General features: G+C 68.9%; 48 protein-coding genes and 1 pseudogene (1 of these 49 only partly in view). 23 read left to right on the plus strand and 26 right to left on the minus strand.

The genetic code is table 11. The features are described 5' to 3' along the window. Window positions 1-838 precede the first annotated feature (838 nt). Both ACZ5XZ_RS23005 and ACZ5XZ_RS23010 read left to right on the plus strand, forming a co-directional pair. On the plus strand, window positions 839-1,528 hold the full coding sequence (locus ACZ5XZ_RS23005) for a hypothetical protein (RefSeq protein ID WP_468980914.1): 690 nt from the start codon (window positions 839-841) through the stop codon (window positions 1,526-1,528). A gap of 422 nt (window positions 1,529-1,950) precedes the next feature. Beyond that, window positions 1,951-3,954 (plus strand): HEAT repeat domain-containing protein, encoded by a 2,004-nt coding sequence (locus tag ACZ5XZ_RS23010; RefSeq protein ID WP_468980915.1) that lies wholly within the window; start codon window positions 1,951-1,953, stop codon window positions 3,952-3,954. A gap of 92 nt (window positions 3,955-4,046) precedes the next feature. Here the strand turns inward: ACZ5XZ_RS23010 and ACZ5XZ_RS23015 are convergent, their stop codons facing one another. Then, entirely contained in the window at window positions 4,047-4,880 is an 834-nt protein-coding gene (locus ACZ5XZ_RS23015) for a 2OG-Fe dioxygenase family protein (protein WP_468980918.1), read from the minus strand. A gap of 155 nt (window positions 4,881-5,035) precedes the next feature. Here ACZ5XZ_RS23015 and ACZ5XZ_RS23020 point away from each other — a divergent pair, with 155 nt between their 5' ends. From ACZ5XZ_RS23020 to ACZ5XZ_RS23030, 3 genes are all read left to right on the plus strand, one after another. Beyond that, on the plus strand, window positions 5,036-7,126 hold the full coding sequence (locus ACZ5XZ_RS23020; protein WP_468980919.1) for an NACHT domain-containing protein: 2,091 nt from the start codon (window positions 5,036-5,038) through the stop codon (window positions 7,124-7,126). Window positions 7,127-7,344: 218 nt separating this feature from the next. Then, complete coding sequence (locus ACZ5XZ_RS23025) at window positions 7,345-8,058, plus strand: TetR/AcrR family transcriptional regulator (protein WP_468980920.1); 714 nt, start codon at window positions 7,345-7,347, stop codon at window positions 8,056-8,058. Window positions 8,059-8,181: 123 nt separating this feature from the next. Continuing rightward, window positions 8,182-9,387, plus strand: coding sequence for an acyltransferase family protein (locus ACZ5XZ_RS23030; RefSeq protein ID WP_468980922.1), 1,206 nt, complete (start codon window positions 8,182-8,184; stop codon window positions 9,385-9,387). Between the two features lie 366 nt (window positions 9,388-9,753). Here the strand turns inward: ACZ5XZ_RS23030 and ACZ5XZ_RS23035 are convergent, their stop codons facing one another. Beyond that, window positions 9,754-11,199, minus strand: coding sequence for an MFS transporter (locus ACZ5XZ_RS23035; RefSeq protein WP_468980923.1), 1,446 nt, complete (start codon window positions 11,197-11,199; stop codon window positions 9,754-9,756). A 390-nt stretch (window positions 11,200-11,589) separates the two neighbouring features. Here ACZ5XZ_RS23035 and ACZ5XZ_RS23040 point away from each other — a divergent pair. Beyond that, a pseudogene (locus ACZ5XZ_RS23040) lies at window positions 11,590-11,756 on the plus strand (IS1380 family transposase); the annotation flags it as partial. Window positions 11,757-11,808: 52 nt separating this feature from the next. Here ACZ5XZ_RS23040 and ACZ5XZ_RS23045 read toward each other — a convergent pair. The 3 genes from ACZ5XZ_RS23045 to ACZ5XZ_RS23055 all read right to left on the minus strand — a co-directional run bounded on the left by ACZ5XZ_RS23045 (window position 11,809) and on the right by ACZ5XZ_RS23055 (window position 22,361). Then, on the minus strand, window positions 11,809-12,768 hold the full coding sequence (locus ACZ5XZ_RS23045) for a hypothetical protein (RefSeq protein WP_468980924.1): 960 nt from the start codon (window positions 12,766-12,768) through the stop codon (window positions 11,809-11,811). A 188-nt stretch (window positions 12,769-12,956) separates the two neighbouring features. Further along, the gene (locus ACZ5XZ_RS23050) at window positions 12,957-20,540 is read right to left on the minus strand and encodes an SDR family NAD(P)-dependent oxidoreductase (RefSeq protein WP_468980926.1); all 7,584 of its coding nucleotides are present in this window, start codon (window positions 20,538-20,540) and stop codon (window positions 12,957-12,959) included. Between the two features lie 402 nt (window positions 20,541-20,942). Continuing rightward, window positions 20,943-22,361, minus strand: coding sequence for a cytochrome P450 (locus tag ACZ5XZ_RS23055; protein ID WP_468980928.1), 1,419 nt, complete (start codon window positions 22,359-22,361; stop codon window positions 20,943-20,945). 570 nt (window positions 22,362-22,931) lie between these two features. Between ACZ5XZ_RS23055 and ACZ5XZ_RS23060 the strand changes: the two genes are divergently transcribed. Next, window positions 22,932-24,530 carry an AfsR/SARP family transcriptional regulator gene (locus ACZ5XZ_RS23060; RefSeq protein ID WP_468980930.1) on the plus strand — a complete coding sequence of 533 codons (1,599 nt, stop codon included), beginning with the start codon at window positions 22,932-22,934 and terminating at the stop codon, window positions 24,528-24,530. Between the two features lie 250 nt (window positions 24,531-24,780). Continuing rightward, entirely contained in the window at window positions 24,781-25,761 is a 981-nt protein-coding gene (locus ACZ5XZ_RS23065) for an aromatic ring-hydroxylating oxygenase subunit alpha (RefSeq protein ID WP_468980933.1), read from the plus strand. Here ACZ5XZ_RS23065 and ACZ5XZ_RS23070 read toward each other — a convergent pair. Beyond that, window positions 25,745-26,071, minus strand: a complete 327-nt coding sequence (locus ACZ5XZ_RS23070) for a hypothetical protein (protein WP_468980934.1) — start codon at window positions 26,069-26,071, stop codon at window positions 25,745-25,747. The genes ACZ5XZ_RS23065 and ACZ5XZ_RS23070 overlap by 17 nt on opposite strands. A gap of 722 nt (window positions 26,072-26,793) precedes the next feature. Continuing rightward, window positions 26,794-27,318, minus strand: a complete 525-nt coding sequence (locus ACZ5XZ_RS23075; protein ID WP_468980936.1) for a DUF4232 domain-containing protein — start codon at window positions 27,316-27,318, stop codon at window positions 26,794-26,796. A 414-nt stretch (window positions 27,319-27,732) separates the two neighbouring features. On the opposite strand from ACZ5XZ_RS23075, the gene ACZ5XZ_RS23080 reads away from it, so the two are divergent. Beyond that, window positions 27,733-29,184 carry an MFS transporter gene (locus tag ACZ5XZ_RS23080; protein WP_468980939.1) on the plus strand — a complete coding sequence of 484 codons (1,452 nt, stop codon included), beginning with the start codon at window positions 27,733-27,735 and terminating at the stop codon, window positions 29,182-29,184. Between the two features lie 156 nt (window positions 29,185-29,340). Here ACZ5XZ_RS23080 and ACZ5XZ_RS23085 read toward each other — a convergent pair whose 3' ends face one another. Beyond that, window positions 29,341-30,927 carry an amino acid adenylation domain-containing protein gene (locus ACZ5XZ_RS23085; RefSeq protein WP_468980940.1) on the minus strand — a complete coding sequence of 529 codons (1,587 nt, stop codon included), beginning with the start codon at window positions 30,925-30,927 and terminating at the stop codon, window positions 29,341-29,343. Between the two features lie 511 nt (window positions 30,928-31,438). On the opposite strand from ACZ5XZ_RS23085, the gene ACZ5XZ_RS23090 reads away from it, so the two are divergent. Both ACZ5XZ_RS23090 and ACZ5XZ_RS23095 read left to right on the plus strand, forming a co-directional pair. After that, complete coding sequence (locus ACZ5XZ_RS23090; protein ID WP_468979504.1) at window positions 31,439-31,735, plus strand: hypothetical protein; 297 nt, start codon at window positions 31,439-31,441, stop codon at window positions 31,733-31,735. Window positions 31,736-32,092: 357 nt separating this feature from the next. Next, the gene (locus tag ACZ5XZ_RS23095; RefSeq protein WP_468980943.1) at window positions 32,093-32,281 is read left to right on the plus strand and encodes a hypothetical protein; all 189 of its coding nucleotides are present in this window, start codon (window positions 32,093-32,095) and stop codon (window positions 32,279-32,281) included. Between the two features lie 225 nt (window positions 32,282-32,506). Here ACZ5XZ_RS23095 and ACZ5XZ_RS23100 read toward each other — a convergent pair whose 3' ends face one another. Further along, the gene (locus ACZ5XZ_RS23100; protein WP_468980946.1) at window positions 32,507-32,899 is read right to left on the minus strand and encodes a helix-turn-helix domain-containing protein; all 393 of its coding nucleotides are present in this window, start codon (window positions 32,897-32,899) and stop codon (window positions 32,507-32,509) included. Window positions 32,900-32,963: 64 nt separating this feature from the next. Between ACZ5XZ_RS23100 and ACZ5XZ_RS23105 the strand changes: the two genes are divergently transcribed. Next, window positions 32,964-33,533, plus strand: a complete 570-nt coding sequence (locus ACZ5XZ_RS23105; RefSeq protein ID WP_468980948.1) for a hypothetical protein — start codon at window positions 32,964-32,966, stop codon at window positions 33,531-33,533. Between the two features lie 48 nt (window positions 33,534-33,581). Then, complete coding sequence (locus tag ACZ5XZ_RS23110; RefSeq protein WP_468980950.1) at window positions 33,582-34,049, plus strand: hypothetical protein; 468 nt, start codon at window positions 33,582-33,584, stop codon at window positions 34,047-34,049. Window positions 34,050-34,059: 10 nt separating this feature from the next. Here the strand turns inward: ACZ5XZ_RS23110 and ACZ5XZ_RS23115 are convergent, their stop codons facing one another. Then, window positions 34,060-34,881 (minus strand): alpha/beta fold hydrolase, encoded by an 822-nt coding sequence (locus tag ACZ5XZ_RS23115; protein WP_468980953.1) that lies wholly within the window; start codon window positions 34,879-34,881, stop codon window positions 34,060-34,062. 330 nt (window positions 34,882-35,211) lie between these two features. Then, window positions 35,212-36,195 carry a helix-turn-helix transcriptional regulator gene (locus tag ACZ5XZ_RS23120; RefSeq protein ID WP_468980954.1) on the minus strand — a complete coding sequence of 328 codons (984 nt, stop codon included), beginning with the start codon at window positions 36,193-36,195 and terminating at the stop codon, window positions 35,212-35,214. A 114-nt stretch (window positions 36,196-36,309) separates the two neighbouring features. On the opposite strand from ACZ5XZ_RS23120, the gene ACZ5XZ_RS23125 reads away from it, so the two are divergent. Both ACZ5XZ_RS23125 and ACZ5XZ_RS23130 read left to right on the plus strand, forming a co-directional pair. Further along, window positions 36,310-37,104, plus strand: a complete 795-nt coding sequence (locus tag ACZ5XZ_RS23125) for an NAD(P)H-dependent oxidoreductase (protein ID WP_468980956.1) — start codon at window positions 36,310-36,312, stop codon at window positions 37,102-37,104. A 189-nt stretch (window positions 37,105-37,293) separates the two neighbouring features. After that, window positions 37,294-37,674 (plus strand): VOC family protein, encoded by a 381-nt coding sequence (locus ACZ5XZ_RS23130; protein WP_468980959.1) that lies wholly within the window; start codon window positions 37,294-37,296, stop codon window positions 37,672-37,674. Window positions 37,675-37,829: 155 nt separating this feature from the next. Here the strand turns inward: ACZ5XZ_RS23130 and ACZ5XZ_RS23135 are convergent, their stop codons facing one another. From ACZ5XZ_RS23135 to tgmA, 7 genes are all read right to left on the minus strand, one after another. Beyond that, on the minus strand, window positions 37,830-38,828 hold the full coding sequence (locus tag ACZ5XZ_RS23135; RefSeq protein WP_468980961.1) for an LppY/LpqO family protein: 999 nt from the start codon (window positions 38,826-38,828) through the stop codon (window positions 37,830-37,832). Window positions 38,829-39,047: 219 nt separating this feature from the next. After that, window positions 39,048-39,752 (minus strand): TetR/AcrR family transcriptional regulator, encoded by a 705-nt coding sequence (locus ACZ5XZ_RS23140; protein ID WP_468980963.1) that lies wholly within the window; start codon window positions 39,750-39,752, stop codon window positions 39,048-39,050. Beyond that, a complete protein-coding gene (locus ACZ5XZ_RS23145; RefSeq protein WP_468980964.1) occupies window positions 39,749-40,432 on the minus strand; it encodes a DUF4166 domain-containing protein in 684 nt (227 codons plus the stop codon). The genes ACZ5XZ_RS23140 and ACZ5XZ_RS23145 overlap by 4 nt, the downstream gene beginning before the upstream one ends. Next, on the minus strand, window positions 40,429-41,169 hold the full coding sequence (locus ACZ5XZ_RS23150) for a hypothetical protein (protein ID WP_468981260.1): 741 nt from the start codon (window positions 41,167-41,169) through the stop codon (window positions 40,429-40,431). Before ACZ5XZ_RS23150 ends, ACZ5XZ_RS23145 begins: the two co-directional genes overlap by 4 nt. 306 nt (window positions 41,170-41,475) lie before the next feature. Beyond that, the gene (locus ACZ5XZ_RS23155; RefSeq protein WP_468980965.1) at window positions 41,476-42,219 is read right to left on the minus strand and encodes a Clp protease N-terminal domain-containing protein; all 744 of its coding nucleotides are present in this window, start codon (window positions 42,217-42,219) and stop codon (window positions 41,476-41,478) included. An 87-nt stretch (window positions 42,220-42,306) separates the two neighbouring features. Then, entirely contained in the window at window positions 42,307-43,236 is a 930-nt protein-coding gene (tgmB, locus tag ACZ5XZ_RS23160; protein WP_468980967.1) for an ATP-grasp ribosomal peptide maturase, read from the minus strand. 6 nt (window positions 43,237-43,242) lie between these two features. Next, entirely contained in the window at window positions 43,243-43,434 is a 192-nt protein-coding gene (gene tgmA, locus ACZ5XZ_RS23165; protein WP_384441964.1) for a putative ATP-grasp-modified RiPP, read from the minus strand. Window positions 43,435-44,206: 772 nt separating this feature from the next. Between tgmA and ACZ5XZ_RS23170 the strand changes: the two genes are divergently transcribed. Further along, the gene (locus ACZ5XZ_RS23170; RefSeq protein ID WP_468980970.1) at window positions 44,207-44,635 is read left to right on the plus strand and encodes a hypothetical protein; all 429 of its coding nucleotides are present in this window, start codon (window positions 44,207-44,209) and stop codon (window positions 44,633-44,635) included. A gap of 43 nt (window positions 44,636-44,678) precedes the next feature. Here the strand turns inward: ACZ5XZ_RS23170 and ACZ5XZ_RS23175 are convergent, their stop codons facing one another. Continuing rightward, the gene (locus ACZ5XZ_RS23175; protein ID WP_468980972.1) at window positions 44,679-45,467 is read right to left on the minus strand and encodes a class I SAM-dependent methyltransferase; all 789 of its coding nucleotides are present in this window, start codon (window positions 45,465-45,467) and stop codon (window positions 44,679-44,681) included. A 23-nt stretch (window positions 45,468-45,490) separates the two neighbouring features. Continuing rightward, window positions 45,491-45,637 carry a hypothetical protein gene (locus tag ACZ5XZ_RS23180; RefSeq protein ID WP_468980973.1) on the minus strand — a complete coding sequence of 49 codons (147 nt, stop codon included), beginning with the start codon at window positions 45,635-45,637 and terminating at the stop codon, window positions 45,491-45,493. A gap of 32 nt (window positions 45,638-45,669) precedes the next feature. Between ACZ5XZ_RS23180 and ACZ5XZ_RS23185 the strand changes: the two genes are divergently transcribed. Beyond that, the gene (locus tag ACZ5XZ_RS23185; RefSeq protein WP_468980975.1) at window positions 45,670-45,972 is read left to right on the plus strand and encodes a hypothetical protein; all 303 of its coding nucleotides are present in this window, start codon (window positions 45,670-45,672) and stop codon (window positions 45,970-45,972) included. A gap of 59 nt (window positions 45,973-46,031) precedes the next feature. Here ACZ5XZ_RS23185 and ACZ5XZ_RS23190 read toward each other — a convergent pair whose 3' ends face one another. Together ACZ5XZ_RS23190 and ACZ5XZ_RS23195 are read right to left on the minus strand one after the other, a co-directional pair. After that, on the minus strand, window positions 46,032-46,697 hold the full coding sequence (locus tag ACZ5XZ_RS23190) for a maltokinase N-terminal cap-like domain-containing protein (protein ID WP_468980977.1): 666 nt from the start codon (window positions 46,695-46,697) through the stop codon (window positions 46,032-46,034). Window positions 46,698-46,863: 166 nt separating this feature from the next. Beyond that, the gene (locus ACZ5XZ_RS23195; RefSeq protein ID WP_468980980.1) at window positions 46,864-47,853 is read right to left on the minus strand and encodes an ornithine cyclodeaminase family protein; all 990 of its coding nucleotides are present in this window, start codon (window positions 47,851-47,853) and stop codon (window positions 46,864-46,866) included. A gap of 192 nt (window positions 47,854-48,045) precedes the next feature. On the opposite strand from ACZ5XZ_RS23195, the gene ACZ5XZ_RS23200 reads away from it, so the two are divergent. Next, on the plus strand, window positions 48,046-48,705 hold the full coding sequence (locus tag ACZ5XZ_RS23200; RefSeq protein WP_468980983.1) for an NADPH-dependent FMN reductase: 660 nt from the start codon (window positions 48,046-48,048) through the stop codon (window positions 48,703-48,705). Between the two features lie 112 nt (window positions 48,706-48,817). Further along, entirely contained in the window at window positions 48,818-49,066 is a 249-nt protein-coding gene (locus tag ACZ5XZ_RS23205; protein WP_468980985.1) for a hypothetical protein, read from the plus strand. A 72-nt stretch (window positions 49,067-49,138) separates the two neighbouring features. On the opposite strand, the gene ACZ5XZ_RS23210 is transcribed toward ACZ5XZ_RS23205, so the two are convergent. Continuing rightward, a complete protein-coding gene (locus ACZ5XZ_RS23210; protein WP_468980988.1) occupies window positions 49,139-50,131 on the minus strand; it encodes a DNA-3-methyladenine glycosylase family protein in 993 nt (330 codons plus the stop codon). Between the two features lie 37 nt (window positions 50,132-50,168). Continuing rightward, the gene (locus ACZ5XZ_RS23215; RefSeq protein ID WP_468980991.1) at window positions 50,169-50,744 is read right to left on the minus strand and encodes a TIGR03086 family metal-binding protein; all 576 of its coding nucleotides are present in this window, start codon (window positions 50,742-50,744) and stop codon (window positions 50,169-50,171) included. A gap of 104 nt (window positions 50,745-50,848) precedes the next feature. On the opposite strand from ACZ5XZ_RS23215, the gene ACZ5XZ_RS23220 reads away from it, so the two are divergent. Then, window positions 50,849-51,826, plus strand: a complete 978-nt coding sequence (locus ACZ5XZ_RS23220; RefSeq protein WP_468980994.1) for a helix-turn-helix transcriptional regulator — start codon at window positions 50,849-50,851, stop codon at window positions 51,824-51,826. Between the two features lie 67 nt (window positions 51,827-51,893). Here the strand turns inward: ACZ5XZ_RS23220 and ACZ5XZ_RS23225 are convergent, their stop codons facing one another. Both ACZ5XZ_RS23225 and ACZ5XZ_RS23230 read right to left on the minus strand, forming a co-directional pair. After that, a complete protein-coding gene (locus tag ACZ5XZ_RS23225) occupies window positions 51,894-52,559 on the minus strand; it encodes an AfsR/SARP family transcriptional regulator (RefSeq protein ID WP_468980996.1) in 666 nt (221 codons plus the stop codon). Window positions 52,560-52,735: 176 nt separating this feature from the next. Further along, on the minus strand, window positions 52,736-53,518 hold the full coding sequence (locus ACZ5XZ_RS23230; RefSeq protein ID WP_468980998.1) for an SDR family NAD(P)-dependent oxidoreductase: 783 nt from the start codon (window positions 53,516-53,518) through the stop codon (window positions 52,736-52,738). A gap of 248 nt (window positions 53,519-53,766) precedes the next feature. Here ACZ5XZ_RS23230 and ACZ5XZ_RS23235 point away from each other — a divergent pair, with 248 nt between their 5' ends. The 3 genes in view from ACZ5XZ_RS23235 to ACZ5XZ_RS23245 are tightly spaced (at most 13 nt apart) and all read left to right on the plus strand, a layout consistent with a single transcriptional unit that may run on beyond the window. Beyond that, complete coding sequence (locus ACZ5XZ_RS23235; protein WP_468981000.1) at window positions 53,767-55,275, plus strand: coproporphyrinogen-III oxidase family protein; 1,509 nt, start codon at window positions 53,767-53,769, stop codon at window positions 55,273-55,275. Beyond that, window positions 55,268-55,705, plus strand: coding sequence for an SRPBCC family protein (locus tag ACZ5XZ_RS23240; RefSeq protein WP_468981003.1), 438 nt, complete (start codon window positions 55,268-55,270; stop codon window positions 55,703-55,705). Before ACZ5XZ_RS23235 ends, ACZ5XZ_RS23240 begins: the two co-directional genes overlap by 8 nt. A 13-nt stretch (window positions 55,706-55,718) precedes the next feature. Continuing rightward, window positions 55,719-56,427: the 5' end (the start) of a class I adenylate-forming enzyme family protein gene (locus ACZ5XZ_RS23245; RefSeq protein ID WP_468981006.1), read on the plus strand. Its footprint extends 893 nt past the window's final position; the window shows 709 of its 1,602 coding nt (coding positions 1-709); its start codon is at window positions 55,719-55,721; its stop codon lies beyond the right edge, outside the window.

Here is a 56,427-nt window from a genome sequence, read left to right on the forward strand (position 1 = left end):
CTCTGGACCTGGATGTCCATGGTGGGTGTTGACCTCACGAGTCTCTGGAGGAGCCCCTGGCGAACTCGGGAAGTTCGGGGCGAGGAAGAGTGACGGCGCGTCAGGCACCGTGTCGTGGGGCCGCCGTAGGGAACGGCGTGGCAGGCTGAGGCCGCTGCAGAGCGGGCGCTCAGTGCCGACGGCGGCCGCTGGGGGACGCCGAGAACATTGGCTTCGTTCCTCACCGTGAGCGTGTCTGCAAGGTCGTAGAGCGCGGCAAACTGTTCCACGACCGACCGGAGCGGGCAAGCAGTTTTCCCCAGTCGACCAGGGATATCGGACGGTCTCACCGGACCAGACGTCTGTAGCAGATGAGGGTGGCGGCGACGCCCGCGAAGGCGAGGAAGTGTTCGGCCGCAAAACGCTTGCGGCATCCCTCGGCCTCCTCCTGCCGGCGACTTGGCCGGCGAACGGGAGGTGTGGGCGCTGGTATCCAAGGTGTCGCGACTACCGCATCACGAACGTGCCGCGGGACTGGATCTCTTCCGGCCCAAGCCGCCCGGAAGTTCACCGACGGTGACTGGGGACGCGTAATCCCGCTGAAGTCACGTCGCGACAACCGCTCCGCGTCCTCACGGTGCGAGTCCACAGAAAGCTTCACTGCATTCAACGAGGGTGGCTAGGACGCCCAGGCACCTCGAGGATGGAGATCTAAGGGCCAGGAATGGGCTACCCGATGCGGGCAAGTACCACAGCACGGGCGCCGCCCGCATCCACCTGCACATCCTGCTGTGTCTTGGTTGATGGAGGGGTACGGTGACTGGGATCAGGCTGATCGCAGTGAAGGTGAGAAAAGCGCATGACTGACTCCGTGCTCCTTCAGACCATCGAGAACCTCGAACATGCACTGCCAGAGCTCGAAGCGCAGGAGATTCAGCTGCGAGGCCAACTCGATGACGTGGTGCAACGCGTCGCTGCCGCCCGCGCCGCCCTGGAACATCTTCGTGTCCTGACCGGCGTCGCTGCTCCCAGCCCCCAGTCTGTGCCTGCAACCGCCCCACCGGATCCGGTGCCCGGTGAGAGGACCCCTATCGAGCCGGCAGGTGGATCCAGTCAGGGCTCCCCCGGGGCCGGCACCGCCGTCGTACCTGAGGCGGCCGGTGAGCCGGCACGAACAGCGTCTTCCGTGCCACAGCCACGTACGGCCGCATCTTCAGCCGCCGGGTCCAGCAGTTCCAAGAAGCGCACCATCAAGAAAGCGGCAGCGAAGAAGGCTGCCGCACCCGTTAAGTCGAAGGCGAAAAAGGCGGCTTCGAAGCGAGCTGCCACTACTCGGCCAGCTGACCAAAGCTCGAGAAGGCTCGTCGATGAGGTATTGGCTGTGCTCAAGAAGTCCAGCGTGCCGATGCGTGCCCACGAGGTCAACGCGGCCCTGGGGCGGGAGGCCACGCCAGGGCAGATCGAATCTGTCCGCAACACCCTCGACCGTGTCGCGAAGCAGCAAAATGGGGTGACCCGTCCGGGACGAGGCACCTACGCGGCGGCCTGACGTCACACAGCTGCAGTTCTGGTGGGGCCTCCTTCCTTGAAAGCGGTGGAGCCCCACCGGCGGCAGTGAGCAGGCCCAAGTGGCTGAAGAGACCAGGCGGTTTGTGTCCGGGCGCCTGTTGGCCAGGGGTGCGTTCGAATCGGTTCGGGCCAGCACCCCACGCACACGCTCGTCAGACCACCGATGCGGTCGGACAGCGGGCCCAAGCAATCACTGCCGGCGAGCTTCCGTTCACCTTGGATATCGTCGCGGGTAGGCGCTCTGGGGCCGTTTTAGGTAGCAGATCCGGAGACGATGACCGACCACGGGGCGGCGGGCGTTCCCGGTCGCATGCTAGACAACCTCAGCCCTCCCACGAGCACGCATTGCGTATGCCATGGGCCACTCAGAGGCATGGGCCGCATCAGGCAGGATGGGGTTTCATGACGGGTGGGAGGGACGAGTTCGCAGAGCTGCTGCAGCGCGCCGGGCTGGAAATCGTGGGGGACCGACGGACCGAAGAGGTGCCGCCGCCCCGGGCGGCGTGGCGCCCGGTAATCGCATACGAGGCCGAGCCGACCGTGGCGGTGAGAAGGGACAGGCCGGACCTGGTCGCGGAACTCAACGCTCAGTGGCACCGGCTCGCGGTCAAGGATCGGATCATTGGCGAGGACGGTGTGTTCCTCATCGCCGTCGCCGGCAACTGGGCGGGCTGCGCGCCCAGGCAGTGGACGCGGGTCCGGCTCACCCCCCAGTGGAACCTCGTCGGCGTGCTGGGTGAGCGGCCCGGCCAGCCGGAGTTCATCACGCTCTCGATGGACGGAAACTCCCTGCTCGGAGCGACCACCGAGGAGTACGAGGTCTGGCTCGTCGCAGTGGACCGGATCAGGGAGCGACAGGAGGCCGCCGCGCAAGCACGCGCCCAGGAGTCCCCGGAGAAGCGGGCAGCCGCCTGGGCGTCGCTGCTTCGGGGGCCGGCTCCTGTGGGCAGGATGCGCGAGTTGTGGGCACATGGGCTGGCGCTCAACCCCTCCACGCCCGACGCCGTACGCGCCAGCCTGCTCGGTCTGACGCATTTCGTCATGTGGCGCCCGATGCCCGCCGCCTTCGTAGAGGAGGCGATGGTCCACCCGGACTGGAAGGTGCGCGAGTTGCTGGCCGAGGCCCAGCCGAACATCACACCTGAGCAATGGGCTCGTCTGATCCTTGGCGAGCAGCACCCCCGGCACCGATGGATCCTCACGATGCTCGCGGCGGACCGGCGCACTGAGCTAACCGAGACCGGCTATGAACAGCTCGCCGCCGACTCTTCCGCCCCGGTCCGCGAAGAGACCGCTCGTCTCCCCGGACTTCCCCCGCGGATAGTGACCGCCCTGGCCGCCGACCCCGACCCGGCCGTGCGAGCCGCGGCCATCCCGAGCGCCTGGCCTCACCTGGGACACCCGGCACGATGCAAGCTCCTGGGCGACCATCACGAAAAGGTCCGCAGAGAGGCGCTACTCCAGCACCACCGGGACCACCCGATGCCCCAGTCGGTCTTCGACTCCGAAGACCTCAAAAAACGCGCCGCCGAGACCTGTCGCCTGGAGCGCGCTCTCGCCGAAAACCTGGCCCGCCACGGCGAGCCGGACCAGCGCTGCTCCCTCGCGCGCAATCCGAACCTGGACCCGGACCTGATCGCGCTCCTCGCCCAGGACAGCGAAGAGAACGTCCGCTCTGTGGTGGCCACACGCCCCGATCTCAGCGAGGAACAGCGGGCGGGCATCCCCATCGACTTCGACCCACGCGGCCACACCTCCCCGCTCCGCTGGGTCACCGCACTGCACGAAGACCCCGACGCCATGCGCCGCCTGGCCGCCTCCTCCCACCCCCTCGTGCGCAGAAGCGTCGCCCGCGCCAGGCGTCTCCCACCGGACGTCATCGAACTTCTCGCCCGGGATGAGGACCATGTGGTCCAGCTCTTCCTCTCCGAATCCTGCGACGACGCACCCGCTGACATGCTGCTCGAGGTGTGGCAATGGTGGACCGGAAGCCTCAGCCACCCCGACCGCCCCCGCAGCCACCCCAATTTCCCCCGCACCGGCCTCCTGCGCTACGCCGACGACCCGAACCCGCGCATGCGCCAACTCGCTCTCGATGACCCGGAGTCGACACCCGAACTGGTGGAGCGATGCGGCCGGGACATCTCGGCGGAGGTACGACTGCGAGCAGCAACCGACCCCCGACTGACGGCCGCCTCGGCCGTGCGGATGCTCGACGACCCACACGAGTCCATACGTCGTGCAGCGGCTCTGCACCCACAGTTGCCAGCCCGAGTACTGGTCGAGCTACTACGTGACGCCGACACCGCACAGGCTGCGGCCAAGCACCCGGCGCTGCCCGTCGCCGTCATGGAGCAGATGATCCGGCGGCTGCAGCCCCCAGCCGGCGCCACCCCGAGGACTTGAGCCAATGGTTGGTGATCAGACCATGCTGGCCGTCCTCACCTCCCACGCCGGATGGCGGCCTCGCCTGTGCGGGGCACCGTCAGCCCGCTCGATCACCCCGTACGCCGAGGTCCACATCCGTGTGGTCGTGCCGCAGAGGGAGCAGATCGCCATCCGGGACTGAAGGTCACCACCAGTACGTCCCGCAGGCCGGGTCGGCGAGGGGCGGCCTGGACCAGGGGGGTGACTTCGTGCCGGATGCGCTGGTCGTTGACGAGGACGAGATCCAGTGGGTCTCCCAGTGTCGCCTCGGCCTGGCGTCGGTCGTCCAGGTCGTACAGGATCGTCGTCCCGCCGCTGACGTTCTCCCGCCGTACCAGGACCATCATCACGAATCCGACCCCGTCACGGTGCCGGCCCTCGGGGGTCGGTGAGACGCTCGCGGTGGCTGACGCCGTGATGCGGAACTGGTGGACCTCGACATGCCAGTCGTCGTCGGGAGACAGCTGGCCGAACACCTCGGCTGCCAGCTCCAACAGGCCGTTCATCGTCTGGCCGTGCAAGATCTCGTCGCGGACCGGAGCGAAGAAACGGGGAATTCCGCCGTTCAACCAGTTGTGCTGGAGTTGCTGATAGTGGGCCTGGGGTGGATTGATATAGAAGGTGCGACTGGAGGCGCATGCGCGCAGTGTGGAGAATCGACGGCGCCGGTAACGGCCACCATCGTTCATGAAGCGGTCGAGTGGCAGGTGGGACCAGCTCTGCTGGAATGCGTCCCAGTCCGAGAGCGAACGGGGATTTGCGGACGACAGCAGCGACTTCGCCCATGTGCCGGGCAGGATGCACGCGTTGTCCCGGTCGAGCTTCCGGCACAGCTCACCGACGGCGGCAGCGGGTGGCGTGGGGATCGCGGTGCACGGGCTCAACGGATCGCGCCGAATGGCCATGGCGTCACACCTTTGGGGAATTGACGCTCTGTAAGTGCGAGGGATACAAGTGTAGAAGTTCGCGCGGCGGCATCGGAAGGCGCTCATGCCTGTCCGCTCCCCGGCACCGCACTTTCTGGGGGATTTCGATATGCCGGACGCCAGGTAGGCCTGTCGTGGCCGCGCGCAGGACGAGGGTTGCAGCGGCGATTGCGCTGGCGTGCGCCAGTGCCGGCTCGGGAATTGCCACCGGACTCGTGCCCGATCACCTGCCGAACTGGCTGGTGAAGAACTCCACGCTCTCCTGGGCCGCGTTCGGCATCACGACACTGTTGTGCCTGGGGGTCGCGGCATGGCAGGTGTGGATCGAGCCGCAGGAGGACCCCGCACCCGATGCTCCGGTTCAACAACAGCACCGCAGACTCATGCTCCAGCGCCAGCGGGACTTTTGGATCGACGGGGTCCTGAACCAGTCGCTGGAGGTGGTGACGAGACTCGAGTTGGGGCTGGAGACCCGGTCGGACGCTGTCGAGCGCCCGTGGAACGTAGTGGTGTACGACGATCCGGACCGGCAGCGTGCGCTTCCGCCGGGAACATCCGCCATCGATGTTTTCGACCAGTCCGGCGGCTCCCTGCTGATCCTTGGTATGCCCGGGTCCGGCAAGACGACGTTATTGCTCGAGATAGCCGCGGAGTTGCTCCGGCGGGCGCAGTCCGACGGCGAACAGCCGATGCCCGTCGTCTTCAACCTCTCCTCGTGGGGGAAGTCCGAAAGTCCGCTCGGCCAATGGCTCGAGGACGAGCTGCATCGCCGGTACACCGTGCCGCGGAAGCTGGCCCGGCAGTGGCTCCACGACGAGATGATCCTGCCCCTTCTGGACGGTCTCGACGAGGTCAGAGTCGACCGCCGCGACGGCTGCGTCAGGGCGATCAACGAATTCCTCGGCGCGACCGGCCCCCTGCAGATCGTCGTCTGCTCGCGGGTCGCGGACTACGACGCCATCGGCTCGCGACTCCGCCTGAACAGGGCGGTGTTGATTCGGGACCTGACGCAAAGCCAGGTGCTCGCCCACCTCGCCGGCGCCGGAGCCCAGCTCGCAGGGCTGCACACGGCTATCGAGCATGACGACCAGCTGCTGTCACTGCTTGCCTCTCCGCTGCTGCTGAATGTGGCCTCCCTTGTCTATCGGGGCTTGTCCGCTGAGGAACTGCAGGCCGAAGGCCGAGTTGCGGGCCGGCGTTCACACCTGATCGACAGCTATATCCGGCACACGCTGCGCCGCAGGCCGGCCCGCCGTGCCTACGACGACGGACGCGTCGTGCGCTGGCTCGGTGAACTCGCGCATCAGATGAGCCAGGACGACCAGACGGTGTTCCATGTGGAGTGGATGCAGCCCGGGTGGTTGTCGAGCCCGCTGCTGAGGATCATCACCGCGTGCTTCTCCCCTCTCCTCCTGGGGGCGGCGATGGCTCTGGCGACCGGGTACGCGATCGACCACGCCAACACCCTCGGTGCCAGGCTCTTCGGCCTGGGGAACGACGTCTATGTGGCGGGCGTGTCGACGGGCTGGCTCACAGGTGCCGCGATCGGGGCGCTGGTCTGCGTCTTCGCGTTCGACAGGGCGATCCGTCCAGCCGAGATCATCTCTTGGTCGTTGCACTCCCTGCGGCAGAACGCCGGCCGGCAACTGCGCTTGGCCATGCCCTGGGGCGTTGCGCTCTCCGCCATCGTCGGCACCATCATGCACGTGTGGGGCCTGACCACCACCGTGGTCTTCGCGGCGTTCTTCATGGCCTTGCCGATCACCTTCTACGTGGTGGTCGGCGGGGTGTCGCCGCAGCTTCGAGAGGCCCGCATCAGTCCGAACGAGGGAATGCGCCGCTCTTTGGTGAACGCTGTCGCCGTCGGTCTGCCCGGCGGAACGGCCATCGGCGTCCTGGCAGGAGTGGCGTTCGGCGCGCGGATGACGTTGCTGTTCGGCTTGATCGACGGGCTGACGTGCGGCAGTTCCGTGTTCGTTCTGACGGCGTTGCACACCGGAGGACGTGCCTGGCTGCACCACTACACCTTGCGGGTGATGCTGGCGCTGCAGGGCCGCATCCCGCTGAGGTGGGTGCGGTTCCTGCAGGACTCGAGCGACCGTATCCTGCTGCGCCGGGTCGGCGGCGGCTACATGTTCGTCCACGGCCTGTTCCTCGACCACTTCGCGGCCCTGCACGCCCGTGCCGTGAACGACCCGGAACCTGCCGGGCCGTCGGCCCAGTGAACGCGCGTCCTGCCAAGCCAGGCTGTGCGGCCAGGTGCTCGACCACCGGCCACGGCAGAGAACGGCACGCGCCCTGACCCCGCCCCGCCAGGGCGCCCATCACCAGCGCCCCCCCCAGGGTGGTTCAGGCGCGTCGATCACCTACCACGCACCGTGGTCCGACCGGTGCAACGTGGTCCGTCTGGACAGTAGTTGGCCATGCGTCTAAGGTTTTGGCCATGCGGTCAAAAAATGATCCTGGCGGCCAGTTCGACGGCGGGAAGGTTGAGCCGGAGTCGCGGGAGACGGAGCGGTCGTTCATCGAGAAGGCGCGCCGCGCCCAGATCATCGATGCCGCCGTCGAGACCATTGCGGCACGGGGGTTCGCGAAGGCTTCGCTGGCGCAGATCGCCGAACGGGCGGGCATCAGCAAGGGGGTGATCTCGTATCACTTCGCAGGTAAGAGCGAGCTGATCGAGCGGGCCGTCGAGCAGATCTACGAGGGGATCGGCGCCTTTGTCGGTGCCCGGCTGGACGAGCGGGTCGGGGCGGGTGCATGGCTGCGCATCTATGTCGAGTCGGTCGCCGAGTACATGTTCAACCATCAGGCCCAGCTCACCGCGCTCGGCGAGATCTTCCATCACTTCCGTACTTCTGACGGAGCGCCGCGCTACGGCATCGCGTCGAGCGAGCCGATCTACGTCGCGTTGGAGAAGGTCTTTTTGGAGGGCCAACGAAGCGGTGAGTTCCGAGCGTTCGACGTCCGTGTCATGGCCGTCACCCTCCAGGCGGGAATTGACCAGATGTTCGCGTACTGGAGCGCCCATCCCGAGCGCGATCTGACCGCCTATGCCAGCGAGCTCGCCGACACCTTCGAGCACGCCACTCGGGCGGACGGCCGTGCTTCCACGCAACCACATGGAAGCGCACTCGACGGCACTGGTTCGCAGTGATGCTCAGTGAAGTGAAGTGCAGTGATGCGCAGTGAAGTGCGCTGTGGGAAAGCTTAATTGACCTAGCTTCAGCTGAATCCAGTTTATTCGGCTGGGCTGCACACAACGGGGAGAGACTGTTTTATGACCGGCGATCCGGAATACGTGGCCTTGAAGGCCGGGGCCGAGCCGACCGTCGCGAGGCCGGCGCGTCCGCGGCTGCTCTACATCGACAATCTGCGGATCACGCTGACAGCGCTTGTGGTGCTGCACCACACTGCCGTCACCTACGGCAACATACCCGCCTGGTACTACACCGAGCCCGCCAAGGACGGCTCCGGGCTGCTCCTGGACGTCTTCGTCATGTTCAACCAGGCGTTCTTCATGGGCTTCTTCTTCATGATCGCCGGGTATTTCACCCCGGCCTCCTACGACCGTAAGGGCGCCCGTCCGTTCTTCCGGGACCGTCTCAAGCGGCTCGGCATCCCTCTGCTCGTCTTCCTGTTGCTGCTGCGTCCGCTGACGGGCTTTGGCGGGTACGCCGACATGCGGGCCGAGTTCGCCGCACGTGGTGAATCCCTCCCCTACTGGGTGTATTACGTGATGAGTTGGGATGCGGGGCCGCTGTGGTTCGTCGAGGTGCTGCTGGTGTTCGCGGTGCTCTACGCGCTGGTCCGCCGCGGTGGCGCGCGCCGGGCGCTCGGCTCCGCCGGGGAGGCCCGGCGGGCGACCGTACAGGCGCCGCGGCCCTTGCGGCCGCTGGGTGTCGTCGGGTTCGCCGTTGCGCTGGCCGTTGCCACGTATCTGTGGCGGATCCTCGTGCCGACCGACACCTATGTGCCGTTCCTGGGCCTGCCCACTCCCAACTTCATGCCGCAGTACGCGAGTTTCTTCGTCCTCGGAGTGCTGGCCTACCGTCGGGGCTGGGCGCAGAGCCTGCCGCGCGTCGTGGGCTGGGTGGGTTTCGCCGTGGCCACGGTTGCGACGCTGGCGTACCTTCCCTTCGTCGTCACGGTGGATACCACCACGCTCGTGGGGCACGGCAGCTGGCAGTCGCTGATCACGGCCGCGTGGGAGTCGACGTTCGCCGTGGGGATGGTCCTCGGGCTGACGGTGGTCTTCCGTGAGCGTCTCAACCGGCAGGGGGCCATCGCCGCGTTCCTGTCCCGTCATGCCTTCGCCGTCTACGTCATCCATGCACCGGTGCTGGTCGGGCTCGGCTTCGCCTTCCACCTGGTGCATGCTCCGGCGGCGGTCAAGTTCGCGCTCGTCGGCGCCCTTGCCGTGCCGTTGTGCTGGGCCGTGGCGTATGTGGTGCGTTGCCTTCCTCGCGCTGATCGCGTGCTGTGACAGCCGCCTGCGGCCGGGGTCGATCCCCCGGCCGCTCCGGCGGCTCCGGCGGCTTCCGGTCCGGCGGCGGGCCCGGCCGGTCTTCGGCGCGGTCAGGCGGCTTCGTCTGAGGTGTGGCGGCGAGGATCTCGGCCGGTATGGCGGCGGAGAAGGTGCCGACGCCCAGTCCGAGCAGGCTCCTCACGGCGAAGGCCGGCCACAGCCGGCCGCGGGCCAGACGCTGCGAGCGCCAGGCCGGCTACGAAGACGCCCACGCCGAAGCCGTAGCCGGCCGCGGCGGGCGTCTGCACATAGCGGGTGACCGGCGTCAGCAGCAGGTACAGCTCCTTTCGGTCTTTCGCCTGCTGGCGCCTTCCAGCGAGCGGGTCATTGGTTCGACCGGCTCGGACTCGGCGCGCCAGCCGGGGGGACGATCGGTTCGGCCTCGGGCGAGCGTTGGCGGTCCAGGACAAGGCTGGCCATCGTCGTGATCGCCATCGCGGCGATGCCGACCCACGCTGCCGTGGTGTAGGCGCTGTCGTTCGGGAAGATCTGGCCGGTGTCGGTGCCGGCGGCGAGGACCAGGCCACCGATGGCACTGCCGAGCGAGTACCCGACGCTGCGCACGACGTAGTTGAAGCTCATGGCACTGGACGTCTCGCTTTTGGGGGTGACGGCCAGGATGACGCCGGGCATAGCGGCCGAGAAGCTGCCAACACCGAAGCCCAGCACACTCATTGCTATGAACAGCTCGGCCAGGTTCGACCGGGCTACAGCAAAGAAGACGAACCCGCCACCGATGACGACAGCGCTGCCGGCCAAGAGCACGGGGCCGGTGATCCGTTCGAGCATCCGAGGCGTGAGCTTGCCGGCGACGAACCCCAGCACAGAGAACGGGATGAGCACCAGTCCGGCGACGAAGGTGGTGAGCCCGAAGCCGTAGCCGGCGCTGTGCGGCGTCTGCGCGTACCGGGTGATGAGCGTGAGCAGGATGTACATGCCGATCGCACCGACGAACATGGCGAGATTCGCTCCGGCAACCGCCGGGTGCCGCAACGCCCGGAGATCGACCAGGGGCTTCTTACCGCGCAGCCCGGAGACGGTCCAGACGCAGAGCAAGACCACGGCAACGATGGTGAGGACCACCGCCACGGCGAGGTGATGGCTCCACAGGCTCTTCTGGCCGGCAAGGAACAGGACGAGGAACAGTCCACCCGACAAGAGGAGCGCGCCCGCTATGTCCACGTGGGCGGAGCGGCCTTCGGGGGCTACGGGAATGGAGCGCCAGGCGGCCAGGAAGGCAATAGTGGTGACGAACAGACCGAGGCCATAGGCGGCGCGCACCCCGCCGAACTCGGTGAGCAGGCCGGCGAGGGGGTAGCCGACACCGACCCCGATGATGGAGACCACCGAGACCAGGGCGATGGTGGGCGCGCTGCGCTCCTCGGGGAGATGGTCGCGGGCCACGCCCATCATCAGCGCCGTCAGACCGAGCCCGACGCCTTGTGCGGCCCTACCGACGAGCAGCCACGCGAACGGCAGCGGTAGCACGGTGAGCACACTGCCGGCGACGACGACCGCCAGCGTGGCGAGAATCGTGGCTCGTCGGTGTGGGCCGGCTCCGAGCCGGCCGAGGACGGGCGTGGCGAGCGCGCCGCTCAGCAGCGCGATGGTCAGCGTCCACTGCGCGCTGTCGAGTGAGACGTGGAACGTGGTCGCCACGCTGGTGATGAGCGGCGCCCCGAGGCTGGCGATTGCCGCCACGACCAGGGCGATGAACACCAGGGAGGGGACCAGCAGCCGTGCCTCGGAGTGCTCCCGGGTAGTGCTCATCGGCTGGTCCCGGTCGTGATGTGGTCGAACAGGCCGGGACGGATGCGAGTCCGGGCCCCTGTGGTCTCGGCAACCGTCTGCCGCATGCGGCCGAAGCTGATCCGTACGGAGTCGCGGACCTCAGGGTCGCCACAGGCGGCGAAGCCGAGGCGGAGCAGCTGAGGGCCCACGCGGGGCCGTGAGGGCACCGTCACCTGCCGGGGAGCCGGACGCGGCAGGGCCGTTAATACGGGGTGGGTGGTCATGCACAGGACTGTATGTCCCGGAGCAAGCTGCCATCCAATATAATGTCGGACTGATCTTGATAGCCGTAGGCTATCAACTATGGCGATACAGCAGCTCGTTGCTGCGTAGCCGTTGCGGTGGTGAGGCACTTCACACGTGCGGCGTCGGCTGATCGTGCGCAAGGAACGCCCGTACCCCGGTGCCCAGTTGTGCTTCACCGACGCCGACGGGATGCGGCTGACCTGCTTCGGCACCAACACCTCCGGCACGACGCCGCCCAGAACCAGATCTGGCTCGAGATCGTCCAGTTCGCCCTCGACCTGCTCGCCTGGAACGCAGAACGGCCCGCCAGAGAGACTGACGAGCCGTCATGCGAGCGCGCGGTCAAGCGCCGTTGAGGAATGGGAGTACGTCTGCCGCATCTGTTATGCCGGGTGGCGGGCCGTCGACTCGTGTGCCCGGGCGCACGTTTTGGATGATCATTGGTGCGAGTGTCGGGGTGGTGTTGACTTCGATGAAGTGGTTGATACCGAAGTTCTCTTGAAGGTCCGTGATGGATTCGATGAGGTTCGCGGGTTTGGTCCAGATGGCGAGTGACGCGTTTCTGACTGTGTCAGATTCGACGATGGGTCGGCATTCGGTGGTGAAGTAGAGCGGGGGTAGTACGGGCTGCACGGTTCGTTCTTCTTGCCGAAGGATTGCCTGGAGGGCTGCCGGCTTGAACAGAGGGGTGTGAATGGGGAGGAGGGCAGCGAGACGTCTGCAGGGGATCCCTTTGCGTTCTGCGTGACTCTCCAGTAGGTCCAGGTCGTCGAATCGGCCGCATACAACCGTTTGGTTCGGGGCATTGATCATGCCGACGTGGAGGCCGTCTTCTGAGATCTGCCGACACATCGCCCGAGCGGTCTGCTGGTTGACGGCGAGGGCCAGCATTCCACCCCGCAGTGAAAGCCTGTTGGCTTCGAGGAAGCCCGTGATGAGAACATCGATTGTTTCTGCCACGGACATGAGGTCCGTTATTGCACTACCGACATTGAAGCCTGCGCCGTGTCCGAGAAGGATGGCTGGCTTGACCTTCAGATCTAGTGACACATATACGGAGTACGGGACAAGCGTTGCCGCAACCAGGTTATGGACGTACTCCGCTTCCAGGCTGGGGGCCGGCCCAGAATCTTCGGTGGTGAGTCTGCGTGTTACGGGTGGCTGGCCAAGTTCCGCGAGCTTCTGGTCTGTTATCTCAAGGGCAGCGGCCACGCTCGCGTTCGTGTGAGCCAGCGTGCGCAGGATCCCCGGAGGGTAAGGGTTGCTGAACGGCGGAAAAGCGAGGGCTGTCGTGAGCGGCATCTGTTCTCTCCCGGGATATCTGCCCGTTCGTAGCCAGTAGGAGTATGGGCTGCTCCCACCAGGTTATCCAGAAAACGGATTCGGCCTGCCTAGCTGCCGAATCCGTTTTCTGGAGAGCTGGTTTAGCTATTGACGTTGATGACGTGCTGGGTTGCGGCCATTTCTAACGCACCCTGACGCGGGGTTTGTCAGGACTGGCTCTCGGGCCGTAGGTGGTGGAGGACGGTGGCGGCGATGCTGGTGAGAGATGCGGTCATGACTTCGGGCGCGGGGATCGCGCAACCGGTGTGGCGGCGAATGTGACCGATGAGTTCGGTGGCGGTGAGGGAGTCGGCGCCGAGTTGATCGATGCGGCGGCTGACGTCGACGCGATCGGGTGTGGTGTGCAGACCCGAGGCCAGCCAGGAAGTGAGGGCCTCAAGCAGTATCGGGCGGGCTTCCTCTGCGGTGGCAGCGGCCCGCAGGCGCGGCAGGAGGCTGTCGTCGGCGCCGGCATCCGGCGTGTGGACCAGCGTGGCCGTACGGGGCGCGGTAACCGTGGGGAGGAAGGCCATGAGCGCTTGCTCACGGCCCCGGGATTCGGCGACGACCGCGGTGACCGTGGTGTCCGGGTGGAGAAGCAGCATGTCCAAGCGGTCCAGTGCTTGGGACGAGGTCATCGGAAGAATGCCGTAATCGCTCATCACCGAGGTGATTCCGGTGCGGAGCACGTATCCGGCGTCGGAGATGGCGCCCAACTGCAGGACGGAGGCGGGCAGGCCGTCGCGCCTGCGCTGGTGCGCGATGTTCTCCAGGGTGAGGCTGGCGGCGGCATACGAGGCTTGCCTCCTGTTGCCCAGCAACGCAGCGAACGATGAGTACATGGCGAAGAAATCGACGTTGCGTTGGCGGGTGTGGGAGTCGAGGAGAAGCGCTCCGGTGAGTTTGGGGTTCAGGACGGTCAGGTAACGCTCGACGGACAGGTCGGTGACCTCGTCGTCGTCGAGGACCATGGCAGCGTGGATCACCCCGGCGAGCCGGCGTCCGCTTGCGTCAAGGTCACGGAAGAGTTGGTCGACGGTTTTCGGGTCGGAGATGTCGACAGCGCGCGCGTCCACCTGGACTCCCTGGTCGTTCAAGCTGCTGACCAGGGCGGCGGCGTTTTCGTTGCGTGCGGTGCCACGTCGGCTGACGAGCGTGAGGTGACGCGCCCCCCGGCGGACCAGGTGCCGGGCGGTCTCGGCTCCGAAGCCGTCAAGGCCGCCGACGACCAGATAGGTTGCCGTGGCATCCAGCACCGGCGCCTCGGGGGCGCGATCGAGCAAGACCCCGTCGTCGAGGACGATGACCGTCTTCCCGGCCAGCTGACCAGCCAGGACGCCGTCCATGGCTTCGTAGATCTTGTCGGCCGGGTAGACCATGTGGGGCACTGGGCGGTATTCGCCGCTGTCGATTACCTTCTGCAGGTCCTGCAGGCAGCGGTCTACCGTGAGTGAGGGTTCCTCGAACCAGCCGACGACATCGATGGCGTGAACGGTGGCGTCGCGGTCCAGGGGCGGCATGTGCAGCGGCGTCGATGATGGCGCGGCAAGCGGTTCGACGTCGAAGAAGTGTCCCCCGGGCGCCAGGAGGTCCAGCGCACGCTGGCGCAGGTCCGCAGTGATGGAGCTGAGATTGAGGACGACGTCGACGCCGCCTTGGGCAACGTGCCGGACCTCCTCGGCGAAGCCGGGAGCACCCGAGTCCACCACATGGTCGACCCCCGGAAGATCCAGCAAGGCGCGCAGAGCCGGCGTGGGGGCGCCGACGATGACGCGGCTCCCGGCGCGCTGGGCGAAATCTACAGCCGCCAGCCCAGTCCCGTCAGATCCACCCAGGATGAGAACGCTGGCGTCAGGACCCAGACCGGCCAGGTGTCCCAGGACATGGTGCGTGGTCAGCTGAGCTATGAGAAGGGTTGCCGCTGCGGCGAAGGTGACCTGCTCGGGGAGCTTTACCACCCGGTCGGCGCGCAGGTTGATGTGCGAGGCCAGCCAGCCGCCGTGCGTGATACCGGCAACCCGGTCTCCTGGGAGGAGGTCGGTGACGTCGTCTCCGACGGCGGTCACGATCCCCGCGCCTTCGCAGCCGAGGTGGACGTCGCCCGGACGTGCGCCACGGGGCGGGAGCAGGCGCCCTGTGGCGAAGAGAGCGTCACGGCCGTTGAGGGCCGCAGCCTGCACGCGGACGGTGATCTCACCCGGCCCTGGGGCGGGGACGCTGCTGTCCTGCCAGACAAGCCTGTGGGGGGTGCCTGCTTCGCCGTAGACGGCCAGCGCAAACTGCTCAGTGGCGCCGTGGGCGCGTGTCTGCCGGGTTTCCGGCAGCGCCTGCACCCGCACGGCGAAGCGCCCACGAGGAGTGATCACGCATTCGTCTTCGGCATCGGGGTGGGTGATCTCGTACGCGACGTGGCCGGCCGCCTGCTGGGCCGACTCCGCGGTCCCGCTGACGACACGGATCCGGCGGACGGTCAGCAGCGCCTGTTCGTTGGCCAGAGTGCGGGTAGCACCCCAAAGGGCCGCGCCCGTATGTGTCATCGGGGCGTCCAGGCTGTCGGCAGTCGTGCCCGCGACCAGCCACAGGGTGGGCTGAAGATCTCCGCCGGCCTGCGCACAGGCGGTTGCCAGGGCACTCAGCTGCGCGCAGGCATGGGCAGCACGCGCGGTCGTCTGCTCGACTGACGTCTGCTCGGTGTCGTCGGCGATCAAGACGATATCGACCGGCCCCGCGGCCGGCAGCAGAGCCGCCCAGTCCGTCTGCGGCTGGAGATCCGAGAGCACCACCTCGCGTGCTCCCGTGGCGGTCAGGGCGGCTGCCACGAAGTCGCCCAGGCCGTCGGCGGAGCCGTCCCCGCTCTCAGCGATCAGCAGGCACGGGGGGTTTGCGCCGTCTGCGTCCTCGTCCCGCGGCGTGCTGTCAGGTTTTGCGCCCGTGGCACGGACCGCGGCGATGACCGATGCGGGAATGCCCTCGTGTTCCGGCTGTGCGCTCAGGAATGCGCTGGTGGAGAACCCCGCTTGCTCCAGCACTGACGTCCACTGGTCGCGGGTGAGTGCCGCGCCGGTCGGCCGCAGATCGGTGTCGGTGGAATCCCAGAAGGAGTCCAGGATGCCGAACAATGTCGCGACGTAGGAGTTGGTGTGCAGTTCAAGGGCGACGAGCTGACCGTTGTCGTCCAGGAGCGTGGCGGCGTTGCGCAGCCCCTGAGTGATGTCGGTCGTTGTGTGCAGGGCATTGCTCGCGACGACGAGATCGAAGGATCCCGCTACGAACCCTTGCTCGGTGGGATCAACGCTCAGGTCGAGGGCCTGGTATTCGAGGAAGTTGAAGGCGGCGAACCGGGCCTCGGCCTTGGGGAAGAACGCCGAGGAGACGTCGGTGTACACGTAGTGCGTACGCTCGGGCGGCAGGTGGGGCAGGATGCGAGCGGTGAAGCCCCCGGTGCCGGCGCCGATCTCCAGAATCCGCAAGGGCCGGTCGGCCGGCCAGTCGGCCAGGGCGGCGCGGAGGTATGTCACAGCCGTGTCGGACAGGTACGTGAGCCCCGGATCGTGGTTGTACACCTGCGCCGCGATGGGACCGGATGCGCCGAACAGCACCTCCAGCCCCTCCACCTCACCAGTGAGGACGCCGGACAGGCTGCGCCCGACCCACGCAGCGGCCTGCCACATCACGATGAGCTCTGGGAATTCGTTGAGCCTGGCCTGCAAAAGCTCCTCAGGCACCGGTGTTCCGCTCTGGCACCAGCCCCCGTCGGCACGAGCGGTCAGCAGTCCGTGCCGGACCGCGATCGCCAACATCATCTCCACCAACGGGCACAGGCTCTCCCTGACGCCGGCGCTCCGCAGGTCGTCGAGGCTGAAGACCTGCCCACCGACCGGTCCGTCGACCTTGATCGCACCTCGTGCCACCGCGGACTGCAGGATGCTGCTCACCGCAGCCGCCATGTAGTGCGCGCTCAGCTGCCGAGCCCTTTCCATGTGGCCGTCATAGCCACGGTCCCGGAACGCGTCATCGAGCCGGGTGACGACCGGGCCGCACTCATCGATGACGCGTGAAGGCGCAGGGAGCGGAGAGGCGGTGCCGGGCAGCGCGGTCATCCGCGGGCGTGCCCTGAGCACCTCGGTGTAGAGCTCGGGCGCAGGAGAACCGCTGTTCTCGATGCGCCGCGCGTATACGTCCCCCAGGTCGAGCAGGACGGTTCCGTCGGTGTCACAGACGGTGATGTCAGCCATGAGGCCGGTCTCGGTGACGGACGTCAGCCGCATGTACGCCATGACGGTGGCGGGCAGGGGACCCCAGACGCGGACGCTTCCCACCGACACCGGGAGGTGCGGAACATAAGATTCCGCGGAGCCGGAGACGACGCAGGCGGACAGCGGCAGCATCGCTTGGAGGCAGCCGTCGAGGAGCACGACACGGGCCTGATGCTCAGCGTCGGCGAACTGATCTGTATGAAGCCTCGCCAGCCCTTCGCTGTCCTTGACAGCCAGCGTTGCCAGCGTACGGAATGCCGGTCCGTAGTTGAGCGATACCGCGGCGCAGGCCCGGTAGTGGTCGGACGCGTCCACGGGTTCGCTGATGCGGCCGGCGAGAGCAGCCACGTCGACCGGGGCAGGCCTGACATCGGCCAAGCCGCGCCACCGACCGTTCACGTGCTGGACGGCCTCGATATCCGCACCGGTGTGCCCGGCGACGACGAAGGTCCCATCGGGACGGACGGTGGTGGTGGTGCGTACCGGAGCCGATCCGGGATCGCTGGGCAGGACCAGCGACCTGGCCAGGGACACGTCGAGCAATTCCACGGGTCCGCCGGACACCTCGCGGGCCGCCGACAGCGCCATGTCGAGAAAGCCCGTGCCCGGCATGACGACAGCGTCACCGATCTTGTGATCAGCGATCCAGGCTGCGCTCTGCTCCCGCCCCCACGTCGGGTCGCCCGCAAGCAGGCGCCGGCCCAGCAGCGGATTGGACGGAACCGGCTGCGGCGCCGGCGCTATCTCGTGGTCGCTCCACCACGAGGGGTCTCCCAACTGGTAGCGCTGGCGTTGCCACGAGTAGGCCGGGACATCCACGACGCGACCGCCCTGGGGGAAGAACCGATCCCAGTCCAGCTGCGCCCCAGCCGCGACCGCGTGCAGCACGGTGCCGCTCAGCGCCTGTGGGCCGGCGCTGATCCGGGTCAGCGTCGACGCCACCTCCACCGACGCTCCCTCATCGACGGCGATGCGGCGCAGGTAGCCGCTGAGCGCCGGGTGAGGGCCGACTTCGACCAGGACGTCACAGCCATGCTCCTCACCGATGAGCGCCGCGACCCCCGCGGCGAACTGGACCGGTTCCCGCACGTTGCGCCACCAGTAGTCGGCGTCCATCTCGTGATCTGCGAGCGCGCGGCCGGTGACGGTGGAGATCAGCGGGATCCCGCCCTGACCCACCTCAAGCTCTCCGAGGCCGTCCAGCAGCGGGCCGCGGACAACATCCATGGCCGGGCTGTGGAAGGGGTAGTCCAAGCGCAGGAACCGAAAGGACACACTGTCGCGAACACAGCGATCCTCGACAGCCTCCAATGTCTGGCTGTCCCCGGCCAGGGTGACGTCATTGCCCGAGTTCACAGCCGCGATCACCACACGGTCGCTCGCCCCCATCTCATCGAGCAACTGCTGAGCCTGCGCAGGCGACAGCGCCAACGCCGCCATCCGCCCGGTCCCGAAGGTGGGCGCCTGCGCGAGGCTACGGTGCGCGATCACGCGACATGCCTGGGGACGATCCAGAATTCCGGCGCAGTAGGCGGCCGCGACCTCACCGACGCTATGACCGACGACCCCGTGCGGTCGCACCCCCCGCTCGCGCAGCGACATGACCAATCCGGCCTGCAGGGCGAACAGCATCGGCTGCGCCACCTCTGTCAGCGCCCACCGCCCGGTGTCCGGCTCCGCCATTTCCGCCTCGACCGACCAGCCCAGCAGCGGTTCCAGTTCGCGGCTGACAGCCCGAACCTCGGCGGTGAAGGCAGCGTCCTGCCCCAGCAACTCCGCGCCCATCTTCGGCCACTGGGTGCCGTTCCCGCTGAAAACGAACCCGACACGGCCCCGGGCCATGCTGACGGCCGTTGCCGCCTCATCCGACGCGCCCTTTTCCGCCGTCTCCCGCAGTGCTTGCGCGGCCGCTGCGCCGCTGGAGGCCAGCACGGCCGTGCTCAACTCACGGCGCTCGCGACGCCGCGTCGTGGTGAACCCGACATCCACCAGGGCGGATTCGTCAATGCCTTCCAGGTGGGAGGCCATCGTCAGCGCCGCCTCCCGCAACGCCGCCTCGGTCCGGCCGGTGACCACCACCGGCACGGCCACACCCGGCTGCCTGTCCTCAGTCCCCGCAGCCCCCTCCCCGGTGACGCCCGGGGCGGGCGGCGCATCCGGCAACTCCAGCACCACGTGCGCGTTCGAGCCGCCGATACCGAACGAATTGACCCCGGCGATACGCCGCGCGCCGGCCCCACCGTCCAGCGGCTTCATCGCCGTCACCGGGTCCAGCCCCAGCCCGCCGAAATCGATCGCCCGGTTCAACGGTTCCGCGTGCAAGGTGGCGGGCACCCGCTGCTCGCGCAGGACCAGCATGGCCTTGAACAGGCCCGCCATGCCGGCCGCCGCTTCAAGGTGACCCAGATTCGACTTCACTGACCCGATCGGCAACGGCTTCCCGCCGCGCCGCCGCCCCAGGACCCGGCCCAAAGCCTCGCACTCGGTCGGGTCGCCCGCCGCCGTCCCCGTCCCGTGAGCCTCCACGTATGACACCTGGTCAGCGCGCACACCGGCCTCGGCGTACGCACGCTCCAACATCGCCGCCTGCGCATCCGCACCCGGCATGGACATCCCCAAAGTCCGCCCGTCGGAATTGACCACCGAAGACCTGATCACCGCGTGTACCCGGTCACCATCGGCCAGAGCACGGCTCAGTGTCTTCAAGAGCACCACCCCCGCGCCCTCCGACCGGACGAAGCCATCGCCGTCCTGCGAGAACGAGTGACAACGCCCGGTCGGGGAGAGCATCGACGCCTGGCTGGAGATGACGTGCCCGCCCGGGCCGAGCACCAGATTCACCCCGCCGGCCAATGCAGCCTCGCAACGGCCCGAACGGACCGTCTCAGCCGCCAGATGCAGTGCCGTCAAGGACGACGAACACGCTGTGTCCACCGTGTGGGACGGCCCATGGAAATCAAAGAGGTACGACAGGCGGTTCGCCGCACTGAACGCCCCCGTACCGGTGGGGGCGAACGAATTCATCACCCCGGGACGTCGCAGCAGCAGACCCCAGTAGTCCTGAACGGTCAGCCCCATCACCACCGCCACGTCCGAACCCGCCAGCAGCCGCGGATCCATGCCCCCGTCGTCGAAGGCCTCCACCGCGCACTCCAGCAGCAGCCGTTGCTGCGGATCGATCTGGCCTGCCTCCTTTGGCGAAATACCAAAGTACTCCGGGTCGAACCCCCACACGTCCCCGAAAATCCCGGCCGCCCCGGTATACGCCTTCCCCGGTCGCACCCCACCATCACTTACAACAAAATCATCGGTTCTGAACCGGTCGCCGGGTACCGACGTCACAAGATCCTGGCCAGTGGCCAAGGCCTCCCACAACCCGCCCAACGTGGTGATGCCCCCGGGGAGACGGAGCCCCACCCCGATCACCGCAACAGGCTCCCCCGGCCCCTCGGCAGTCCTCGCACCATTCATGCCGTCTCGCTCCTGACTCGCCATCACTACGCCTGCCTTTCACGTATTTTTTCCACACGCGTGACCGCACGCGCTTTTCATATGCGTGACCGCTCGCGTTTCCGGACAGGGGAGCCCGTAGTTGTTTACGCGGCTGCCTGTAATTCTCAGATACTCGTACTGGTCCCCGTGGGGGGACCAGTAACCGATAAAGAGTGAAGACGATCCGAATTTAGCGGAGCCCGATCCGCCGCACAATGTCCTCGCGGGCCTTCTGGCGCGTCACGTAAAAGGAACGCCGTCGCGTTGCCGGAATCGGGTCGGTATTCCCCGGAAACCCTGGAGGCTTCCTCACTCCAGGGCACGGGCGACCTGCGAGATCGGCTTGCTGATCTCCCTGGGCGGCAGAACCTGCCGCCCTATCTCAAAGGGATCCGTGCACTCGCGCTATGATGTGCGCCCCGATGCAGTCCTGGCACTCAGCCGCATCTTGAGATGACGTGGCCCCATTGAGGGAGTGATGGCCGGAGGCTTCTGTCCGGGAATGGTTTCCACGCGCCAGCGAGAGGCGATTTCCGTAAGCGCCAGCACAGCCTCAGTGATGGCGAACTGGTCGCCGATGCATTTGCGTGCACCGCCACCGAAGGGGAGATAGGCCTTATTGCGCGGCGCCGAATGCAGCATTTCGGCGTCCCAGCGGTCGGGATTGAAGACGTCAGGGTCCGCATAGAAGCGCGCTTGGCGGTGCACAGCGTAAGAGCTGTACGCGATGGTCGTCCCGGCCGGGATGTCATAGCCGCCCAGGCGGGTGTTTGCTGTGACGAGCCTGGTCCATAGCATCCCAGCCGGCGGGTAGAGCCGCAGCGTCTCGGTGATGATCTGGTGAGCGATGTTCAGGTCGGGCAGGTGGTCGAGGGAGACCGGCCTGCCGTCCAGGACGCGATCGGTCTCGGCCAACAGCCGCTCCTCGATATCCGGATTGCAGGCGATAAGGTACAGCGCCCACGACAAGGCAATCGCCGTTGTCTCCGAACCTGCCACCAGGAAGGTCAGGACCTCGTTGCGGAGTTCGGCGCTGCTCAGACGCTCGCTCTGGCTGCCGTCGGCCGGGTCATCGGGGTTGCCTGGATCGCGCGCTGTCAGGAGCGCCGAGAGCAGATCCCCATGGTCCTCCGGGTCCACCTGGGCCTTGGCGATAATGTCGGTCACGGTGTTGTGGAGTCCGGACACAGCCCGCTGATAGCGCCGGTTGCCGGGGGTCGGAATCCGGTTCAGCACCGCCGGGCTGAATGTCTGCCGGTACGTCGCGTGGAGCACCTCGATGGCGTCGCTGACCGTCTGACGCAGGTCCTCTGGGGACACCATCCCGCCGAGCATCGTCTGCAACATGTTATGCATCGTCAGGCTGAGCATTTCCGCCGGCATGTCCAGGACCTGACCATCACGCCACGGGCTGGTCCGCAGAGTTGTCCCCTCGGTCATGGCCTGGGCGTAGCCGGGAAGTCGGCTGCGGTGGAACGCAGGCTGAACCAGCCGGCGCTCCCGTCGGTGCATGGCATGCGGGCAGGTCACCAGACCGTCGCCGAATACCTCCCTGGCCTTGTCGAACAGCAGACCGCCCTTGTCGTAGGTGCGATCGTTGAGAAGTATCTGGGAGATCAGCTCCGGGTCACAGACCATCACCGCTTTAAGCGGGCCGACGTTGACGCGCATCATGTCGCCGTCGGCGGGCAGCGAACGCAGGAATCCCCTTGGATCACGGAGTGCCTTCACCGCATGCCCCACGACCGGGAGGCCTCCAGGCGCTACAGGAACGGTCTCGCTGGGATCTGCGGTGGTCCTCTTGCGTGCAAGCACGTTGCGCATGCGATCCTCTCAGGTGCGTCAAATAACTCAAGCCCATTTGAAAAAGGGCCGATAACGAATGATTGAGTGTTTTATTGATGTGACACAAATGAGCGCCTTTCGCGGCAGCCAGATTATCGGCATGCTCGCGAAAGGGGTGTGATCCAAGCGTGATTGCAGCGTGAACTCGCTGGTAGCCCCCGCTTTTATCGGATGAGCTCGGTCAATCATCCAGCCCGGGGCTCACTCCGGGAGCGTAGGCGAGTGCCGGCACGGGACTCTCCTGGTGACAACTTGCTGACAAAGATCACATACGGATCCCAAAACGTGGTACTGGCCACTCCGAACAGAACCGCCGTGGGGTCTTGACGGCAACCGCCAAAATAATGATCGAATAGTACAGTGCGTCCGGGAAGCGAGACGCTTCATGGCTTCATGTTGGCGAGAACTGATACTCAGACGGGGGCGGAAGTGCAGTTCGCACTCCTTGGGTCAGTTACGGTGCGTTTCGCGAACGGCGATCCCTTGGCAATTATGAGACCCCGCCAGCGGAGCACCTTGTGCATCCTCTTACTTAACAGCGAGCGCCGCGTGAGTAAAAAATATCTTGCTGACGCGTGGTGGGGCGCTGACCTGCCCAGCGATCCAGGTGGCGCGCTGCGGAGCAACCTCTACGGCCTGCGCAAGAGCCTGGCCCGGCAGGCGCGGGCGGCCCAGCTGTTGGGCGACGCCGACGGCGCCGCCCGGTTCTTCCCACGCGCCCTGGACACCTGGGGCGACCCGCCGCTGGCCGACATCCCGGCCACGCCGATCATGCAGCCGGTCATCTCGGAACTGCTTGAGCACCGCCACGCGGTCCAGGAGTCGCTGGTAGACGCGCGGCCGGCCCTTGGCCAGCACCATGAACTGCTGCCGTTCCTGATATCACTCACCACCGCGCAGCCCCTGCGGGAGCGACGATGGGAGCAGCTCATACTCGCCTTGTACCGGTGCGGCAGGCGGGCGGAGGCGCTGGACACGTTCACCCGGGCGCGCCGGCTTCTTGCCGAGGATTACGGCATCGATCCCGGCGGCCCACTGCAGCACCTCCAGCAGCGCATCCTGGCGGGCGGCCCGATGCCGTCCCCGGCACTGTCTGTCCCGCCCCAGCGGGTCCACGCCGACGCCGCGCGCGAGCCGCGCCCGCAGTGGCACGACGTCCCGCGGCCGCCGGTCGGCGTTCCCCACCAACTCCCCGCTGAGCCCCGGCACTTCATCGGGCGCGAGGCCGAGCTCAGGGTGCTCACCGACGTGGCGAACGAGATGTCGCCGGTCGGCTTGTCCCCGGTGGTTTCCGTGGTGTGCGGCCCCCCGGGAATCGGCAAGACGGCCTTCGCCCTCCACTTCGCCCATAAGATCGCTGACCGCTTCTCCGATGGACAACTGCACATAGACCTGGGTGCCTTCAGCCCAGCGACCGACTCGGTGAGCATTCAGCACGCGATCCGGTCCGCCCGCGCCCCGCTGATCTCGTTGCCGGAGCCGGACACGATGACCCTGGCAGCAGATGCCAACTTGTACCGGACCGCCCTCGCGCAGCGGCGAATACTCATCCTGATGGACCACGCACATGACAGCGCACAGGTGCAGCCCCTGATCCCGGCTACCCCGCAATGCATGGTCATCATCACCAGCCGCCGCAAGCTCACCGGCCTGGTGACCTCGCACGGCGCCCACCTGACCACCCTGGCCGTGCCCTCCCGGGCCGAGGCGAAGGCCCTGCTCGCGAGCCGGCTGACCGCCGGCGACATCGACAGTGCCGCCCTCTCAGAGGTGACCGAGGCGTGCGCACGGCTGCCACTGGCGCTGGTGACAGCGGCCACGCGAGCGGTCGCAAGACCCATGGTCCCGCTGCGTCACCTGGCCGAGGAACTGCAGAGGAGCAGAATCGGCTCAACGTGCTGTGCGGCGGCCGGGCCTCGGGCGACATCCGGGCGGCCTTCTCGTGGTCCTACGAGCGTCTTGCGAGCGCCGAGGCGCGCATGTTCCGCGTTCTCGGCGCGCACCGGATACGCGACATCACCGCCGCCGACGCGGGCCAACTGGCCAACGTGCCGACCCTGGCGGCGATACAAGCCCTCACCGGGCTCGCCTGCGCGCACCGCATCCGGGAGTACGCCCCCAAGCGGTACCACTTCGACGACCTGGTGAGTACCGCTCCTGCGCCGGGCGCACCCCGCTGGACATGCGACTACTGACACTGCAGGGACAGGTCGGCGCGGTGATCGCCGTCAGGAGCGGTCCAGTCGCTACTGACGCAGGGGCCGCTCAGGTGGCGGCCGTGAGCAAAGGGACGAGGAGGAAGACCTTGAACAGGCAATCGCTGGCTAGGCTCCGACATCGAGTGCGGCCGGGAGCCGTTCCGTTGCGGACTGACCTTGCCATGGGAGAGGGAGACCGGGTGCCGCTGCCGTACCCGTCGGGATGGTTCTGCCTGGCGCTGTCCCGTGAGGTGCCGGCCGGCGCGGTGGTGAACCGGCGCTTCATGGGCCGCGATGTTGTCCTCTACCGCACCAGGGGCGGCGTCCTGCGGGTCGTAAATGCCCACTGCCCCCACCTGGGCGCCCACCTCGGCGCCGGAGGGGTAGTTGATGGCGAGCATCTGGTCTGCCCGTTCCACCGCTTCGCCTTCGACGTCGAGGGATCCTGCGCCAAGGTCCCAGGCGGAGCCCCGCCCCGGACGACGCTGGCGCAGTTCACCGTGCGCGAGCGGGGCAAGATCATCTATGTGTGGCACGGCCATGATGGCGCACCGCCTGCCTGGGAGCCTTCAGAGATACCTGATGACAGGTTCGCGCCCGCCGCTTCCTGGAGCACGCTCCTGACCTCGCACCCACAGGAGGTCATGGAGAGCTTCGTCGACTACCAGCATCAGCCGATCGTGCACAACGTTGCCCTTCGTGAGGTAACCCCACCGATAGAGGAAGGGCCGTTGCTGCGCATCTCCTTCAGCGCGGCCATCAAGCTGTCCGTCCGCTTGGCGACCATCACGGTGGAGCAGGGCGTGGTCCTGTCCGGCCCTGGCCTGGCGTCGGGGGAGGTGACGCTGCGCCAGGTCGGAATGACGTTGGGGGTAGTGCTTATGGCGACCCCGGTCGGACCATGGCAGACGCACTTGCGTGTAGCCGTCGTGACAGAGGCCGCTTCGCGCGCGAATCCCTCCCGGCTCCGGAAGGCCGCCTCCATGTCCTTGTCCGCGGTGGCGGGGCAAGCGCTCGTGCAGACCATCGCCCACCAGATGCGCCAGGATGCCAGGATCTGGAACTGGAAGCGCTACGAGCCAAACCCCCGGCTCGCCCCTGAGGAGAGCGCCATCGGCCAATACCGCCGTTGGGTGCGTCAGTTCTACCCCCCGGACACGAGGCCTACCGGGACGTCATGACCGCCGCTGACTTGGTACCGCCTGCCACCACATCCTCGATGGTGGCTTTGTAGCCGCGTCGGCCGACGCGCAGGCTCTTGTACGCGTAGCGGGACAGGGGGCGTTTGACGGCGCGGAGGCTGACGCACAGGCGGCGGGCGGGCATGGGCTGGTCCAGGACTGCTCGTCCGATGGCTCCGACGAGGTCGATTACGGTGTCGGCGATTACGCCTGCGGCTCGGGTGACCTGGTTGGTGTGCTGGACCACGGCGCCGGAGTCGGTCAGGGTGATCAGCAGCCCGCCGGCGTCCAGGGCGAGGAGCAGGGGCATCAGGGCGTGACCGTACTGGATGGCGTTGGAGGCCAGCTCGTCGACGATCAGGGCGGCGGAGTCGCGCCCCCCTCGCCGACGCCCCAGCTGCTGAGGAGATCTTCCGCGAAGTGGCGGGAGGCGGGTACGGAGGCCTCCTGCGAGGGCAGGTCAGTACGGCCTGGTGGCTGTCGTGCGGGGCGTGAGCTGCCGTGTGCGAGGTGTTGCGCTTTTCGTCCGGGTGGTCGGAGCCCGCTGCGCGACGCCTGGCGCGGTGGATCTTGCCGCGCTGGCCATCGAAGTCGAAGCAGAGCTCGCACTTTTCGATTCCACTTCGATTCCACAGGGAGCGTCGTGGCACTTTCGGCGAGAATCATCCGCCGCATCGAACGGGAACTCCCCAGGATGAGGGGGCGACCGTTGCGCAGCTGCTTGAGGGAGTCGTCAAGTCTGTCGGGTACGGCGGTCCCATAGTCGAGGAGAGGGTCGCCGCGGCCGTTGTTCTGTACAGCCGCGGCGATGCCGATCGATTCACAAAAGCCGTGGGCTATGCGCAACAAGACTGGCGGGATCTTCTGGTTGGCGTCGAATCGGCCAATGGAGACTGGGCGCGCGCAGCGCATTGACAACGCGTTCGGGAGCTGTTGAAGGTCCCTCGTCCGGACCGGCGCACGTGTGGCAGCGGGCGGACCGCTCGAGCACGGACCGGATCACGGGCCTTACCGGTCGGCGCCCGCACACACTCAGTGCGTCGCGGCCTTGAGCGCGGTGTCGGCCTGGGCCCAGGACGGTTGCCACCACGTGGTCACCGGCTCCCACACCCGTACGCCCCGGGGCAGCCCTAGGGCGTCCGCGTCGATCGTGCGGCCGCGGTGGGAGGGGTCGGCGGCCACGGTCACGAAGTCGACGATCCGGGGTCGCGTGCCGCCGGCGGGGTCGACCGTGCGCACCGCGGCGTGGGCGGTGGCGCCCGCAGCGAGGCGGTAGGGGGCGCTGTGGGTGGGCGGTACCGGCTGTGCCGCGCCGTCCAGGTCCCCGAAGGTGACCGTCGGGATCCGGTCGACGACGCAGGCACGGGCCGCCTTGTTGGTGACCTTGATGTGCAGCACCTCGGGGCGCTGGGTCGCGGTCGCGGACACGCTCACCGCGGACTCTTTGCAGGTCGGTGTCGGCGTCGCGGTTGCGGTGGCCGCATCGGCTGTGGGAGCGAGGGTGGCGAGAGCGACGGCAGCGGCGGCCGGGGCCACGAGAAGCGAACGAGCGCGCATGGCGGGTTCCCCTGTTCTGGGCTTGGTGTATCACCATCGATGACCGCCGGGGGCCCCAACTGGTTGCACAGCGGCACCCGTTCGGCAGCAGGCAGGCGTTGAGGTGGCTGCGCCAGGGGCGTCTTCCCATCTACGTGGGTTGTGATCTACGTGGATTGCGATCTCCGTGGTGGCCTGTGCGATGGACTGGGCGCTGGAATCGCCCACATGGATGTAGGCGCACGCCGCGTCGATCATCACGTTCTGGACGATCTCGTTCTAGCGCTCTGCTTCGGAGGGTGGCCGAGCGTCAGGTGCATGCAGGCTTCGGGCCCGCTGCGGGGCGGCGCGGGACCCTTTGCGCCGTATCTGCCGTTTGGCACCCTATGGTGATCGTTGCTGCTGGGTGCTGGTGCACGGGAGGGAGTTGAGGCCGTGGCGTTCGCGGAGCCGGCTGGTGGTGGCCCGTCCGCCTCCCCTGGGCGGTCGGGGGCGGGATCCGGCGGGCGGTCCCTGGTTCCGCTGCTGGCCGTGTGTGCCGGGTACTTCATGGTGATCCTGGACGTGACGGTCATCAACGTCGCGGCGCCGGTCATCGGCCGGGAGATGTCGGTCTCGGTCACCGGCATCCAGTGGATCACCGACGGCTACACCCTGGTCTTCGCCGGGTTCCTGCTGATGGGCGGCGCGTTGGGCGACCGGTGGGGCAACCGCAGGGTCTTTTGCGTCGGGGTGGCGGTGTTCACCCTGTCCTCCGCCGCGTGCGCGTTGGCCTCGAATGAGCTGTTGCTGATCGCTGCCCGTGGCGTGGAGGGGCTGGGCGCGGCGTTGATCGTGCCCGGTTCGCTGGCGCTGCTCCAGCAGGCGTATCCGGCTGGGGCGGCTCGTTCGCGGGCCTTCGGGCTGTGGGGGGCGATGGCCGGCATCGCGGCTTCGGCCGGGCCGTTGCTGGGCGGGCTGCTGGTCTCCACGGTGGGGTGGCGGTGGGTGTTCCTGATCAATCTGCCGATCGGTATCGCCTGCCTGGTGCTGACGCTGCGGCATGTGGCGCCCTCGGCCCGGCTGGTGTCGCGGGCCGTGGACTGGCCGGCGCAGTGCGCGGTCGTGGCGGCGGTGGCGTTGCTCACGGCGGCGCTGAACGAGGCGGGGCGACGTGGTTGGTCCGATCCGGCGGTCCTGGCCGGGCTGGGTGTGTCGGTGCTGGCCGCCGCGGGGTTCGTGGTGCGCGAGCACCTCGCCCGCTCCCCCGCCGTCGCGCCGAGCCTGCTGCGTTCGCGTGCCATGGGCGGCGGCGCCGTTATCGGTTTGCTGTTCAATTTCGGTTTCTACGGCATGGTGTTCACCGCCAGCCTGTACTTCCAGCATCAGCGTGGCTTCAGCGCGCTGGGGACCGGGGTGGCGCTGTTCCCCGCGGTGGCGATGACGATGTTCGCCTCCGTGCTGTCGGGACGGCTGGCCCGCCGTACCGGGGATCGGCCGTTGGTGGTCGCCGGCATGCTGCTGGCGGCGTGCGGGCTGGCCGGCTGGGCCGCGGCCGGGGACGATCCCGCCTACCCGCTGCTCATCGCGCCCATGATGGCGGCGGGGTTCGGTACCTCCTTCGCGTTGACCGGCTCCACCTCCACGGTGATGGGTGCCGCGTCCGCGGCGTATTCGGGGACCGCTTCGGCCCTGTTCAACACCGCCCGGCAGGTCGGCAGTTCCACCGGCGTGGCCCTGGGCGGCACCCTGCTGGCCACCGCCGACGATTACGGTCAGGGCCTGCGCGTCAGTATGGCCGCCGGCGCGTTCGCCTACGCAGCGGCCGCGGGTCTGGCATGGCGGTGCGTGCCGCCGACGTCCGAGAAGCAGGCTCGGGGCGCGAGGGGAGCGCCCGGGTCGGGGTGAGGGGCCGGGCACGAAAAGGAGGGAGCTTGAGTCTCCCGCCGGGGGGAGAGTGGAAGGTGGGGCATGGACAGCGGGGGCCCTGGCCCGCCGCAACGTCTGCATCTTCGTCACCACCATCCGTGCGCAGACCCACGCGTCACACCCGGCCCTCGGGGTTCAGGTGGCTGGGGAGGGGGCCGGGGCGGGGGCTTTGGCCCGGTCGTCGAGCCAGCGGCGCAGTGCGGTGCGGTCCACCTTGCCGTTGGTGTTCAGCGGCATGGTCTCGATGGTGTGTACGGACGCGGGCAGCATGTAGGGCGGCAGGCTGCGGGTGGATGCCTCGGTCACGGCGGCCGGGTCCGCCGCACCGGACAGCACGGCGGTGATCGTCGTCGCGTCCGGCCACACCAAGCACACCGCCTCCACCGCTCCCGCCCGACGCAGCACCGCCTCGATCTCGCCCAGTTCGATCCGGTAGCCGTCGATCTTGACCTGGTGGTCGTTGCGGCCGATGCAGACCAGCTGGCCGTGGTGGGTACGCACCAGATCGCCCGTGCGGTAGTACCTGTGGCCGTCGCGTTCGAAGAAGCGCTCGGCGTTCAGTTGGGGTGCCTGCCAGTAGCCGGGGGTGGTCTGGGGGCCGGCCACGCACAGTTCGCCGGTGGCGCCGTCCGCGACCGGGGTCAGTTCCTCGTCCACGATCAGCGTGCGCAGGCCGGGGTAGGGCCGGCCGATGGGGACGTTGTCGTGCACGCACTGCGCGGGGCTGGTGTGCGGGTCCCAGCGGTAGGCCGTGCAGGCGATGGTCAGTTCGGTCGGGCCGTAGAGGTTCTCCACGATCGATGCGGGCGCGGCGGCCTGCCAGGCTTCGGCGGTCGCTCGGGGCAACGCCTCACCGCAGAACAGGCTCCAGCGCAACGTGGGCATCGAACCGGGCGTGAGCACGCCGTGCCTGCGCAGCGCCGCGGCCACCGAGGGCACCGAGAACCACACGGTGATCTGCTGGCGTTCCAGGTAGGCGAAGGGCCACAGCAGCTCCTCGGGGTCCATGACGCAGACCCGCGCCCCGTTCTCCCAGGCCATGAACAGGTCGAAGACCGACAGGTCGAAGGTCTGCTCACCGATCTGCGTCAGCCGGTCCTGGCACGTGATCCGGTAGCGGTCCTGGTTGGCCGTGAGGAAGGAGCGGATGTTGGCGTGGGTGATGGGCACCGCCTTGGGCTCACCGGTACTGCCCGAGGTGAACAGCACATACGCCGCCTCGTCGGGGCCGGGCTCGGGCAGTTGCTCCAGCGCGGTGGCAGCCGCGAGATCAGCGGCGTGCAGGACCCGGCCGCCGCCGAAGTCCCCCAGGCCGGTGGGTGCGCTGTCGGGCAGCAGCACCACCGGACGGTGCGGCAGGCCGTCGAGCAGCTGGGGCAGTTGCGGCAACGACGCCGCATCGACGATCAGCGCATCGAGAGCGGATCGTTCGATCATGGTGCGGGTGCGCCGCAGCGGGAGTTGACCGCTCAAGGGGACGAAGGCCGCTCCGGCGAACAGCGCGGCAGCCACCCCCACGTACGCAGCCTGGCTGCGTGCGGCCAGGACACCGACACGCCGCGGCCGGGGCCCGGCCGCCTCGACGATCGCGGCCGCCCACCGACGGGCAGTGTCGACGACCTCGTCGTAGGTGTACTCGCGCCTTCCCAGGGACAACGCGATGTGGTCGGGCGACCTGTCGGCGTAATGCAGGAGCCCGACGCCCAGACGTCGGTTCGGCACTGTGACCATCTCACGTCCATCGACGCGCAACAGCCCGCCCCCACCGGGGACCGGCGGCAGCGGACAGCAGGCACGAGACAGCAGGGCCGACCAAGACCGGCGAAGACAGCGGGGACAGCGGGGACAGCTGAGGAATCACGGAGCAGGGCCGCGGCGTGGGAGTCATGCCTCCACCCTGACGAATACCGGCCCTCGGCGCCTGTCGGCAACCACGCTCAGCCGACAGCAAGAGTGAGAGAGAGTGCTGGATGCACGCGTGAGTGCCGACCACGCGCTCCCGGCCGCCCCTTCCCGCCCATCGGACCAAGGCCAGCGGCAAACGCGCGGCGAAAAAGCAAACAGAGTGGTTCTTCGAAAAGCCAATTCCGGGTTCCTTCAAAACCCGAATCGCTGGAGGGCCGAATCGCCGGATGACCGGTTCGCCCGAGGCCGATTCGCCGGACTACCTGTGGTTCACTCGATCAGCTGCACCCGGGGCGAAGGTACCCACGAGGGCGTGCATGGTGAATTCATGAACACTACTCAGACGAATCGCCCGAAGAAAGCCGTAGCGCGAATATTCACGGCCGGCGCCGCCCTGGGCCTCGCTCTCGCCGCCACAGCGGCCACCACCACCTCCGCCGCAGCCGTGACACCCGCCCCCCACGGCGCCACCGCCTCCAAGTCGAGCCCAGCCGGCGACCACGACGACGGCTGGGGCAACACCTGGGGCCAGGGCAACCACGGCGGCGGACACAAAGGCGGCGGACACGGCGGCAACGACGGCGGCGACGACTGCAGCGGACTCATCGTCCTCCTCTGCCTGTAACGACAACCCGCACAGCTCGTGACGACCCGAGCCCGAGCCCAGCGGACAACGGCAGAAAGAACAACAGCAGGCGACGGACAAGCGGGGGCACGCGAAGTCTGCCGTAACCCGGCAGACCACACACTGCCCCCACTCACTCCCCCCTCTCGCCCCACTGCCGGATACGCGCCCAAAAGACGGAACAGCGCAGTCCGTTACCGGAATTGGCTGAATTGGCTGCCTGGGCCGGCCGGCTAAACCCTGAGAGCCGGCCCGAGGGCGCCGTGCCTGACCGCGGGGTACGGCCCCGTGTCAGTCGGGGCGCCAAGGTCCACTAGGGTCGTCACGACATCAAGGCAAGGAATCGGGGGGCACGCGTTGCCACACAGGACGGACATCATCGCGGCGACCACGCTCGTGCTGGCATTGTTCGTGGTCCTTTTCAGCAGCGCCGGCATGCCCAAGGGCATCGGCGTACGCCAGGAGGGAAGTGGTGTGCTGCAGATGCGGCCGGGCGAGGTCATGATGATCGGCAAGGACGCCTTCGTCCTGGAAGAGCACCACTAAGAAGAGCACCACTACCCTGCCGGATGGGCGACACCGTCTTCCGTCAGCCCTGATCGAAGTCGAGGGTGGAGGCGCACCGGACCCTTCGTTCCCTTCGTCAGCTTCGCTCGGCGCATTCCGCAGACGCCCTCGCGGCAGGTAGTGCGGCAGGTCCACGCCGGCGCGCAGCGAGGGGTCGAGGACGCTCTGCGGGGTCCGAGCGGGCGGTCAGGTCCGAGCGGGCGGTCAAGCGCTCGGCCGCGTCCACGCCATCGTGAAGCACGTCGGCACACCCAGGGCCGTCGCCTCTTTGCGGTACGCCCGCGGCGACCGGCCGACGATGTCGCGGAACGTGCGGCTGAAGGTTCCCGGGCTGCCGAAGCCGACGTCGAAGCAGATGTCCGTCACACTGCGGTCGGTCTCCCGCAGCAGGAACATCGCACGCTCGACACGGCGGCGCTGAAGGTAGCGGTGCGGCGTCTCGCCGAACGTGGCCCGGAAGGTGCGCGTGAAGTGCGCCTGGGACACATGGGCGATCCGGGCCAGCGCCGGGACGTCCAGCGGCTGCGCGTAGGCCCGGTCCATCGCGTCCCGCGCCCGGAGCATGCGGCGGTTGGTCTCTTCTGCGGCGCGGCTCACCGCGCCATCACACCACAGCTCTCCACCGTCGCGGTGCGCGTCTGCCCCCCGTAGGCTGGGCGCCGTGACAGGATCGAGCCCCTTCGTGCACCCCTGCTGGGGCCTCCAGTTCCATTGGTGGGCGGTGGACTTGGCCGGCCGGGTGGGCATGTTCTCGTCCGCTTTCGGGCCCGTCCCGGCTGCGGCCCACACCCGGGAGTCGGCCATGAACGGTGCCACCGCCGAGGCGCGGGCACGGCACCCGGAGTGGTTCGACCAGGTCTGCCATGACGACCCCGAGGAGTGCCCCGAGACGCACTGCGCTGTCGCATTGGGCCGGGGCCCCTACCTCTTTACCTGGGACGAGGAGTACGACGACCGCTACACGCGCTGTGGTGTGCCGAAGGATCCTCTGCTCGCGTCGCAGCTGCCGGGGCGGCTGGCAGAGGCCGCCCGGCTCGTCGAGGTGGACTTCCTCTTCGAGCGGTCGATCCGGGTCGATCTGAGGTACCCGGGAGGCCAGGAGCTCCTCTCCGGCACGCCTGGTATCGCGGTCGGGCCAACCGGGGACCGACGGGTCCAGGGCCTGTCCGACCCTGACCCATCGGACACGCCCCCTGGCCCATCGGGCACGCCCCAGGTACGACGCATCTAGGTACGCGTACTCATGACCCGTCCGACGCGGTGCGGACACCATGCGCGTATGAGAATGCACAAACTGCACACTGCCGCCTCCGCGGTCTTAGTGGCGGCCGTGCCGGTTGCCACCTGGGGCCTGATGGGGCGGCAGGACGCAGCCGGCCACCCGCCGTCCGAACTCGACCATGCCGTCCAGCCGCTGCCCCTCGCCGAGAGCCTGGAGACTTCCCTCGGCGTCATGTCTCTGGTGTTGGCAGTCCTCACCGCGACGCTGCTGGCGCGTGCCTCGCGCAGCGAGGCCTTCGACCGCGTCCGGTGGATGGTGCTTCTGCCGCTGATCGTGGCCGGGCTGATCGTCGGCGCGGGTTGGCGGGTGCTCACCGCGGGGGTCATCGGCGCGAACATCGGCGCAGGGCTCGTCATCTGGGCGGGTGGTCCGGTGACGGCCGCGCTCTTGTTCTGGGCGCTGTTCGTCGGCCTGCAGCGCCACAACGGGGACCGGGGTGGCCGGGTGCGTCGGCCCAAGGTCTGAGCCGCTGCGCTCAGGCGACGCAGTGGGGCTGGAAGCCAGGGTCGGCCGGGCCCTGCCGGTCCAGGGCGTGCTTCACCCACTGGGCGACGACGGGGTCCTTGGTGGCCTGGTCGTGCTCGGTCGTGTCGAGCGGGCACCTGTCCTGGAGGAGGACGTTGGTGACATGGGCTGCCGGACCGCTCAGGAACGAGCTGGTGTAGGGGATCACGACCTCGTCGTACCTGGTGGCGAGCTGCGTGTAGTCGGGGCCTGCGGGTGCCTCGGGGTCGGCGTTGAGCTTCTTGAGCAGGTCGGAGCCGGTGGTCTGGTCCACACAGGCGGGACAGACGGTGGCTCCGGCCACGAGGGCCAACGGGTTCGAGGTGCCGTGGTGGGACGGCACGATGCCGACGAGGTCGTCCACCTTCTTCGCGCCGCCGAGGAACTTGATGTAGTAGCGCGGCATCATCCCGCCCTGGCTGTGGCCGACGAGGTCGACCTTGTTCGCGCCGGTCGATCCGAGTACGGCGTTCACGAAGTCACGCAGCTCGGACGCCGAGTCGGGGATGGGGTCGGTCGCGGCATGCCCGTAATTGAAGGCGAACACGCAGTAGCCGGCGCTGGCGAGGTTCGGTGAGAGCGTGGCCCAGTTCTCGGCCATGGTCTTGAACGTGCCGTTGACCAGGACGACCGGCTCGGGGTGTGCCGAGCTGGGCTTGCACGACCAGTCGTTGGCGCCCGCCGGAGGGATGTCGGTGACATCGGCGTGGGCGGTGGCGGTGAAGCCCAGGAAGCCGAGGGCCACGGCCGCTGTGGCGGCGGTGACAAACCGGAGGCGGGAGCGCAGACGCATGGTGGGACCTTTCTCGGATCGAGCCACTGCCCGAACTGCGGTCGACAATGCCGAACCGTAAGCGGAATGGTTACTTCCGAGTCAGTAGCCGTCAAGGCTTCCGCCGCCGGCCCGATGTCACACCTGCGCCCCCTTGCCATGGCGGCTCGCGTCGTGCTGGGCAGGGGTTGCCGCTGAAGTGATCAGTCGAGAAAGAAAGGGGATAGGTGGAAGAAATGGAGCAAATCGCCTGATAGTCGGCGCACGGCAGCGGGCCGACCGCATGACGGCGGGCCGTCCGAAAGGAGCCCTGGCGGAAAGGAGCCCTGGCGGTCGTCCAGGGCTCGCGGGTCAGCCGCCTCCGTGGGGTGCGGTCATCGCCAGTCGGGCGAGGGAAGCCGCCTCCCGGCTGTCCTCCTCGGCACTGAACACGTGCACGACCAGGCCCATCTCGCCCGGCACGGCCGGCACATGCAGCGTCTCGTAGTCCAGGGTGAGCAGCCCGGCCTCCGGATGCCGCAGCCGCTTGCGTCCCGCCGCGCACATCACGACCTCGCCGGTGGCCCAGATCCGCCGGAACTCGGCGCTGTGTGCGGACAGTTCGGCGATGAGCGCGGTCAGTTCCGCGTCACCGGGGTAACGTCCCGCGGATACCTGCAGCTGCCCCACCGCCTCTCTCGCCCGGTCCTCCCACTCGGGGTGGACGGTCCGGGCCGCGGGGTCGAGGAAGAGGTACCGGGCGTTGTTCCGGTCGCGGCGGGCCGGGGCGGCCAGGCCGCCCATCAATTCGGCGCCCAGGCTGTTCCAGGCCACCACGTCGAGACAGTGGTTCGTCACGAAGGCCGGGAAGCGGGCCATGCCGTCCAGGAGCCGCTGCAGCAGGGGGCTCACCCGGGCCCTGGGCGCGGGGTCGCGCCGCGCGCCGGCCAGGGTGGCGAGGTGCCTGCGCTCGGCGGTGTCGAGGCCGAGTGCCCCGGCGAGCGCGTCGAGCACCTCGGGGGACGGCTGGGTGGCCCGACCCTGTTCGAGGCGCACGTAGTAGTCCACGCTGATTCCGGCGAGCTGGGCCAGCTCCTCGCGCCGCAGCCCGTGCACCCGCCGGCGACGGCCGCCGACGAGACCGACCTGCTCCGGCGCGACGCGTCCCCGGCGGGCGCGCAGAAAGCCGCCGAGTGCCTTGCGGGAATCACCGATCCCATCGATGTGGTCGAGGGGATCGGTGCGGTCGAGGGGATCGATGCGCTCGATGCGGTCGGCTCCCCCGCCGTTGCGGGTGCCGTCTTCGCTGCGGCTGTCCATGCCGTCTGTGCGCTCGATGTGGTGCAGGCCGTCCATGCGCCCAAGTATGCGTGGCCCTCGGTATACGTGGCCCTCGCAGTACCAGGATCACCGTTCCGCCGGTTGACCAGGGTGCTGGCTACCCGTCGCCCCCCGGCGGAACGTAGCGGCATGACCGAAGCAATACCGCAGCAGCGCAAGAAGATCCTCGTCGTCAGCGCGCACCCGGAACCCCGTTCGCTCAACGCCGCGCTGGCCGCCTTCGCGGTCGAGCATCTGCGGGCAGCGGGCCACGAAGTGCGGGTGTCCGACCTCTACGCGATGAAGTGGAAGGCGGGGATCGCCGCCGACGACTTCCCCGACCATGGCGCGGACCACCGGCTGGACGTGCTGGCCGCCCATGAGCAGGCCACGCTGGCGGGCCGGCTGTCGCCCGACATCGCGGCCGAGCAGGAGAAGGTGCGCTGGTCGGACGCGGTGATCCTGCAGTTCCCGATGTGGTGGTTCTCCGTGCCCGCGGTACTCAAGGGCTGGATCGACCGGGTGTTCACCAATGGGTTCGCGCACGGCCCGGCGGTTCCCCCGCCCTACAGCAAGGGCGCCCTGGGGGGACGGCGGGCGCTGGTGTCGGTGACGATCGGCGCCCGTGAGTCGGCGTTCTCCGACCGGGGCATCCACGGGCAGCTGTCGGACGTTCTCCACCCGGTGCAGCACGGCCTGTTCTGGTTCACGGGCATGACGCCGCTCGATCCGTTCGCCGTGTACGGCACCGTCGACCTGCCGGAGGAACGGTTCGAGGCGGCGAAGCGGGAGTACGGCAGACGGCTCGACGGGCTCTTCACCGACGAGCCGGTCCCGTTCCGCTCACTCGCCGGCGGCGACTACGACCACGACATGCGGCTGCTGCCGGACGTGGAGACGCCGGGGACGAGCGGACTCGCCCTCCACGTCCGTCCACCCGCCTGACGCCCGGAGCCACTGGCCGCCCTCCGGCCGTATTGCCTCCCTGCCGTACGAGACTCGGCGGAGAGCGCGACCGGTGCGACGGCTGCGACCTGGCACGGTGTGCCCGCGCCGCCGAGGCCGCGCGCGCGGTCGGTGCCCTGAGGAAATTGCGCTGGACAGACGCCGTGCGCCTGGCCGATAGTGCGCCGCATGGCCTCTGTTGTGCGACACCTCACCATCGACTGCTCTGACGCCTACCGTTTGGGGCAGTTCTGGGCCGCGGTCCTGGACGGCTCCCTCGCCGACGACGACTTCCCCGGCGACCCCGAGGCGGTGGTCACGGCACCCGGCTCGAACCTCCTGTTCATCACGGTCCCGGAAGCCAAGACCGTGAAGAACCGGCTGCATGTCGATCTGCAGCCGCAAGACCGTTCGCGCGACGAGGAGGTGGAGCGGATCCTCGCCCTGGGCGCGACCGTGGTCGGCGATCACCGCAAGCCGGACGGGACGGGCTGGGTGACCCTGGCCGATCCCGAGGGCAACGAGTTCTGTGTGGAACGCAGCGCGGCCGAGCGGGCAGCGGCACGGTGAACCGCGAGGGGTGACCCGAGCCTTGGGGCCGCGGGGCCAGGGTGGTGGTGCGCGGATGCGCGCGTACGAGCGTGCGGCTTCCGACCAGGACGGCTGCGGAGAGCCCAGGCAGCCGGGCCACCCCGTCCGGGCGGCGGCAGCTGCCCGTGCGCGGGTCAGCCGGCCGGTACGACCTTGGTCGCCGCCACCGCGGGGCGCAGGGCCTTGGCGATCCGGACGCCGTTACCGACGAGCCAGAAGTGGACGAAGAAGAGGCGGGGTTCGTCCGTCAAGCCGTGGTTGTGCAGCTCGACGAGTTCGGCCCCGGCCCGCCGCAGGGCCGCCAGGACGTCTTGGACCTCCTTGGCGATCATGGCGCAGTCGCCGCTGATCGCGGCGTGGCCGCCGCCCAGCGGCTGGAAGTTGAACGCGGTGGTCGATCCCAACCCCGGGGGCAGTACCCGGCGGCCGTCGGTGACGGTCTCCCGGCGGACGAAGACGGACTTGTAGATGCCCTCGTCGATGGAGCCCTTCGCTCCCAGCGTGGCATCGATGGCGGCGGTGTCCAGGTCGAGGGGCTGTGACGGGGCCGACATCAGCGGGGGCGGTGTGCTGGTGCGGTCCAGCGCCGCCCGCAGGCCGCGAGCCATGGACACCGCGTGGTGACCATGCGCATGCACGTGCACCCACCAGATGTCGGGGCTCTGGGAGAGCAGGTGCTTGTGGATCGCGGTCAGCCCGATCCCGTGCTCGGACAGGGCGTCGATGAAGGGCTGCAGTTCGGACTCGGTGACCACCAGATCGCCCATCACCATCGTGCTCTTGTCGGCGTAGCGGACGAAGGACACGTGCGAGCCGAGGGCCAGCGCCGGTTTGACGATGACGCCGTGGGAGCGTACGAGGAGGTCCCGGCGCGGGAAGGCGGTGTGGTACATCAGGTTGCGCTTCATATCGCCCGGTCGGCCCAGCGCGTCGGCCACGCCCTCCCAGCCCGATACGGCGGTGGGAACCGGTTTGACCAACCTGCCGTTCTTTCCCCCGGCCGTCCCGGCAGCCATGGCCCGAGCGGGGGCGGTCGCCCCGGCCAGCATCGGAGCCAGGGCGGCCGCGGCCAGCACGCGCCGCCGCGGCGCACCCGCGTGCGGGTAGTCGTCCTGCTGTCGGTCTCCAGCCATCACCTGAGCACCTCCATGCCGAGATGGAAGCACGGCGGACCGGCATCAAGGCCGTCCCCCGCAGCGCTTGAGGCCACATGAGCTAAGTAACGTGAAGCCACATGGGCTAAGCGGTCAGCCCCGGCTACGGTTCGGCCGGCGCGCGGTGGGCGTACGCGGTCGACGCCACGCCACGGCGCGGCCCGAGCCGGGGCGGGACACGGGTCCGGCCGGCACCGTTCAGGGCCGGGTGGTCGAGCGCAGGCGGTGCCGTACCACACGCTGGGCGAGCGGGCCGAGCTCGTCGAGGGCGGCGGCCAATACGGCGAGCTGTTCGAGCGCACCGAGGGCGAGCGTCGCACCGTGTTCGTCGACGCCTTCATAGAGTTCGAGACCGACGAACGAGCCCGCCACGGCGCGGGCGAGCCCGGGGATGTCCGTGAACTCGGCGATCGGCGAGCCGTCCAGGACCCTGGCCAGGACCTTCTCGATCTCGTCGATCCACAGCTGCAGGCCGGCGGCGGTGGCGGGCGCGAGACGCGGCTGGGTCTGGGCGGCTGCCAGCAGCTGTCCCAGGAAGGCGACCTGGCCGGCCGCCCGCTCCTCGATGTGCATGTCGCGGCCGAACGCGAGGAGTTCCGCGAGGCTGCCGATCTCCGCAAGGCGGGCACGGTAGCGCGCGACGCGCTGTTCGGCGCCGTGGCGGCAGGCGGCGGCGAGCAGTTCGTCGACCGAGCCGAAGTGATAGAAGACCAGGGCCTGGTTGACGCCGGCCGCCGCCGCGATGGAGCGGGCGGAGGTCTTGGCGATGCCCTGTTCGGCGAGTGTGCGAAGCGCGCCCTCCAGCAGCTTCTCCTTGGTGTCCGGGGTCTTGGCGTCCGCTGCCTTGGAGGTGGGGGTGCCCGCCTTGGAGGTAGGGGTGCCTGACCTGGTGTTCGGGCTCATGCGCGCGCCTCCTCGCGTACGGGGCGCAGCCCGGCGCGCACTCCGCACGCGTCCACGTCGGTGTATTCGGCGGTGAACGACCCCTCGTAGCCGAACAGTGGGCCGAAGTAGCGGTTGGCCACCCGGACCCGGATGTGGAAGCGGCTGGTGGAGTCGTCGAAGGACTCCCGTACCTCCGCTTCGGCGCCGATCAGCGCCGGGACGCGGAGGTCGAACGGCCCTTCCCGGAAGCGGTGTTCACCGGAGCGGATGAGCAGCGAGCCGTCCGGTTCGGCCGTGGGGTGCAGGTCGGTGGCGAGGTGCTGGTGGGTGCCGAGGTAGTCCAGGACGCAGTCGCGCTCGGGGCTGTGGACCATGGTGGCGTCGAAGCGGCGTGGTCCGCCGGGCAGTGCGAACGTTCTGACGAAGGTGACGGTCTCGCGACCGTAGGAGTCGGCGTAGGGGACGTTCTCGATGGTGAAGGGGACCTGGGTGCCGGTGCGCGGGACGAGGATGTTGCGGCTGGCGCCGAGTGCGAGAAACGGCCTGACGAAGGCGGGGCCGTGCCAGATCCGGTCCATCACGCCGCGGCCGGTGCAGGCCTCGCCGCTTTCGAGTCCGACGGAGAAGCGCCGTCGCAGTTGGGGGTGGAGCCGGTTGAAGGCGCGCTCGCCCATGACACGTTGGAAGATCGAGGTCATGCGTGCTCCAAGGTGGTGAGGAGGGCGGGCGCGGCGGTGGGTGCGGGTGGGGTGCGTCGGCAGCGGCGGGCGGCCGGGGCCCGGGCCGAGGGCGGCGCGAGGAGCGCGACGGCGGCGAGCGCGAGCGTGAGGTACGCGGCGGCACTCATCGCCGGCACGTAGGAGGGGCGGACCGCCCACACCATCGCCGTGCAGACGACGGCCGTTGCCACGGCCAGGACGCGGGCCGCCAGGTCGGCGATCGCATAGCCGAGTGACCGGCCCGGGCTGATGCCGCGCTCGCACCACAGCCGCAGCCGGTCGAAGGACCAGGCGGTCGCCCAGCCCATCAGCGGCCGGAAGACGGTCCGGTCGACGACGGCACCGAAGCGGCCCCAACGCGGCCGGTAGTCGTAGCCGGTGAGGAACCGCACGCCGTCGGTGGTGGGCACATACCTCCAGTAGCCGCTGCCCTCGGCGAGGAGCGAGAGGCGCTGGGGTGAGGCGAATCGGAGGGCCGAGACACGCTCACCGCTGCTCCGGTGGCGCTCCCCGGCGGAGATGCCGGTGCCGGCGACGGTCAGGAAGGGCAGCACCCGGGTCGCGTACCGGAAGCGCTGGGGTTCGCCGGGTGCACGTGGCAGGTAGTCGATCTCCGTGAAGCGCAGGTCCCAGCGTTCGTGGTGGTCGGGGAGCTGGGTCCGCTCCCAGATGGTCTCGATGTCGGCGCGGATATGCGTCTCCACGTAGAGCCTCATGAACGCCCCGTCCTCACGCATCGACCCGCTCCTGACACACGGTCTTTTGAGCGACTGCTCAAGGTGAAGCTAGCAGGTGCTTGAGCAGTCGCTCAAGGAGGGGTGACGCGGCGTCATGCGGTTTGTGCCGGACGGGCGGAGCGGTGCGTCCGGACGGGACGGCCTGCCATGTCGTCCCGTCCGGACGCGATCGGGTCCCTGCCACCTCCCGGCCGGACGCAATCGGGGCCGTGCCACCTCCCGTCCGGACGCGATCGGATCCGTACCATCTCCCGTCCGGACGCGCGGCGGCTCGACGTCCTTCCGTCAGGACTCTTCGGCTGTCTGCGTCTTGAGGAACTGAGCCAGGAGGGCGACCACGCGGGCCTCCGTCGTGGCCTTGTCGATGCCCGCGTCGGCGAGCAGGCCCGTGCCGTTCTCGTGCTCGAGGAGTGCCAGCAGGATGTGCTCGGTGCCGATGTAGTTGTGGCCCAGGCGCAGCGCTTCGCGGAAGGTGAGTTCGAGCGCCTTCTTGGCATCGGCGTCGAAGGGGATGAGGGCCGGCATGCTCTCCGCGGCTGCGGGCAGCGCCGCCGTGGCCGCCTGCCGGACGGTGTCGAGATCGACGTCCTGGGCGCGGATCACCTGCGCCGCGAGCGCCTCGGGCTCGCTGAGCAGGCCGAGGACGAGGTGCGCGGTGCCGATCTCGTTGTTCCCTGCCGCGTGGGCGGCGTTCTGCGCGGCCACCACGACGCTCCTGGCACGCGGCGTGTAGCGGCCGAAGCCCTGGTTGGGGTCGAGGTCGGTCTCACCGGGAGCCTTGGGCACGAACCGCTTCTGCGCGGCCTGGCGGGTGACGCCCATGCTCTTGCCGATGTCCGTCCAGCTGGCGCCGGAGCGCCGGGCCTGGTCCACGAAGTGACCGATCAGGTGGTCGGCGACGTCGCCGAGGTGATCGGCGGCGATGACGGCATCGGTCAGCTGGTCGAGGGCGTCCGTGTGGACCTTCTTGATCGCCTCGATCAGGTCGTCGAGGCGGACGGGAACGGAGGTCTGGGTTGGTTTCTCCATGTGACAACCGTAGGTTGACACCCAGAGGGGTGTCAACCCGAGGTTGACACTCGATTGTGGAGCCCGGACGGGCGTCAGTGAGCGGGCTCAGCCTCCGGGTTCCTCGGCCAGCCAGGTCGCGATGGCCTGGGCGATGGGCTGATCGGTATCCACCTGCACAAACCCGAACTGGCCGCCCTGGTTGCACTCGAGGAACCACCATGTCCCGTCGCAGTCCACAGCGAAGTCGAAGGCACCGTAGGCGAGTTGGGCGACGTCCATATAGGAGTCCACCGACCGGCGAACGGCATCCGGCACCTCGGCGGGCTTCCAGGTGCCGTGCTCCGTGAAGCGACTGTCGACCTCGTCGGCGTCGGCCTCCTTACGGGCGGCGAACATACGACCGCCGACCCAGGTCAGCCGGATGTCGGCCCGCTTTCGGATGTGCTGCTGAAACAGCGTCGGCCCCGCCTCCACCGCGGAGAAGTCCGCATCGGGACTGACGCGAGTGGTGGGCAGCACCATCGGAGGGTCGCCGGGATGCCGCCCCGAAACCGACTTCACCACCAGGTCCTGATGCTTCGCCGCGAACTGGCGCGCAACCGACGGGAACGAAGTGATCAACGTCGCGGGAACGCTGAAGCCGTTCTGCTGGGCGATATGCAGCTGCCACGGCTTGTAGCGCGCCTGCACGGCCGCGACAGGGTGGTTCATCCAACGCGCCGGGGTGCAGAAGAGCATGCCGTACAGCGCCTGCTCGGACTCGGTGGACAGCCACGCGGACTGCTCCTCGGCACGGGCGCCCGGAGCACCGGGCCGGCGAACCCACACGGACCGCAAGCTGCTCAGGCTCACCATGCGCTCATTCGTCTTCAGATACCCGCGGAAGTCACCGTCGCCGTAATCCGCCGACAGGGCGACCCTGCCCGGCAGATCGGCGGGGTCGAGGCGGACAAGCGGAACACCGAGGTCGTGCAGGGCCGCGACCACCATGTCCGCCGTCAAGTCCTCCTCGCAGGTAAGAACCAGGACAGTCATCGCCGTTCAATCATCGAAGTGCGTCTTGGAACCAGCGGTGGAGGCGGTGGTTCCCGTCGCCAGCAGCACCGCCCGATTGCGGGCGGCCGGACGCCCGTCGGGCAGGACATTGAGCTGCCGCGCAGCGTCATAGACGTACGGAGCGGCAACCACCGACCTCACCACCGGACGGGCATATCCCAAAGCAAACGGACGCATACCTTCTCCTTAAAAAACCCACGACCCACCCCCGCGGGAAGAAGCAGAGACAGGGAGACTTCACCAGACAACTCTGCACAGATGACGCGATCATGCGGTCAAACAGTTGCCTGTTTCGATCGAATCCGAAGAACCGCTTGACGCGACAACTCCAAGAACGTAGATGCCGCATGACGGGCGCCACTGAACCGCCTCCCTCCGCACGGCATCACCCTGACCAGCGGGGACAGCAGGGCAGCCCGCCGCCCCCTGCCCTCTCCCCGGCCTGACCCGCCCATTTCGTCCAGGACCGGGGTACCGGCCCGTGATCGCGCGTCACCCCCGCGCGCTGATCCACCAACTCCCCTCCGCCACAAGGAACTTGGCATTGACTGTGCGACCGCCCGATTGACAGGGTGACCGGAACTGACCAAATGCGACAGGGGGAAGCATGGACACCGTGAAAACGACGCATTAGCAGGCGCCGGGAACGGCCGCCCATGAGCCGGGCGAGGTTTGTGAGCACTGCCGTGGGTACGGCGGCCATGCGGCTATGCCGTCCCGGACACCCGGCCCGGTCCGCACCGGTCCACACCGGGGCCACTCCCGCACCGTTCCGCCCCCTGTGCCCTATGCCATCCCACTGCGACACATACGCCCCTCCATCAGGCGGGATGACGTAGGATCGCCAACCAATACGCACAACTTCGAACAACTGTCGCAGTCACCGCATACTCGGAGAATCTCCTCCGTACCAGACCAAGGTGGCCGCACAGGGGGGAAGGAAAACTCGATGAAGTCATCCCGTCTCCGGCGTCGCCTGGCCGGAACCGCGGCAGCCACCGTCCTGGTCGGCGCCGGTGCGCTGGCCGCCGCGCCGTCCGCTGTCGCCAAGGCCAATCTCCTGAGCATCGGCAAGGTCTCGCTCCAGGAGTCGGGCCTCCGGGCGAACGTCACGTACTCCTGCGACCCCGGCATGAACCACCAGTTGGTCGCCAACGCCACCAAGGTCAGCACGACCGGCCACGACGAGTCGATCGCCGCGGGCACCATCAAGAGCGCCAAGCTCACCTGCGACTACAACAGCCACGCGGCGCAGGTCTCGCTGCGCCCGGCCGTCGGTTCGCACTTCACCAAGGGCGACAAGGTGAAGGTCGCGGTCTTCTACTTCGACGAGGACGGGTTCAGCTACGCACGCCAGGAGACGGTCACCGTCCTCTAGGCGCCCACGCACCCACGCCCTTCCGCCCGGCAGACGACGTCCGTCACCTCTCGTCGCCTGCCGGGCGGGAGACGCGGTGGATGGACTGCTTCTTAGCGGCGATCGTGATGATTTCCCGGCTCGTACCGGTGAGGGGTCCGCGATCCCAGTCGCCGTACTGGGCCTCGGCCTCGAAGCCCGCTCGGGCAAGGAAGGCGTTGAGCGTCGTCACCTCCAGGAACCGCAGGCTGGTGCGGTCGACGCGGAGTAGCGCCCCGCCCGGCTCCGCCGTCGACCCGGTGAAGGTGACCACATCGCCGACGACGGATTCGACATGGTGCCAGACGCGCAGCGCGCGGCCGCCGGCGTCGGCGACATCGGAGGCGTTCGACGGGTTCCAGTCGTCCCAGGCACGCGCCTGCGGATGGCGGGTTTCGAACGCGAACCGGCCGCCGTCGCGAAGCGCCGCATGGATCGCCCTCAGGGAAGTGCGCACCTCGATGTCGGTGACGAGGCACTGGAACGCATGGCCAGTCATGGTCACCAAGTCGAATGCGCCGCTCCACCGCCCGGTGGCCGCGGTTCCCTCGACCCACTCGATGTCAGCGCTGCGCCGGGCCCGGCGCAGCGCGGCACGATCGGGGTCCACGCCCACGAGGCGTCCCACGTGCCCCTTCTCGCGGGCTCGGTGCAGCATGGCGCCGGTGCCGCAGCCGACGTCCAGCACCTCGTCCGCGGCCATGACCAGATCCTCGTAGAAGCCGTCGCCGGGCCAGACGGCAGGATTCCACGGGTTCAGCACGTCATAGAGGGCAGCCGCGTCGGCAGCTGAGAACACCGCGACAGTATCCATCGTCCGGTACGGGTGTCGGTGCGTCAGGCGACCTCGGTTCGGGCTGCGTTGTGCGTCGTGGGAGAGGGGCTCGTCAGGTCGGCGAGATGGTGGTCGTCGGAATCGATGCTGCCGTTGATGGCCAGCACGGGGATCGTGATCTTCGCGGCCCGCTTCCACGTATCGAGCACGGGGGACCAGCTGCACCCGGTTCGGTGCTGGTGTGCTTGGCCACGGTGCGGGTGAGCATGCTCCGCAGCCGCCGGGCGACATGCGGGGCGACGTCGTCGAGGGAGCGGTGCGGGCCGGCCGCGCCCTGCATCCATGCGTCGATCCAGCCGCCCACCAGCGGCCCTCGTTGATCCGGCTGACCGGCGACGGCAGAGCGGCCAGCACCGCCGCCCTCGCCCGTGAGCGTGCGCTGCTGCGCCAGGTGGGCGGCGATCTGACCGACGCCGGCGTCGGAGCCTGCGTGCGGGTGCTGACCGAAGTGCTCAGGCGCTTCGACCACGTCGAGGTGAACTGACCTGCGCGCGCCGTGCGGACGGCCGAGCGGTCGGCGGCGATGCCGACCGGAGAGAGAACCTAGGCCTGGGGGCTGGGGTGCAGGACGGCGAACAGTCCCTGGGCGCGGGTGCCGTCCGGCAGGTCCCAGGCGCCGGCGACATGGCCGAGCGCGCCCTGCGGGGGAAGTGACGAGTCGTCGGGGGCAGGTCGCAGTGTGCGGTGCACGTGCAGGGTCACGCCGTGCGGCGTGGTCAGCTCGGTGCCCTCCTGGTTGTCGGTGGTCGCGGTGGTGGAGTCGGTGAGGTTGCGGTCCTCGATGGCGTAGGAGCGGGTGACGTCTTGGTCCGGGGTGTCGCTGATGCTCTGGGCCTGGGCCTGGACCCGGCCCTCGATCAGGGCCAGCAACTGGGCGGTCAGCACCCGGTCGTGGAGGCCGTCGTAGACCCAACGCCGCCCCAGGACTCCGTGCTCCATCGTGCCGACGAGGGCGTGCTCGGCCCCGTCGAGCGGGGCACCGCGATAGGTGAGCGGCACCAGATAGGTGGTCGGGTGAGGGGTGGAGGTGTCGGTGACCACTATGAACTCGATCCCGACCTCGCCCTCCGGGTCGTCCAGCCGAAAACCGCCGGCCTTGGCCAACTGCGGTTCACCCGCGCCGTCGCGGTACCACGGGCGGGTGGGCAGCCAGGAGGTGAGCAGCTCCAGCTTGGTCGGTTTGATGGTGGTGTGGTGGATGACAGCCATGCCGGAGCTTCTCTTCCGTGAGGTGGATACGAGCAGCGACAGCTTTTCATCTGCGCGGCGTCGAGCGGGCGGTTCTGCGGAGGTCAAGATCCTCTGATCGGTTTCGGCCGTGTTGTGCCTGGTCGTGGACCGCCTTGTCGGTGGCGCCCAGGGCCGGTCCGTCGGCTCACCCCAGCCGCACCTCGGACCCGATCGACTGCTCCCGGGCCGCGGTCACGACGAGGGCCGCCGCCGCGGCGTCCTGCGCCGCCACGCCGACGGACTTGTAGAGGGTGATCTGGTCGCGCGAGGAGCGGCCCGGTTTGCTGCCGCTGAGGAGTTCGCCGAGTTCGGCGTGTACGTGCGCTTCGGTGATGACGCCGTCGCGGATCGGGTTCAGCAGATCGCTGCTGCCCGCGGGGAAGGGCGCCAGTGCCGCCTGTCGCGATTCCACGCAGACCAGTGCCTCGGCGATCGTGGCGTCGTCGATCTCCCGGCCGGCCGGGTTGAAGCCCACCGAGGTCACATGTACGCCCGGGGTCAGCCAAGTGCGGCGGATCACGGGGTCGGTGGCGTGGGTGGTCGCGGCGGCGATGTCCGCGCCGTCGAGCGCCTGCGCGTAGGTGGGTGCCGCTTCGACGGGGAGTCGGAGTGCGGCGGCGAGTTCCTCGGCGAGGGCGGCCGCCTTGGTCTCGTTGCGGCCCGCTACGCGGATCTGCCGGATCGGGCGGACCCTGCACATGGCCTCGGCGTGGGACCGGGCCTGGGCGCCGGTCCCCAGGACGGCCAGCACCGAGGCGTCCTCGCGGGCGAGCAGCCGCGCCGAGAGAGCGGAGCAGGCGGCGGTCCGTGCCGCGGTGATGGCCGTGCCGTCGAGCAACGCCACGGGCTCGCCGGTGTCCGGATCGAAGACGACGATCAGGGCCTGATGGGTCGGCAGAGGTGTGCCGGCGTTGTGGGGAAAGACGGAGACCAGCTTGCTCATGAGCACCCCGGCCGACGGCACCCGTCCCGGCATGGCCGCCAGGAAGCCGTCCCGTTCGGGCACCAGCGCGGCGACGCGGTCCGGTGAGGAGGCCCGGCCGGCGCTGAGGTCCGTCATCGCCGACGCCAGGCCGTCGATCAGCGTGTCCACGTCCAGCAGCGCCTCGACCTGCGAGCGACCGAGAACCAGCATCCGCCTCAACCTCCTGATGCAGCCGTACGGCCGGCGGATCGCCTGGCCGCGGAGTCGACCGTAGTCCCGTACGGAAGTCCCGTACGGACCTCCGGGGCGCGGCGTACCGGTTGAGTGCGGATGCGCCGCCAGACTGGCTGTGCGAGCCGCGTTGAGGGAGACGGCTCCTGTGACGAAAGGGACGTGCCCACCATGACCACGGATGCCCACCCCGGTCCGCTGCGCCTGCTTGTCCTCGGTGCGGCGCTGCGGGCCGAATCGACCAATGCCCGTCTGGCGTCCCTGGTCGCGGGGATACTGAGCGATGCCGGTGCCGCCGTGGACCTCGCCGCGATGCGGGAGTTCGACATGCCGCTGTACGACGGTGACCTGGAGTCGGCGCAGGGGCTGCCGGACGGCGCCCTGGCGCTGCGTGACCGGCTGGAGTGGTGCGATGCCTTCGTGCTCGCCTCCCCCGAGTACAACGCCTCCGTACCGGGCGTGGTGAAGAACGCGATCGACTGGGTTTCGCGGGTCCGGCCGCAGCCGTTCAAGACCAAGCACGCGCTGCTCGTGTCCGCCTCGCCGTCCCTGGTGGGCGGCAATCGGGGGCTGTGGGCCCTGCGGGTGCCGCTGGAGCACCTCGGTACCCGGGTCTACCCCGACATGTTCAGCCTTGCCGCGGCCCACAAGGGATTCACCGAGGACGGGCAGCTGACCGACGCCGGGTTGCAGCAGCGCCTCGGCGAGACGGTGACGGCCTTTCTCCGTCTCGTCGAGGCCGATACGCACTATGTCTGCCTGCAGCGCCGGTGGTACGAGTTCCCGGGCGACCGCACGGAGGCGCCGGTGACACAGCGGGCGGAGGACTGACGGGCTCCGACTCGCCGTCGCCGACCGGCCTTCGGGGGTGCACCCGGTCGGCGGCGTTCGGGACGCAGGGAGACACGCGGGCGTTCATGGTGATCTTATGGACACTACACGGATGAATCGCTCACAAAGGACCGTTGCGCGGGCGCTTGCTGTCACCGCTGCCCTGGGCATCGCACTGGCGACAGGGGCGGCGTCGGCCGCGGCCGCGGTCCCCGATCCGGACGCCGCCACCAAGCCCAAGGCCACTGAGCCCCATCAGTCCAAGCCGGCTGGTGGACAGTGGAACCAGGACGGTGAGCAGAGGAGTCCGTACGGCGGTAACCACGAAGACGAGTGCAGTCTCATCATCCTCTGCCTGTGACGATGGCGCGTGCGCGGCAGAGTGCTCGGCTGCGGGCTGACTGTCGGTCAGGCCGCAGCCGAGCGGCTCTCCTCAGCCTCCGACGCGGAGGTAGTGGCCCCAGTACCCCTGGTGGCGGCCGTAGCGGGTGGTGAGTTCGGCGAAGGCGGTGTCGTCGAGGGGGCGGCCGTAGACGCGTTGGGCGGCGCGGGTCATCTCCTTGTCGGGGGTGAGGTGTTCGGTGCGGCCGAGGCCCCGGATGAGCAGGAAGGTGGCCGACCAGGGGCCGATGCCGGGCAGGCTCAGGAGTTGGTCGCGGACCTCGTCGTAGGGGCCGGTGCGCAGGAAGGCCTCGTCCAGGTCGAGCCACTGGCGGGTCGCGCGAGAGAGGTAGCCGGCCTTGCGCTGGTTGCCGATGAGGTGCTGGAGGGCGGGTTCGTCGAGGGCGGCGAGCTGTTCGGCGTCGGGGAAGGCCCAGCGGGTTTCGCCGTCGACGGTGATGCGGTTGCCGACCGCTTCGACCAGGGCCTGCTTCATCTTTCTGGCCACCGGCATGGGGACGCGTTGGCAGAGGATCGCCCAGCACAGCAGTTCCAGCGGTGAGGGGAACTTGACCTGGTGGTAGCCGTGCAGTCGGTCCACGACGCGGGAGAACGGCCGGTCGAGGCGGGCGAGGCGGTAGAAGTCGGTGAGGTCGTCGGCGAGACCGAGGTGGAAGGAGAGCCGGTCCGCGGCGGCCTCGGCGGTGGCGTCGCCGAAGGGGGCGGTGGCGGTCAGGACGCAGTCGACGGCCGGTTCGTCGGGGGCCGCGGTCACGCGGGCGCCCAGGGTGGTGCCGTTCTCGCGCAGGGCGAGCGTCAGGGTGTCCTGCGCGGTGCCCTGCTGCCCGGTCATGGCGGGGAACGCGCGGAGGAAGGCGAGGGAGGCGGAGAAGGAGAAGGGGGGCCGGGCCGCCAGCCGGACGGTGCGGGTGGCGGCGGCTGCCGCTGCGGTGTCGGGTGCGGTCACCGCCCGGCCACTCCCCTGGTCGGTGGTCGCAGGGGAGGTGGCCAGGGCTCCGGCCCCGAGGGATGGGGTGTCGGTCATCACGGTCTCGCTTCGTTCGGTGGCGGCCCGGGGGGGGTCAGACCGCGCGGCCGAGCCACCCGGCCAGGCGGCGGTGGATGTCGGCGTCCTCGGGGACGGGGTGGACCGCGGCGAAGGGCATCTCGCCGCCGCGCGGCTCGGGCGGCAGGACCTTCTGGGCGATGGCGAAGGCCATGCGGGCCAGGTCCTCGTCCAGCTCCGCCTCGGGGGCGATGACCTGGGCGATGTCCCAGGTGTGGGTCACCGTCTCCATCACATAGCCGCCGAGGGCGATCCGGCCCTCGGCCACGCCCCACGGGACCTCGAACTCCGTGGCGAGCTTGTCGTCGTCCGCCCAGGCGGCGGCGGCGCGGGCCCGGGCCCGGCCGACCGCGCCGCCCCAGTCGGTGTCCGCGATCTCGCCGGCCGCCGCGGGGACGTCCATGCCGCGCCCGCCCTCGCCGATGTAGGCGATCCGGTGGAGCGCGCCGACGGTGTGGCTCAGCAGCGCCCGCAGGTCGTACGCCTCGCAGGGGGTCGGCCGGCCGAGGTGGGCGGGGTCGAGGCCGCTCACCAGCTTCTCCAGCTGGTCGACGGCGTTGAGGAACTGGGGGCGGGGGTCGAACGCGTTCATGGGAAGCGCCTCTCGTACGGGGCCCGCGCGGTGGGTGCGGGCCGGTGAGGACCACTCTGCGGGGTGATACCTGACAGGACCCGTCAGGTTTTAGACTGCGCCGCATGAAAGCCGACCGGCTGCTGTCCATCCTGTTGCTGCTGCAGGCCCGCGGCGGCATCCCGGCGACGGAACTCGCCGCCCAGCTGGAGGTGTCGGTCCGTACGATCTACCGGGACGTCGAGGCGCTCTCGGCCGCCGGGGTGCCGGTCTGGGCCGAGCGGGGGCGCAACGGCGGGGTGCGGCTGCTGCCGGGATACCGCACCGACGTGACGGGCCTGACCTCCGACGAGGCCCGGGCGCTGTTCGTGCTGGCGGCCGACGGGGCGCACAAGGCGCTGGGGCTCGGCGGCTCGATCGCCTCCGCGTTGCGCAAGGTGATGGCGGCGCTGCCCCCGGATCACCGGCCGGCGGCGGAGCGGACCAGTGAGCGGATCCTGGTCGACCCGGTGCGGTGGATGCAGGGCCGGTCCGCCGACGTGGAGCTGGGCGAGCTGCAGCGCGCGGTGTTCACCGACCGGCGGCTGCGGCTGCGCTACAGGCGCAGCGGGGAGGCCGAGGCGGGCGAGTACACCGTCGACCCGTACGGCCTGGTGAGCAAGGCCGGGGTCTGGTATCTCGTCGCCGACCGGGACGGTGGGCCGCGGCTGTTCCGGGCGGACCGGGTGCAGGCGGCGACGGTCGAGGAGGAACCGGTCCGCCGGCGCCCGGGGCTGGGACTGGCGGAGGTCTGGACGGCGTTGCGGGACGGGGTGGAGCGGGTCCCCGAGGAGGTGCGGGTGCGCTGCCGGGTGCGGAGCGAGCGGCTGGACATGTTCCTGCGGATCCAGTCGGCCCATCTCGCCGGTCCGCCGACGGACCGGGGCGACGGGTGGGCGGATGTGGAGCTGGCCTTCCGGGCCGTGCGGGCGGCGCGTGCGCTGCTGGTCTTCGGTGCGGATGTGGAGGTGCTGGCGCCCGCCTCGGCGCGTGCGGAACTGGCGGCCGCGGCGGCGGAGGTGACGCGGTTGTACGGGCCGGGTGACGGCGACGGCAGTGGGTGAGGCGCGCAGCGGGCCCGGCGCGCGGTCCACGCGCCGGGAGGTCACCGCCGGTGGCCGGGCGGCCGCTTCAGACCAGCAGTTTCTGGTAGAGGTCCTGCACCTCCGGTGAGGGCTGTACGCCGAGTTCGGCGTCGAGGATGCGCCACAGCCGCTGGTAGGCCTGCAGGGCCTCGGCCCGGCGTCCGCAGTGGTGCAGGGTGCCGATGAGCTGGGCGTGGAAGCCCTCGTTGAGCGGGTTCTCCGACACCAGCGTGCGCAGCTCGGGCACCAGTTCGCGGTGCCGGCCCAGGCGCTGCTGGGCCTCGATGCGGATGCCGACCGCGTTGAGGCGCAGCTCCTGCAGGTAGGTGACGTGTGCGTCGAGGACCTTGCCGATGGGCATGCCCGCGAACGCCGGGCCGCGGGAGAGCCGGAGCGCCTCGGTGATGCGGGTGGCCGCCGATTCGACGTCCCCGCTGCCGAGGAATCCGCTGCCCTGCGCGACCAGGCACTCGAACATGGAGGCGTCCAGGGCGCTGTCGTCGACCGCTATGAGATATCCGGAGGGCCGGGTGACCAATATCCTTTCGGTGTTTTGCAGCCGCAGGCCCGTCGCCAGTGTTTTTCGGGCGTGGTAGACGTACGTCTGGAGTGTGGTGAGAGCGCTCCGCGGAACACGCTCTCCCCACAATTCCGCGATGAGCGTGTCGACGCTCACGGTCTCGTTGTTCCTGGCCAGCAGGAGAGAAAGCATCTGCCCAACCTTTGACCTCCCCACGATCAATGACTGGGCTTCATGAGATATCTCCACCTGTCCGAACACCTTGAACTGCACAGCGGCCCCCCGCTTCCATGCTGTCTGGTCTCAGCGACGTTCTTCGACCGTCCGCCGGAGCCTAACCCCGGCGGTCGGTTTTTCCGGCTCAAGATTCAGTAATTTCCCAGCCCCCCGCAGACGTTGAGGGCCTGTGCGGTGACCGCGCCGGCGCCCGGCGCGACCAGGTACCGCACCATCGCGGCCACTTCGGACGGCTCGACATAGCGTCCGATCGGCACCCGCCCGGTGATGCGCTGATGCACCTCCGACTCGTCCACGCCCCAGACCCCGGCGTAGTGTTCCCGCACCCGTTCCGCCATGGGCGTTTCCACGAATCCGGGGCAGACCGCGTTGACGGTGACCGGCGTCCTGGCGAGCTCCAGCCCCAGTGCCTTGGTGAAGCCCACGACACCGTGCTTCGATGCCGAGTAGGGGGCCGCGTGCACGACCCCTTGTTTACCGCCGGTGGAGGCGATGTTGATGATGCGTCCGTATGCCGCCTCAGCCATTCCACCAAGGGTGAGTACGCGTTTGGTGACGAGAAATACGCTGTTGAGATTGGTGTTGACGACGTCGTACCAGAGGTCGTCGGCTACTTCCGCCGTAGCGCCGCCACCGGGCCGTCCGGCGTTGTTGACGAGGATCTCCACGGGACCGTAGCGGTCCACGCAGGCGCGTACCAGCCGGTCGGCCTCGGCGGCCGAGGTCACGTCGCAGGCGGTGCCGTCGACGTCGAAACCGCAATCCTGGAGCTCCTTGACCGTGGCGGCCACGGCTTCGGGGCGGCGCGAGCAGAGGAAGACCCGGGCGCCGTCCTCGGCGAGAGCCCGGGCGATCTCCAGCCCTATGCCGCTGGTCGCTCCGGTCACCAGTGCCACGCGGTGCTGTGCGCTCATGGTTGTCCCATCCCTTCCGCGATGTCCGTACCTGACTTCGTCGGCACCAGAGAGACCACATGGCGCTGGAGGCTCCCTCGCAGGGCTCTGGAAGGTCGCTCGAAGACCGGTCGCAAGGCCGTCGAAAGGGGAGCGAGGCACGGCCCGGGGCGCCGCCGCGGGCCTCCACCGCGCAGGTGAGCGCCCTTCGAGCGGGGTGGGCGATCGTGGCGCGGCGATCGCATCGTGCGGCGCGAGAGGGGAGATCCATGACCGAGCCGGCAGACGAGACGGCGGGCGACCCGTATCCGAACAAGTGCTATCTGCCCTTCATCCTGTACCCGCCGGGCATGCACCGGACCACCGGCGGCCGGGAATGGCTGGAGTCGCATATCGACATGCGGCAGCAGGGCGGCGACTTCGTGCTGTACATCGGCATCCCGTTCTGCCGTACGCGCTGCAAGTCCTGCCCGTACTTCGCGAGCCTGTTGTCGGAGAAGGACCCCAACGGCCGCGAGGAGCGCTACATCGAGGCCCTGATCACCGACCTCAAGCGGTGGGGTGCCTATCCGAAGTTCGCGACCGGTCTGATCCGCAACATCTTCATCGGCGGCGGCACCGGCAGCATTCTGCGCACCGGGAATCTGCGGCGGCTGGTCGACACCGTCTTCGAGACGTTCCAGGTCGCGGACGACTGCGAGTTCACGCTGGAGGGCAACGCCCGCGACTTCGACGAGGAGAAGATCGACTACGTCGCGGGGTCGAAGATCAACCGGCTCAGCCTGGGTGTCCAGTCCTTCCAGCCGGAACTGCTCGGGGTGATCGGCTCTCCGCACGCCGCGGAGGACAGCGCCCGGGTCATCAAGGAGTTCCAGGCGCGCGGATTCCGCAACATCCAGCTGGACCTGATGTACAACATGCCGGGGCACACGCTCGACATCTGGCGGCGTGACCTGCAGACGCTGTCCACCCTGGACGTCCCGCACTTCACGATCTACCTCTACCGGATCCACCAGGACACCATCCAGGCGAAGCTGATCACCAAGGGCAAGGTGGATCGGCCGGCGGACCCCGAGGGCCCGATGGTGAAGGCGATGTACCGGGAGGCCATCGGTATAGCCGAGGAAATGGGCTACTCGATGTACATGGTCGACCATTTCTGCAAGCCGGGCTACGAGAACATGTACAACCACTGGAACTGGAAGGTGTACATCGACACCCTGGCCGTCGGCCCCGGCTCCTACAGCTACTTCGACGGATACCGGCTGGGCACCGAGACGGACGTCGAGAAGTACGTCGAGACCGTCGAGAGCGGCGACTTCCTCATCAGCACGGTCACCGACGAACTCTCCCCGCGTGTCCAGCGCGAGCGGTACGTGGTCTTCGCCCTGCTGTACTACGAGATCGAGTACGCCTTCTACCGGAGCAAGTTCGGCAGCGACTTCCGCGAGGACTTCGCCGACGAACTGGAACGGCTGGAGCGCAAGGGCCTGGTCGAACTCGCCGAGGACCGGATGCGGTTGACGCGACAGGGGCTGATCTGGCACACGAACGTCATCCTCGAATTCTTCAATCCGGCGTTCTGGAACGACTCGCGGTCGCTGACCGAACCGAACTGGTCGCTCAACGGCGTGATGGTCGAGGTCGGCGCGCACGCCCGCGAGTACTGGCTCGGCGACAAGGACGTGACCTTCTTCCCGCCGCCCGGCGAGGAGGCGGCCCCGGCGGCCGTGACGGCGGCGTCCACCACCCGGCGGGAGGCGGACGGCCGTGACTGAGACCCAGCGGTTCGTCGCGCAGGCGACCGTCACCGTCCATGCGCTGGTGCACGACATCTGGGCGGTGTGGGTGGACGTCAACGCCTGGAAGTCCTGGGACGACGGCATCGACAGCACCCAGCTGCACGGCAACTTCAAGGCCGGCAACAGCTACACCCTCACCCCGCAGGGAGGGCAGCCGCTGACGGTCACCCTCACCTCCGTCACCCAGGGCGAGGAGTTCAGCGACGAGGCCGTGCTGCCGTTCGGCACGCTCGTCACCCACCACCGCATGGAGCCGCTCGGCTCCCGGATCAAGGTGACCCACGAACTCGTCGCGGACATCGCCGACCACACCGTGCCGGCCTTCGCCCGGGACGTCTGGCCGCATCTGCAGAGCGGGCTGGCGCGGTCGCTGGTCAACCTCGCCGACCTCGTCGGCAGCGACTGAGGGCCGGGCGGCGATGGGGGATCACCACGCCGGCTCCGGCACCCGGCCCGCGACCAGGCTGGCCGACCTGCTGCTGGGGCCGGGCCCGGAGTCCGGTACCGGGGCCGGCGGGGCGTTCCGGCTGACCGAGCCGGGACGCACCTACACCCGGCAGCAGCTCGCCGACACCGCCGGGCGCTGCGCCCAGCAGCTGCGCCGGCACGGTCTGGCCCGCGGCGACCGGGTGCTGGCCCTGCTCGACCACGACGCGCGCGGTATCGCCTTCCTCGCCGCGGCCGGGGCACTGGGCCTGCGGGTACTGATGCCCTACAACCTGCGGGCCGCGGCGCTGCCGGAGTGGCGCACCATCGTCGCCGACGCCCGCCCCGACGCCGTCGTCCACCTCCAGCGCGACGACGGCGACGCCGGCCGGCTCGCCGGGGTACGCGCCCTGGGCGGGCTCGGGCCGCGGGTGCTCGTCCTCCCCGAGGAGACCGCGCACGCGCGGCCCGGCGAGGCCGCCACTCCCCTGCCGGTCGGCCCGCCGGAGCCGGTCGAGAACTTCCTGACGCTCTTCACGAGCGGTTCGACCGGCTCGCCCAAGGCCGTCAGCGTCTCCGAGGCGCTGGTGTGCCGACGGGTGCGCAGCGTGACCCGCATGCTGCGGTTCGGGCCCGGCGCCCGGGTGTTCCTGTCCGGGCTGCTCAACAACACGACCGGGGTGATCTTCTCCTTCGGGGCGC

The sequence above is a fragment of the Streptomyces sp. NPDC033270 genome, from assembly GCF_055576575.1.

Bases quoted from the DNA above. Each gene is read 5' to 3' on its own strand.
- ACZ5XZ_RS23225 (WP_468980996.1), bottom strand. From the start codon at position 52,559: ATGCTTTCTCTCCTGCTGGCCAGGAACAACGAGACCGTGAGCGTCGAC.
- ACZ5XZ_RS23130 (WP_468980959.1), top strand. From the start codon at position 37,294: ATGGCCTCTGTTGTGCGACACCTCACCATCGACTGCTCTGACGCCTAC.
- ACZ5XZ_RS23235 (WP_468981000.1), top strand. From the start codon at position 53,767: ATGACCGAGCCGGCAGACGAGACGGCGGGCGACCCGTATCCGAACAAG.
- ACZ5XZ_RS23030 (WP_468980922.1), top strand. From the start codon at position 8,182: ATGACCGGCGATCCGGAATACGTGGCCTTGAAGGCCGGGGCCGAGCCG.
- ACZ5XZ_RS23010 (WP_468980915.1), top strand. From the start codon at position 1,951: ATGACGGGTGGGAGGGACGAGTTCGCAGAGCTGCTGCAGCGCGCCGGG.
- ACZ5XZ_RS23195 (WP_468980980.1), bottom strand. From the start codon at position 47,853: ATGCTGGTTCTCGGTCGCTCGCAGGTCGAGGCGCTGCTGGACGTGGAC.
- ACZ5XZ_RS23090 (WP_468979504.1), top strand. From the start codon at position 31,439: ATGAACACTACTCAGACGAATCGCCCGAAGAAAGCCGTAGCGCGAATA.
- ACZ5XZ_RS23200 (WP_468980983.1), top strand. From the start codon at position 48,046: ATGACCACGGATGCCCACCCCGGTCCGCTGCGCCTGCTTGTCCTCGGT.
- ACZ5XZ_RS23115 (WP_468980953.1), bottom strand. From the start codon at position 34,881: ATGCGTCTGCGCTCCCGCCTCCGGTTTGTCACCGCCGCCACAGCGGCC.
- ACZ5XZ_RS23070 (WP_468980934.1), bottom strand. From the start codon at position 26,071: ATGCCCCTGCTCCTCGCCCTGGACGCCGGCGGGCTGCTGATCACCCTG.
- ACZ5XZ_RS23210 (WP_468980988.1), bottom strand. From the start codon at position 50,131: ATGACCGACACCCCATCCCTCGGGGCCGGAGCCCTGGCCACCTCCCCT.
- ACZ5XZ_RS23125 (WP_468980956.1), top strand. From the start codon at position 36,310: ATGACCGAAGCAATACCGCAGCAGCGCAAGAAGATCCTCGTCGTCAGC.
- ACZ5XZ_RS23055 (WP_468980928.1), bottom strand. From the start codon at position 22,361: ATGCGCAACGTGCTTGCACGCAAGAGGACCACCGCAGATCCCAGCGAG.
- ACZ5XZ_RS23175 (WP_468980972.1), bottom strand. From the start codon at position 45,467: ATGGATACTGTCGCGGTGTTCTCAGCTGCCGACGCGGCTGCCCTCTAT.
- ACZ5XZ_RS23015 (WP_468980918.1), bottom strand. From the start codon at position 4,880: ATGGCCATTCGGCGCGATCCGTTGAGCCCGTGCACCGCGATCCCCACG.
- ACZ5XZ_RS23145 (WP_468980964.1), bottom strand. From the start codon at position 40,432: ATGACCTCGATCTTCCAACGTGTCATGGGCGAGCGCGCCTTCAACCGG.
- ACZ5XZ_RS23135 (WP_468980961.1), bottom strand. From the start codon at position 38,828: ATGGCTGGAGACCGACAGCAGGACGACTACCCGCACGCGGGTGCGCCG.
- ACZ5XZ_RS23045 (WP_468980924.1), bottom strand. From the start codon at position 12,768: ATGCCGCTCACGACAGCCCTCGCTTTTCCGCCGTTCAGCAACCCTTAC.
- ACZ5XZ_RS23170 (WP_468980970.1), top strand. From the start codon at position 44,207: ATGAAGTCATCCCGTCTCCGGCGTCGCCTGGCCGGAACCGCGGCAGCC.
- ACZ5XZ_RS23025 (WP_468980920.1), top strand. From the start codon at position 7,345: ATGCGGTCAAAAAATGATCCTGGCGGCCAGTTCGACGGCGGGAAGGTT.
- ACZ5XZ_RS23190 (WP_468980977.1), bottom strand. From the start codon at position 46,697: ATGGCTGTCATCCACCACACCACCATCAAACCGACCAAGCTGGAGCTG.
- ACZ5XZ_RS23155 (WP_468980965.1), bottom strand. From the start codon at position 42,219: ATGGAGAAACCAACCCAGACCTCCGTTCCCGTCCGCCTCGACGACCTG.
- tgmA (WP_384441964.1), bottom strand. From the start codon at position 43,434: ATGCGTCCGTTTGCTTTGGGATATGCCCGTCCGGTGGTGAGGTCGGTG.
- ACZ5XZ_RS23120 (WP_468980954.1), bottom strand. From the start codon at position 36,195: ATGGACGGCCTGCACCACATCGAGCGCACAGACGGCATGGACAGCCGC.
- ACZ5XZ_RS23035 (WP_468980923.1), bottom strand. From the start codon at position 11,199: ATGAGCACTACCCGGGAGCACTCCGAGGCACGGCTGCTGGTCCCCTCC.
- ACZ5XZ_RS23205 (WP_468980985.1), top strand. From the start codon at position 48,818: ATGAATCGCTCACAAAGGACCGTTGCGCGGGCGCTTGCTGTCACCGCT.
- tgmB (WP_468980967.1), bottom strand. From the start codon at position 43,236: ATGACTGTCCTGGTTCTTACCTGCGAGGAGGACTTGACGGCGGACATG.
- ACZ5XZ_RS23075 (WP_468980936.1), bottom strand. From the start codon at position 27,318: ATGCGCGCTCGTTCGCTTCTCGTGGCCCCGGCCGCCGCTGCCGTCGCT.
- ACZ5XZ_RS23050 (WP_468980926.1), bottom strand. From the start codon at position 20,540: ATGGCGAGTCAGGAGCGAGACGGCATGAATGGTGCGAGGACTGCCGAG.
- ACZ5XZ_RS23005 (WP_468980914.1), top strand. From the start codon at position 839: ATGACTGACTCCGTGCTCCTTCAGACCATCGAGAACCTCGAACATGCA.
- ACZ5XZ_RS23230 (WP_468980998.1), bottom strand. From the start codon at position 53,518: ATGAGCGCACAGCACCGCGTGGCACTGGTGACCGGAGCGACCAGCGGC.
- ACZ5XZ_RS23140 (WP_468980963.1), bottom strand. From the start codon at position 39,752: ATGAGCCCGAACACCAGGTCAGGCACCCCTACCTCCAAGGCGGGCACC.
- ACZ5XZ_RS23150 (WP_468981260.1), bottom strand. From the start codon at position 41,169: ATGAGGCTCTACGTGGAGACGCATATCCGCGCCGACATCGAGACCATC.
- ACZ5XZ_RS23215 (WP_468980991.1), bottom strand. From the start codon at position 50,744: ATGAACGCGTTCGACCCCCGCCCCCAGTTCCTCAACGCCGTCGACCAG.
- ACZ5XZ_RS23110 (WP_468980950.1), top strand. From the start codon at position 33,582: ATGAGAATGCACAAACTGCACACTGCCGCCTCCGCGGTCTTAGTGGCG.
- ACZ5XZ_RS23220 (WP_468980994.1), top strand. From the start codon at position 50,849: ATGAAAGCCGACCGGCTGCTGTCCATCCTGTTGCTGCTGCAGGCCCGC.